We start from the raw sequence: 57,671 nt of genomic DNA on the forward strand, positions 1-57,671 counted from the left end.
AGAATCGGCAAGACGGTCATCGAATTGAGGCCATAGCCGTGGCCGCCCCGCAAAGTCCCGCACCCGGCCCCAAACCGGCGCCGCGGCCCCTCATCATGCGCTTCGCCGCAAGGTCCGACGTCGGCAGGATCCGCTCCAAGAACGACGATTCCGCTTACGTCGGCCGCCATCTGGCCGTAGTCGCCGACGGCATGGGCGGCCATGCCGGCGGTGACGTTGCCTCTGCCGCCACTGTCCTGGACATGATCCACCTGGACCACGGGAACTACACCGGGGACGCCGCCACCACCCTGGCCGATGAAATCCAGACCGCGAACTCGCTGCTGTCCGAGCTGGTGCACATCAACCCCAAGCTTGCCGGAATGGGAACCACGGTCACGGCGCTCCTGCTCGCCGAGGGAAAGCTGCACTTTGCCCACATCGGTGATTCCCGCGCATATCGCCTGCGGAACGGGAAATTCGAGCAGGTCAGCGTCGACCACACCTTCGTCCAAAGACTCATCGACGAGGGACGGCTCCGGCCGGAGGAAGCCGAAACCCACCCGCACAAAAACGTCCTGATGCGCGTCCTGGGCGACGTGGACGCCAGCCCTGAGCTGGACCTGGACACCTTGGAAGTTGAGCCCGGCGAACGCTGGCTCCTCTGCTCCGACGGGCTCAACTATGTTGCCGGGCACGCCGTGGAACGGACTGTGCGCGAAACCAAGGATCTCCGCGAGTGCGTGGAGACCCTCGTGGAGCTCACCCTCGAGGCCGGTTCCCCGGACAACGTCACGGTGGTGATGCTGGAGATCGTGGAGGAAACGCCCGACGACGTCAGCACGGCCGCCGTCGACGTCATTCCCTCCCACGAAGTCACCAAAGCCGCTGCCGTGGCAAAAAGCGCGGGCTCCCCTGCCGCCAAGGCACCCGATTCGGTTGACCCCGCCAAACCCTCCGCCGGCACCCCTGGAGAACCAACCGCCGCCAGTGCAGCAAGCCCAAGCGCCAAGGACCCGGCAGAATCAGGGGAAGGCAGCAGTAACTCTGATTCCTCTGCCGCGGGGGCCACGGACCCCCACCTCGGCGAGCATCTCTCCGCCGAAGTCCTCCGCGACGAACTCGCGTCCCGTCCGCACGAACTCGTGGGAGCGGCCGCCACAGCTGCTGAATCCGGCTCCATTCCCACCATCGCCGGCCGCACCGTTGCACGCCGCGCAGCGACGCTCCTCACCCACAAGGCCGAACCGCAAACAAGTGACCCGGTTGACACCGTGGTGCCGCTCAAGCGGCGGAGGTGGCTGACCTGGTCCATTGCCGCGTCCGTACTGCTGGTCCTCACCGTTGGACTGTGGCTCGGGTACGCCTGGACCCAGACCCGGTACTACGTGGGCGAGTTCGATGCCCGGGTGGCAATATTCAACGGCGTCTCCCAGCGCCTGGGTCCCATCCAGCTCTCCAGCCTGGAAACCGTCACCGAGATCCGGATGGACTCGCTGCCGGTGTTTTCGCAGCAACGCGTCCGCCAGACCGTCCCCGCCCAGGACCTCTACGACGCACAGCGCATCGTAAAAAACCTCGAACTGACCGGCACCACCTCTCCTGAAGACGAGTGCCTGCCGCCATCTGCCTCCCCCGGAGCCTCGGTGCCCCCGAGCGCTCCGACCACGGGCACACCGACACCGACACCTGCCCCTGACGCCTCGGCGGCTCCTGCGGGCCCGTCCCCCACACCCAGTCCCACAGTTACCTGCGAGGTGGGCCAATGAGCCAGCTCAGTACCACGCCCAAACCCCGCCGCAATGTTGAACTCGCATTGCTCCTCCTGGCCCTTGCGGTGGGCATCGGGGCCAACATGCTGGTGGGAGTGGACCAGGAAAAAGCGTTCGATTCCGACTTCTGGTTCCAATCGAGCCTCCTCGCCCTGGCCGCCCTGGTTTTCCACGGCGTGCTCCGCTTCCGCGCGAAATATGCAGACCCGGTAATACTTCCCCTGGTGGTTGCCCTTAACGGGATCGGTTTGGCAATGATCCACCGCCTCGACGCCCCCGGCGACGATACCGGCAACAACCAGCTCCGGTGGACCCTTATTGCCATGGCCGTGGCCATTGCAGTGATCTGGTTCCTCAAAGACCATCGCATCCTGCGCAAGTTCACGTTCATCTCGCTGGCCGCAAGTGCCCTTTTGCTGGTCTTGCCGCTCATTCCGGGCATCAGTGCCGGCGAAATCCTGGGTGCCCGGGTGTGGATCCGGCTCGGCCCCATGACGTTCCAGCCGGGTGAAGTCGCCAAGATTACGCTGGCCATATTCTTCGCTGGTTATCTATCGTCCAACCGGGACCTGATCCTGTTGGCCGGCCGGAAGATAGGCCCGATGCAGTTTCCGCGGTTCAAGGACATGGGCCCCATGATCACCGCCTGGCTGGTGAGCATCGGCGTCCTCATCTTCCAGCGCGACCTTGGCTCATCCGTCCTGTTCTTCGGCCTGTTCATCGTGATGATCTACGTGGCCACCAGCCGCATCAGCTGGGTGGTCATCGGCCTCGCCCTCATTGTTGGCGGCGGGTTCGCGGCATCCCGCGTCTTCTCGCACGTTGAACTGCGCATCAGCGGCTGGTTGAACGCCTTCACCCCGGAGGTCTACGACCGTTTCCCCGGCGGCAGCCGCCAAATTGTCCAAGGGCTCTTCGGCATGGCCAACGGCGGCCTGGTGGGGACCGGACTCGGCCAGGGCCGTCCTGATCTCGTTCCCTTTGCCAACAGCGACATGATCATCGCCTCCCTCGGTGAAGAACTGGGCCTGGTGGGACTCTTCGCCATCGTCCTGATGTACCTGCTGCTCTTCACCCGCGGTTTCCGGGCGGCCCTTGGCACCCGTGACGCGTTCGGCAAGCTCCTGGCCTGTGGCCTCTCCTTCGCCGTGGCGCTGCAGTGCTTCGTGGTCATCGGCGGCGTCACCAGGCTCATCCCGCTGACCGGCCTCACCACACCGTTCCTGGCCGCCGGCGGTTCCTCGCTGCTGGCCAACTGGATCATCGTGGGCCTGCTCCTCATGATTTCCCACACCGCGCGCGGTCCGGTGGACACCACCCCCCTGCCTCCTGCAAAGGGCGCGGAATCCGTGGGCATTGATACTCCTACCGAGGCGGTGAAGCACCTGTGAACCAGGCAATACGGCATTCATGGGTCGCGGCGATTGCCATGTTCGCCCTCATCTTCGGGGCCATCAGCTACGTTCAAGTGGTTGGCGCTGAAGAACTCGAAAACAACCCCTGGAACCAGCGCGCCATTTTGCAGAACTACTGCAATGACCGCGGCGCGATTGTGGTTGCCGGAACCCCGGTGGCGGAATCGGTGGAAAGCGGGTCCGAGACCTGCGCATACCAGCGGACCTACCCGCAGCCGGAACTTTACGCAGGGATTACCGGCTACTTCTCACAAACCCACGGCAGCACCGGCCTTGAACAAGGCATGGGCGAGGAGATGGCCGGCAATTCCGACCAGCTCTTCCTGGACCGGGTAGGGCAGCTGTTCCTCGGCAACCAGCCCAAGGGTGTCTCGGTGGAACTCACCATCGATCCCGAAATCCAACGGCTCGCCTATGACCTGATCCCGGACGGGCAGCGTGGTTCAATTGTGGTCACCAACCCCAAGACCGGGGCAATCCTGGCCATGGTGTCCAAACCCTCCTACGACCCCAACCTGGTGGCCACGCAGGATATCAGCGCTGAAACTGCCAACATGAGCGAACTCGTGAAGGTTCCGGGCATCAACCTGAACCAGAACGTCAGCGGACCCACCGGTGAACTGCTCGCACCGGGCTCCGTCTTCAAACTCGTTGATACTGCCGCAGCCCTGGAGTCCGGCAAGTACAACAAGGACAGCGAGCTTCCCAACCCGGCCGAGATGCCTTTTGAGGGCATCCAGTACCGGCTCCCCAACTACGCCGGGGGCAACTGCTACACCCGGGACACCGCGGACTTCGCGTTTGCCCTGCAGCAGTCCTGCAACACCCCATTTGCCAGCATCGCCCTTGACCTGGGCCGCGACGCCATCGCCGAGCAGGCCAAGAAGTTCGGTTTCGGCGAGGACATGGGCGACCAGTTGAAGCTCGGTTACGCCCGCGAGAACTATTTCCCGGACGATCTGGACGCTCCGGGGCTTGCCCAGTCCGCCATCGGGCAGCGTGATGTTCGCGCCACACCCCTGCAGGTGGCCCTGATGACCGCGGCCATCGCCAATGACGGCGTGCAGATGAGGCCCAACCTGATCAAGACCCTGCGCTCCCCGGACCTTCGTGTCGTTGATGAACCGAAACCGGAAGCGTTGCGCACCTCCACCACCCCCGAGATCGCCAACCAGATCACCGAATGGATGACCAGTGCGGTCAGCCAGGGCATCGCCAACAGGGCAGCGGTACCCGGAGTCCAGGTGGCGGGCAAAACCGGTACCGCAGAGCTGGGCAACGGCGTGAACAACTCCTGGTTCACCGGCTTTGCTCCGGCAAACAATCCGCAGGTGGGTGTCACGATCGTTATGGAGGGCGTTGACATCACCACCGGCGCGCAGCTTACGAGTCCTAACGCGAAGAGAATTTTTGAGGCGGTGTTGAATAAGTGAGGCCTACAACGGGAATCACCCTCGGCGGCAGATTTCAGCTGACCACCCGGATCGCGATCGGCGGCATGGGTGAAGTCTGGAAAGCCAAAGACCTTGTCCTGGGCCGCATCGTCGCCATCAAGGTGCTGAAGGAGGAATACACCGGGGATCCGGGGTTCCTTCAGCGCTTCCGTGCCGAGGCCCGCCACACCGCCCTGCTCAACCACGTGGGCATCGCCAACGTTTTTGACTATGGCGAGGAAGAGGGCTCGGCCTACCTGGTCATGGAACTGGTGCCGGGCCAGCCCCTCAGCGCCATCATTGAACGTGAGCAGGTGCTCTCCCCGGACCGTACCCTGTCCATCATCGCCCAGACCGCCCGGGCCCTTGCCGTTGCCCATGCCCAGGGACTCGTACACCGCGACGTTAAGCCGGGGAACCTGCTCATAACCCCTGATGGTCGGGTGAAGGTCACCGACTTCGGCATTGCCCGCCTTGCGGACCAGGTGCCCCTGACCCAGACAGGACAGGTGATGGGTACTGCCCAGTATCTGGCTCCTGAGCAGGCCACCGGCCAGACCGCCACGGGTTCATCAGACATCTACTCGCTCGGTGTCATCGGCTACGAGTGCCTTTCCGGGCACCGGCCGTTCTCGGGCGAATCCCAGATTGCCATCGCCCTGGCCCAGGTCAACGATGCGCCGCCGCCGCTGCCGGAATCGCTTCCCGCCCCGGTGCGCGCCCTCCTGATGTCCATGCTCGCCAAGGATCCAAAGGACCGCCCGGCCAACGCCATCAAACTTGCAGAAGCCGCGGAAGCCATCAGGAACGGAGACATCAGCGCCGCGCGCGCCGCCGTCCCGGGCATGCTCCTGTTCGACGCAGACACGGGTCCCATTACGGCCCCCGTGGACACCACAACTGCCCCCACGGGTGTGATCGGTGCCCAGCGGGACAGTTCCCCTACTCCCACATCTGCGTTGCCGGTGGTTGGTGCCGGCGCTGCCGGCGCTGCGGCGGGAATTGCGGCCGGTGCAGCAGGTTCCCCGGCCACCGACGCCGGCGAACCGCAGGGAACGCTCGCCAGGGCCAATGCCCTCGCCGCCGAGCGGAAATGGGTACCGGAAGAAACAACGTACGACGACGAGCCCGCCGACGAGCCCCGGCGCAAGGGCCGCAGCCCCTGGACCTGGCCCCTGATCGCCCTGGTCCTGTTGCTCCTCTTCGCGCTGGCAGGGTTCCTGGTCAACCAGCTTGGCGTCTTCTCACCGTCCGGCAACCCCTCATCCAGCGCGCCGGCCACCAGCGCCCCGGCCACGTCGGCCACCCCCACCCGGACAACGCCGACGGCCACTCCCACCCAAGCCCCCACCACGCCTGCGCCTACCACGCCCGCTGCGCCGGAAACCGTGAACATCATTCCTGAGGCTTACCTGGGGAAGGACTACCGGACTGTCCAGTCCCAGCTGTCCGCGCTCAACCTGGACGTCACGGTGCAGCCGCAAGTGGATGCGAACTCGGCTCCCAACTCGGTGATCGCCTTGTCCCGCTCAGGCCGGGTTGAAGTGGGATCCCCCGTAACAATCACGTACGCAGTGCCACCCCCGCCGGCACCCACCACCACCTCCCCGGCCCCGACGCCGACACCCGCACCCACAACCTCTTCCGTGGCAGCACCAACACCACAGTCGCCCCTGCCCGGCTGCACCCCCGGCCAGCTGCCTGGCGTACCCCCGACCTGCCGGCCGTAACAGCCAGGACGCCCAATGAACGAGTCAGCGCGCACACCGTTGCACCGTGAGGACAACCTTCCGGTGGATAACCAGCGTGTCCTGAGCGGACGGTACGAGCTGGGGGGCCTCATCGGCCGGGGTGGCATGGCGGACGTCTACCAGGGCCTCGACACCCGGCTGGGGCGGACCGTGGCCGTCAAGCTGTTGCGCCCGGACCTTGCGCGGGATCCCCAGTTCCAGGCGCGCTTCAAGCGTGAAGCCCAGGCCGTGGCTGCACTGAACCACCCTTCCATCGTGGCCATTTACGATACGGGTGAGCACCTCGTCCACGACGGATCGGATGACAACGTCCGGGTGCCGTACATCGTGATGGAATTCGTTGCGGGCAAGACCATCCGGGACCTCATTCGGGCCAATGACGTCACCATTGCCCAGGCTATTGATTACTGCCTGGGAGTACTCGCAGCGCTGGAGTACAGCCACAAGGCCGGCATCGTGCACCGGGACATCAAGCCGGCCAACGTCATGTACTGCGAGGGCACGGACTCGGTCAAGGTCATGGACTTCGGCATCGCCCGTGCCATCGCCGATTCCTCAGCCACCATGACCCAGACGCAGGCCGTGGTGGGGACGGCACAGTACCTTTCGCCGGAGCAGGCCCGCGGCGAAACAGTGGACGCCCGCAGCGACCTCTACTCCGCCGCCTGCCTCCTGTATGAAATGCTGACCTCCCGCCCCCCGTTCATTGGCGACAGCCCGGTATCCGTTGCCTATCAGCATGTACGTGAAATCCCGGCACCAGCCAGCAGCCTGAACCCGGAGATTTCCCCCGCGCTGGACAGCGTTCTGGCGAAGGCACTGCAGAAGAACCGTGACGACAGGTTCCAGGACGCCGCCGCCTTTATGCGTGCACTGCGGGCTGCCAGGGCCGGTGTCCCTGTTGCCGCTGTTTCCGCCTCAGAGGCGCCCACCGATCCCAACGACTATGTCCCGGCGCCGGCCCCCGCCACTGAAGCGTTTGCGGTGACCCAAGGGAGCTTCCTGGACGACGCCCCCACCGGCCGGCTCGCTGCTGTCAGTGCGCTGGTGAACGACGACGGCCGCCCCGTTTCCGCCGCCCAGGAACCCTTTGGCCGTGATGACTTACCTCTCGGTTTGCCTCCGGAACGCGAGCGGACGGCGCGCCAGAAGTCTCGCCGTCGTGCATGGATCTCTACCCTGGTGATCTTCACCGTCCTGGTCCTGGCAGGCGGCGCACTGTGGCTGTATACCGTCGTTAACCGCCCGGCACCGCCGCCGCCCAAGGTTTCAATTCCGGCGGTGGCGGCCATGACCGAGTCCGCCGCGCTGCAGGAGCTCTACGGCGTGGACCTGGAACCCAGGATTGTTCGCGCCCAGCACGACACGGTACCTAAAGGCACCGCCATCGGAACGGATCCGGCCTCCGGCACCGCCATGGACCCAGGCTCCGAGGTGGTCCTGAACATCTCCGAGGGACCCAGCGCCGTCAAGATTCCGGACACCCTGCCGGGCAAGACGGAAGCCGCAGCCCGGGACATGCTGCGCCAGATTGGTTTGGTGGGCGCCCCCTCCACAACGACCGCGAACAGCGCCACCGTCCCGGCCGGCATCGTGATCACCACGAGCCCTGCCCCGGGACAGAGCGTGGGTGTGGGCACAAGCGTTGAGCTGGTGGTTTCCACCGGCAAGGTGGCAGTGCCGGAACTTCGCGGACGGACGCGGGAAGAGGCAGAAGCCGCTCTGAAGGAACTGGGTTTGGTGCCGGCCGTCGTCGAGGCGGAAAACGCCCAGGTGGAGCCGGGCAGGGTCACGGATCAGAGCGACGCCGTGAACGCCGCGGTGGAACAGGGCAAGACCGTTACCCTCGTTGTGGCCAAGGCTCCACCTCCGCCACCGCCATCACCCACCGCCACGCCGACACCTGAACCGACTCCCACGCCAACGCCCACGGAGACGTCGCGCAGGCGGGGCTGACGCCCTCTTTTGGGACGGGTCAGTGCTGGATGAGGGGGCTCAGCTTTGCTGCCCGCGCAGCCGCGCCCTTCATGCCCAGTGACTCAAGCCAGTTGCCCAGCATCTGGTAGCCGCCTTCCGTCAGCACGGACTCCGGGTGGAACTGCACGCCGCACAGGGGCGCGGTCCGGTGCTGGAGGCCCATCACCACTCCGGTGGCGGTCTGGGCGGTTACTTCCAGGACGTCCGGAAGCGTGTCCCGGACCGCAGCCAGCGAGTGGTAACGGGTGGCCGTGACGGGGGAGGGGAGTCCCGAAAAGACGCTGGTTCCAATGTGTTCCACCAGCGAGGTCTTGCCGTGCATCAGCTCGGGTGCATGGGTCACTTTGCCCCCAAACGCTTCCGCCAGCGCCTGGTGTCCCAGGCACACACCGAACATAGGGACGCTGTTCTCGCCGCACCAGCGAATGAGTTCGATGCAGACACCCGCTTCGGCCGGGTTGCCCGGGCCTGGTGAGATGAGCACGCCGTCCCGGGTACCGGCCAGTTCAATGGCCTCGGCCAGGGTGACGTCGTCGTTGCGGACCACAGTGGTTTCCGCGCCGAGCTCCTGGAGGTAGCCCACAAGGGTGTAGACGAAGCTGTCGTAGTTATCCACCACGAGGATCTTGGTTGTGGTCATGGCTGGCTTGCTGCACCAATCGTTGAGTCGGTGAACTGGGTGTACTCGGACATCCACGGAAAAAGGAACTGAACCATCAATACCAGTGCGGCGGCGATGAGCACCAGCGACGTGAGGATACGGAGCCACAATGGCCCCGGCAACTGGCGGAAAATCCAGCCGTACATACTCAACCCCTTCCAACCGTTGCAGCCACCCGGGCTGCTATTTCAGCGGGCGGGCCGGCGGACGCAGGGCGCCAGCTGTCCAGCAGGGCATAGGCGATGATGCGTTCTTCCGCCCCAAACCGGGGGTTGCAGCTGGTCATGGTGAGGAAGCTTTCCGTGGGGGTGACGCCCGGAAGGGTGGGCACCGGTTCCAGGACGTCCGACCGCGAGGGCATCACAATCTGGTTGTTGCGGAAAACATACACGTAGTAGCCGTCCTTGGTCTGGACGTAGATCTTGTCCCCGGGCACCAGGGTGTGGATGTTGTCCAGGACAGCGCCGTGGGTCTGGCGGTGCCCGGCGACAGCAAAGTTGCCCACTGCTCCGGGCATGGCCGTGTTGGTGTAGTGCCCCAACCCCAGGGTATCCAGCACGTCCCCGGTGGTGCCCTGGACGATGGGCCGGGTGTAGGACTCGCCGAACCGGGGGATGTACATGATCCCGATCGTGCCGGCGTGGCCAGGCGCGGTTCCCACGACGGGAGGGCCAAAATCCTCAGGTGCTGCAGGGGCTGCGGGCGTATCCGGGACCGGTGCGGCGGTGCCGAGATCCTGGGCGAACTCCTTGATGACTTCGCTTTGCTTCGCGTCGGATTCGACGTTGGTCCACCACAGCTGCCAGGCGACAAAGAGCAGCAGGATCACACCGGCGGTAATCAGCAGCTCGCCCACCACCTGGATTGTCCCGCGCAGTATGACGACGCCGGGAGCCGGCGCAGCGGCGGGCCTCGCCTTCTCCTGCAGTACCACGGGTTCTCCTCGGGGCGTGTGCCATGGGCGTTCGTAACCCTTGGCTACGGCTAGAATTGGCTGCTAGTAAGAATCCAGATTTGACCAAGATCGCGCAGACCGCTGGCAGCTTCCTTCTTGCAGGATATCAAGCCCGGAACGCCGAGCTTGCCTCAGCCCGCCAAGGAGAGCCCGTGCCCGAGTCAAAGCCTCGCAAGAAGACCGCCAGCACCCCCCAGCAGGCCACGTCGCAGTCTTACAAACCGAACCCGGTCTGGTTCAAGCCGGTGATGTTCGGCCTGATGATCATCGGCCTCTTCTGGATCATCACTTTCTACATCAGCGAAGGCCAGCTGCCCGTCCAGGCGTGGGAGTCCTGGAACATCGTGGCCGGCTTCGGCATCGCAATCATCGGCTTCCTCATGACCACCCGGTGGCGCTCATAGTTCCTGAACGGGATGCAGTTGCCGGCGTTGCAGCTGCCGGGGGCGCAGTTGTTGGCGATGACGGCCTCGCCCGTCCCGCATGGGCATCGGTTGATCCGCTCCTGCGCGACTACTACGACCAGGAATGGGGCCTGCCCGTCACCGACGAACAGGGACTCTACGAACGCATCTGCCTGGAGGGCTTCCAGGCAGGTCTTTCCTGGGCCACCATTCTCCGGAAACGCCCCGCCTTCCGGGCCGCCTTCGCGGGTTTCAACCCCGAGGCCGTGGCCATCTTCACCGAAGCCGACGTCGACCGGCTTCTGCAGAATCCGGGCATCGTCCGAAACCGGCTGAAAATTCGCTCCGCCATCACCAACGCGCGGGCCACCCTCGCACTGCGCGAAGAAGGCGGCCTGGTGAACTTCGTATGGCAGTTCAAACCTGCTGACACACCCCGCCCTGCCGTCCATGCCGAGATTCCCACCCAGTCTGCGGAGTCCATTGCCCTGTCAAAGGCCCTGCGGAAAAAGGGGTTCTCGTTCGTCGGCCCCACCACCATGTTTGCCCTCATGGAAGCTATCGGCATGGTGGACACGCACCTGCTGGACAGCCACCGGCGTGGTTCCTCAGGAATCTGGCCCCAGCGCCCCGCCTGATTCTTAGGTTTTCCCCAAGTGTTGGCAAAGTTATCCACACTGTTGAAAACTCTCCAAGACAAAGACCGGGCAGGCTTCACCCGCGCCCGGCAGCGGGAAACCAGCAATCATGCGGGTCATATGCAGTTATTAACAATGTGGACGACCTGTGGATAAAGGGTCTTCCGGTGGGCACCCCGGTGCTCAGCGGTCCTGCTGCACAGGGTGATGGCTGACGATGGAGATCCGGTTAAAGGCGTTCATGGTGATGGCCAGCCAACTGACCAGCGAAAATTCCTCCTCCGTCAGGTGTTGGCGCGCGAACGCTTCCTCCTGGGCCTGCGAACTGTGGCCCGGCAGTTCGGTGATGCTTTCGGCCAGCGCCAGGGCTGCCCGTTCCTTGTCCGTAAAAAGGGCCGTCTCGCGCCAAGCAGGAAGCACCGCCAAGCGCTGTCCGGTCTCACCAGCCTCTAGAGCGTCCCGCACATGGAGATCCAGGCAGTAAGCGCAGCCATTGAGCTGTGATATCCGGACGTGCAGGAGTTCCACGGTCTTTTCATCCAGGCCCGCAGCCTCCGCGGCTTCCCGGACTTTGAGTCCCAGCCCGTTGAGAGCCCGCCATAACCCTGGATGCTGCTTGTCAAGGAAGATGTGCTTCGTGGTGGCGCTCAATGGATTCTCCTTGCAGACAGGCAATGGAAGACGGTCAGTGGGCCAGCAGGGGCTGCGCAGCCCACGTTTACCTAGTTCAGCGACCTCGGGAAGAGTTGTCCACTTACCAACACCGCGATACCCACAACTTATCCACAACTGTGGAAACCGGGACCATCACACGGGCAGTTATGGCTCCCTACTCCCGACGATGCGGGCATATGCGAAGGAGCGATTACACCCCTGTCACTTATTAACAGTGTGCATAAGCCTGTTGATGGAGAAGGGCATCCCACCCCGGAGTGCCGATATTGCGCCTTCTTCCACGTTTTTATCCACAGATCCATAGGAAGCGGCCGCTTTGTCCACTTACACACAGCACTATCCCCAACAGTTATCCACAGATGTGGATTCTCTGAACCGCAGCAGTCGCCAGCCCCCGCCGTCTCAGGGAAAGACGGCTTTCCCAGGTGGAACTACACACGTGTAAGTTACCAACACTGTGGATAAGTGCTGTGGAAAAGCAAAGGCCCCGACATCAGCGATGTGGGGCCTTCCTGTACGCGGATGACAATGGCTGCCGCGGGGGTGCTTCCGTGTTCTACATGGAAATCCTGGCCCAGCTGGCGGCTGCCAGCAGGACCAGGACGGCCACCAGCCCTGCGGCCTGGACAACACCCTGCCGCGGCCCGCGCGGAGTGTACGCAAGGACTGCGGCGCAGAGGGCGCCAGTTATCAGGCCGCCCAAGTGCGCCTGCCAGGCGATCTGGGGGATCAAAAATCCAATCACGCCGTTTATCGCTATCAGAACCCAGAGTTGGCGGGTGTCTCCGCCGCGGTGGCGCTGGACCAGCAACATGGCGCCGAAGAGGCCGAAGATGGCACCTGAGGCCCCTACCACTCCCACCAGTCCCTGTCCCGGCACCAGCACGGGATTCAGCAGGAGGTATCCAACGGAGCCGCCCACTGCTGAGATGAGGTACAACGCCAGGAAACGGACGCGGCCCAGGAGCGGCTCGAGGGCCTGGCCGAAAATCCACAGGGTGTACATGTTCAGGGCAATGTGCAGGACGGGATCCGGGGAGTGCAGGAAGGCTGCGGTGAGCATCCGCCAGGGTTCAAATGCGCCGTACTCGGGGGTTGCGAACACGTTGTTATAGGCGAACTGTTCATAGACCACCTGGCCCGGAATCAGCCATTGCAGTGCATACATCAGCGCACACACAGCGATGATCCCGTACGTCACTACCGGTTTCCCGGACGCAACGGCACCGCCGTAAACGGTCCGGACCTCCGGCGTCGTGCGCCTTGTTTCGTTGACGCAGTCAACGCATTGGAATCCGACGGCGGCCGCCCGCTGGCAGTCGGGGCACGCAGGGCGCCCGCACCGCTGGCAGCGCACATAGGATGGCCGGTCCGGATGCCGGGGGCATACCGGGACCTGCGCGGACGGCTCCACCGACGGAATTCCGTAACTCATGGAGAGGGTTACAGCTGTTCGATGTCGATGCTGTTGATGGTGACGTCCTCCACCGGGCGGTCGCCCATGCCGGTACGGACGCCCTCGATTGCGTCCACAACCTTCTTGGATTCCTCGTCCGCCACTTCACCGAAGATGCTGTGCTTGCCCTGGAGCCAGTCGGTGGGAATGGTGGTGATGAAGAACTGTGAACCGTTGGTGCCCTTGCCCATCCGGATGCCGGCGTTGGCCATGGCCAGCTTGTAGGGCTGGTTGAAGCTGAGCTCGGGGTGGATTTCGTCGTCGAACTGGTAGCCCGGACCGCCCACGCCACGGCCGAGGGGATCGCCGGCCTGGATCATGAAGTCCTTGATGATCCGGTGGAAGATGGTGCCGTTGTACAGCGGCGTGCCGGTCTTGTCCTCGCCCGTCTCGGGGTGGGTCCATGCCTGCTCGCCGGTGGCGAGGCCAACGAAGTTCTTGACCGTCTTGGGCGCGTGGTTGCCGAAGAGGTTAACGACGATGTCGCCGAGGCTGGTGTGGATGGTTGCTTTTGCGGTTGCGATTGCAGTCATAGCGCCCATTCTTCCACGGCCGTCCGGGGTGGGGATGGCTGTGGCAACAGTTCCGCGCTCGGTGAAATCCGCCCAAATTCCGCAGGGAGAATAGCCGGTGAACAGCAAGCCACGTAGGCTAACCACAGACCGTCACATTAATCGGGAGGTAGTTGTGAAGAAATCGGATCGTATTGCCCGTGACCTTGAGCTGTCAGTCATCGGCGCCGTTGAGAACGCCAAGGATTGGGCGGGCCCCCGTGTGGAAGCAGCGGTTGGCCGCCTGCAGCACAGCCTGGACACCGCATCTCCTAAGGTTCAGGAAGGCCTGAAGTCGGCCGCACACAGGGCGGCGGACGGAGTGGCCGTTGTGACACCGCGCATCCAGGACGGCATCGCGCAGCTCGCACCGCGGATCAACGTTGCGGTGGAGGGCGCTTCCCCGCGGCTGCATGAAGCTTTGGACAAAGCGACGCCGGTTATCCTCAACGCCCGGGACCGGGTTGTTATCGAGTTCCTGCCCCGTCTGTCGGACCAGATCGGCGTCGCCTCGGGCGCGGTCCACCGCACGCTGGAGAACACTCCAGGACGTGTTGACGCTGTGGCGCAGAAGCTCGGCGACGTTGGAATTATCCACGCCATCCAGGAGCAGGCCCTGGCCACCGGGACACAGCTTCGGACAGCAGCCACCCAGGCAGGCCGCACAGCCACCGTTCAGCTCCCGGAGCCGGAAGCGCCGAAACAGCGCGGCTGGCTGGTCTTCGGTGTTATTGCCGCGGCTGTCGCCGCCGGCGTAGCAGCCTGGAAAGCGTCCAAGCCCGTCGAGGATCCGTGGAAGACGCCGTCACCCGTCACGGGCACCGGTACTCCTGCACCGGTTCCGGCCACCACCGTCAACGAAGTACCGGAAGCAACCACCGGTTCCGCTTCCGAGGTAGCCGGGGCCGCGGGCGGAGACACCACGGACAAGGCCAAGCACGTCGCTGAGGACCTCTCCAGCGGCACGGCAACGGACGCAAGCACTGCCACCGGCACCACCGCGTCCAGCGCTGGTGCGGACAAGGGCACCAGCCAGTCCTGACAGTGCACATCCCGACAAGGGGTCCCGCCTCCCGAGGCGGGGCCCCTTCGTCGTCCTAGGGGGGGGTAACCCGACCTCCCGGCCGTGCATCTGATCGGTGCTAGATTTGGACTGATGCCAGCCGACCAATCCTCTGGGGATGCCTTGAACGACGAAGCAGAACTGCCCCGCGTATCAATTGTTATCCCGGCCTACAACGAGGAGAGCGTGATCCGGCAGTGCCTCATAGCTGCCATCTACCAGTCGGTGCCAGCCCACGAGATCATCGTGGTGGATAATCTGTCCAAGGACCGGACCGCGGACATTGTGCGCCAGATGCAGCTCGAGTATCCGGAGAGCCCCATCATCCTGCTAAGCCAGGACCGGGAACAGGGACTTATTCCCACCCGCAACTTCGGTTTGGACAGCGCCACCGGAGACGTTCTCGGCCGGATCGACGCGGACTCCGTTCTGGAACCTGACTGGGTGGAACAAGTGCAGCGCGCGTTCCTGGACCAGTCAGTCCAGGCAGCCACCGGCCCCGTGGTCTACTACGACATGCCCATGCGGCGCTTCGGCCTCAAAGCGGACGACAAGATGCGCCAGCTCATGCTGAAGCTGGCTAAGCACCAGTACCACTTCCTGTTCGGCTCAAACATGGCCCTTCGGTCCTCAGCCTGGGAAATCATCCGGTCCGAGACCTGCCGTGATGAGAAGGACGAGATGCATGAGGACATCGATCTTTCGCTCCACCTTGCGGACCACGACCTGAAGATCAACTACTGTCCGCAGATGGTCTCCGGAATGTCGGCCCGCCGGCTGGAAGACTCACCGCGGGACTACCGATACTACGTCACCCGGTTTGACCGGACCTACAAGGCCCACAACGTCAAGAAGATGGCCCTCAAGGCTCCCATGGTGGTGTTCTTCTCGGTGTACTTCCCGGCCAAACTCCTGCGGGCCATCCACACGGTCAACACCGCCCAGCCCGTCCGCCGCGGCGGACAGTAGGGGCCTCCCGGCGGGGAGGTTCAGTCCGTCCCCAGTTCCGCCAGGGGACGCTCTGGCGGACCGTCAGGGCTGCCGGTACCTGTTGCCCGTTTCCGCCGCGCTGCCCGCCCGGACCTGAGTACGACGACGGCGAGTCCCACCAGGATCAGTGCCAGTCCGGCGTAGGTACCGGCAGGAAGAACCTCGTCCAGGAACAGGGCTGCGAGCACTGCGGCCCCAGGGATTTCCAAAAGAATGATCATTGACACCAGGAGCGGACTCATGGTGGCCAGCAGGTGGTTGAACGCCGTGTGCCCAATGAGCTGGGCGCCCACTGTGATGGCTGCGATGCCAAGCCAGCCGGCCGCTTCGAAGCCCGCGAGCGGCTGGCCGCTGGCCAGGGCCAGTACGGCCACCAGGGCTGCACACATGCCGTAGCACAGGGTGGTGTAGGTACCGGTGGTCATACTTTGCCGGGCCTTGCCGCCCGCCAGCGTGTACAGGCCGGCCAGGGCCCCGCCGGCCACCGCCAGCAGGTCTCCCAGCAGGGCCTCGGGTGAAGACCCCATGTCGAACCCCGTGATGGCTACGACTCCGCAGAAAGCGATGCCCAGCCCTGCCAGCACCTGCCAAGGGTGCCTGATGCCGCGGAGGAGCTGGAAGACGGCGATCCACGCCGACTGGAGGCAGACCAGCGCGGTGGCTGCGGCCACGCTGGTCAGTTGCAGCGAGGTGATGAAGCAAGCGAAGTGCAGGGCCAGCGCGACGGCGGCAAGCACCGACCAGCGAAACTCCGCCTTGGTGACCCTGCCAAACTGGGCCGGCTCACGCACGAGGGTGGGAGTGGCCATGACCGCGGCACCGATGGCGTTCCGCCAAAAAGCTATGGCCAACGCGCTGACACTGGTAGCTCCAAGCGTGGCAGCTATCAGGGGGCCGGAGGACGCTACACCCAGCACGCCCAGGGCCGCGATGAAGAAGTTCACTGTCCCAACCTAATCTCGGCCATAGACCGGCAAAGCAAAAGTCCCGGCCAGCGTTTGACGCTGACCGGGACTTTCTTATGGTGGAGGCACGGGGACTCGAACCCCGAACCCCCTGCTTGCAAAGCAGGTGCGCTACCAATTGCGCCATGCCCCCATAAGAAGCAACCCGTCCATCATACCCTAGAACCTGGGAGCTCGTGACCAGCTCCCCGCCTGGGCGTCCGGCCTAGTCAACCGTATCGGTTGACTCGCTCCAGACAGTTTTCCGGGCTTCGGATTCCTGTGCTTTCCGGTAGACCAGGACGCTCGCGATTGCAGCTGCTACTACAAGCAACTTCTTCACGTGCTCCCCATTCCGGCCCGGCCGCAGTAACGCGAACCAAACCTCCACTTGAACCTGCACAGGTTCCGTGGGCGTACCAGGACTTGAACCTGGGACCTCTTCGTTATCAGCGAAGCGCTCTAACCGCCTGAGCTATACGCCCCGATACCTCATCGGGCCGAGACATGACTTTACAGCACATCCCGGCCCGATCTCAAATCGGGCGTTTTCACCGGCCACCGGCCGGTGAAAACAGGGACTAATCGTCCGTGAGGGTAACGCCAATGCCGCCCACCAGGGTGGCAGCAATGTTGTAGAGAACTGCGGAAAGCATGGAGAGCGCGGTCAAGAGAACAACGTTGACCACGGCGATGATGGTGGCGAAGGATGCCACCTGGCCCAGGGAAGCAACCTTCTTCAGTTCGAAGCCGCCGCCCTCGGAGCCGGCAAGGGTGCCCAGCAGGCTGTCCACCTGGTCGAAGATGCCCGTAAGGTCCAGAACGGTCCACAGGACGATGGCCGCCACCACCGTGACGATCCCCAGCGCCACTGACAGCAGGAACGCCATCTTCAACACGGACCAGGGATCCACCTTGCTGACCAGCAGCCGCGCACGCCTGACCTTTGCCTTCGGCGCCGGTTTCACCAGGCCCGGCGTTCCCTGTGCGGGGCGCTGTCCTTGTCCGGGGTTTCCCTGTGCGGGACGCTGTCCTTGGACGGGCTGGCCCTGCACGGAGTTTACGGGTGCGGTGCGCGGTGCCGGCTGCCCCTGCACAGGCCGTTCACCCTGTACGGGGCGCTGCCCGGAGACCGGGGGGCGCTGGCCTGGAGCAGCGGCAGGTGCTGCCGGACGCTGCTGGGGACGAACAGGAGCGTTCACGCGGGGCGCAGCCGAAGGCCGGCTTCCCTCGGGAACAGAAGTGTTCGGGTTGGGAAATGAGTCCGGATTACTCACTCGTTACCTCCGTGTTGTCTTCGTTCGGCTCAGCGTCGCCCGAGGCGTCCTCTGACTCTACGGCCGGTGATTCTTCTGCCACTGCTGACTCTGCGGCTTCCTCCGGGGAACCGCTATCTTCAGCCAACGTTACGTCATCCTCAAGCAATTCCTCGCCCACAAGACCGCGTTCGCTGTTGCGCGCCACTTCGATGATCCGGTCGTTTTTGTCCGGCTTGGCGAAGATGACACCCATGGTGTCCCGACCCTTGGCCGGAACGCCGGCGACGGAAGAGCGGACCACCTTCCCGCCCTCCATAACCACCAGCACTTCGTCCTCTTCCTGGACGATCAGCGCTCCCACAAGGTCGCCCCGTCCTTCTGCCAGCTTGGCAACCTTGATGCCCAGGCCGCCGCGTCCCTGCAGGCGGTATTCATCCACTGCGGTGCGCTTGGCGTAGCCACCCTCGGTGACGATGAATACAAACGACCCGTCAGTGACCACGTTGGCGGCCAGCAGTTCGTCCTCCTCGCGGAACTTCATGCCGGTGACACCGGAGGTAGCACGCCCCATGGGGCGAAGGGCGTCTTCGGTTGCCGTGAAGCGGATGGACTGGCCCTTGCGGGACACCAGCAGCAGGTCATCGGTTTCCGAAACCAGCTGCGCGGACACCAGCTCATCGCTGTCGCGGAGGTTGATGGCGATCACGCCCGCGGAGCGGTTGGTGTCGTAGTCCTCCAGCCGCGTTTTCTTGACCAGGCCCCGTTTGGTGGCGAGGACCAGGTAAGGCGCCTGCTGGTAGTCCTTGATGTCCAGGACCTGGGCGATGTGTTCGTCCGGCTGGAATGCCATCAGGTTGGCAACATGCTGGCCCTTGGCGTCACGGCCCGCTTCCATCAGTTCATAGGCCTTGGCCCGGTAGACGCGGCCGAGGTTGGTGAAAAACAGCAGCCAGTGGTGCGTGGTGGTGACGAAGAAGTGTTCCACGACGTCGTCGCCGCGGAGCTGGGCGCCCTTGATGCCCTTACCGCCACGCTGCTGCGAGCGGTAGTTATCGCTCCGGGTGCGCTTGACGTAGCCGCCACGGGTGATGGTGACAACCATCTCCTCTTCGGGGATGAGGTCCTCCATGGACATGTCGCCGTCGTAGCCCATGAGGATCCTGGTGCGCCGGTCATCACCGTGCTTGGCTACGATCTCACCGAGTTCGTTGCTGATGATCTCGCGCTGGCGCTGTTCGGAACCAAGGATCTCGTTGTACTCCGCGATCAGTGCTTCAAGTTCAGCGTGCCGGTCCTGGATCTTCTGGCGTTCCAGGGCTGCGAGGCGGCGCAGCTGCATGTCCAGAATGGCGCGGGCCTGCAGCTCGTCAATGTCCAGCAGTTCCATCAGGCCGTCGCGCGCAGCCTCGGTGGTGTTGGAGGCACGGATAAGCGCGATGACTTCATCGAGCATGTCCAGTGCCTTGAGGAGGGCCCGCAGGATGTGGGCTTCTTCCTCGGCCTTGCGCAGGCGGTACCGGGTGCGCCGGGCAATGACGTCCATCTGGTGCGTCACCCAGTGCCTGATGAAGGCGTCGAGGCTCAATGTGCGCGGCACCCCGTCAACAATGGCCAGCATGTTGGCGGAGAAGTTGCTTTGCAGCTCGGTGTGCTTGTAAAGGTTGTTCAACACCACCTTCGGCACGGCATCGCGCTTCAGGACGATCACCAGGCGCTGGCCGGTGCGGCCGGACGTTTCATCGCGCAGGTCGGCGATGCCCTGGATTTTGCCGTCCTTGACCAGTTCGGCGATCTTGATGGCGAGGTTGTCCGGGTTTGCCTGGTAGGGCAGTTCGGTGACCACAAGGCAGGTCCGTCCCTGCAGTTCCTCCACGTTCACCACCGCTCGCATGGTGACGGAACCACGGCCTGTCCGGTAGGCATCCTCGATGCCCTTGTGGCCCAGGATGGTGGCGCCGGTGGGGAAATCCGGGCCCTTGACCCGCAGGATGAGCTCTTCGAGCAATTCCTCGCGGCTCGCTCCCGGGTTAGCCAGGTACCACTGCACGCCGTCCGCTACCTCGCGGAGGTTGTGCGGCGGGATGTTGGTGGCCATGCCGACGGCGATGCCCGAGGATCCATTGACCAGCAGGTTGGGGAACCGGGCCGGGAGGATGGTGGGTTCCTGGTTCTTGCCGTCGTAGTTGTCCTGGAAGTCGACAGTCTCTTCGTCGATGTCCCGGACCATCTCCATGGCGAGCGGGGCCATCTTCGTCTCGGTGTAACGGGGCGCAGCAGCACCATCGTTGCCGGGCGAACCAAAGTTTCCCTGGCCGAGGGCCAGCGGGTACCGCATGGTCCAGTCCTGGATGAGGCGCACCAGGGCGTCGTAGATCGCGGTATCGCCGTGGGGGTGGTACTGGCCCATGACCTCGCCCACTACACGGGCGCACTTGTTGAAGGAGCGCTCGGGACGGTAGCCGCCGTCGAACATTGCGTACAGCACCCGGCGGTGCACCGGCTTCAGGCCGTCCCGGACGTCCGGTAGGGCGCGGCCCACAATAACGGCCATGGCGTAGTCCAGGTAGGACCGCTGCATTTCCGTCTGCAGGTCCACCTGCTCTACGCGGTCGATCAGCACGTCGCCTTCAAGAACGGTGTCCGGGTTCCCGGCCTCGGGGACCGGGTTCTCGGGTGTTTCGTCGCTCATTATGTATTTCCGTTTCAGGTATATGTCAGCTCTGGAATGTCAGGGAAGTGCGCCTAGATATCCAGGAACCTGACGTCCTTGGCGTTCTGCTGAATGAAGTTACGGCGTGACTCCACGTCCTCGCCCATCAGGACCGAGAAGATCTGGTCCGCAGCGAGGGCATCATCCATAGTGACCTGAAGCAACGTGCGGTGGTCCGGATCCATGGTGGTGTCCCAGAGTTCGGTGTAGTCCATCTCGCCGAGACCCTTGTAGCGCTGGATGCCGTTGTCTTTCGGGATGCGGCGCCCTGCTGCCTGGCCGGCGACCAGTTTTGCGTCACGCTCACGGTCGCTGTAGACGTAGTCGTGGGCCGCATTAGACCACTTGATCCTGTACAGCGGCGGCTGGGCGAGGTAGACGTAGCCGTTTTCGATCAGCGGCCGCATGTAACGGAAGAGCAGCGTCATCAGCAAGGTGGTGATGTGCTGGCCGTCCACGTCGGCGTCGGCCATGAGGACGATCTTGTGGTAGCGGAGCTTTGAAAGATCAAAGTCCTCGCCGATGCCTGTACCGAAGGCCGTAATCATGGACTGGACCTCTGCGTTGCCCAGTGCCTTGTCCAGGCGGGCGCGCTCCACGTTCAAAATCTTGCCGCGCAACGGAAGGATTGCCTGGGTCTCGGGGTTCCGGCCGCGCTTGGCCGAGCCGCCTGCCGAGTCACCCTCCACGATGTAGACCTCGCACTTCTCCGGGTCCTTCGAGGAGCAGTCGGACAGCTTGCCCGGCATACCGAACGATTCCAGCGGGCTCTTGCGGCGGGCGTTGTCGCGGGCCTTGCGCGCCGCCATCCGGGCCTGCGCCGCTGATATGGCCTTGCGGATCACGTCCCTGGCAGGGCCGGGGTTGCGTTCCAGCCAGTCACCGAGCCCGTCGGTAACAACGCGCTGGACGAAGCCCTTGACCTCGGAGTTGCCGAGCTTGGTTTTGGTCTGGCCCTCGAACTGGGGCTCGGCAAGCTTGACGGAAATGACGGCGGTAAGGCCCTCACGGATATCGTCACCGGTGAGGTTGTCGTCCTTTTCCTTGATGATTCCCTTTTCCCGCGCGTAGCGGTTGATCAGGGAGGTCATGGCAGCACGGAAACCCTCTTCGTGCGTACCGCCCTCATGGGTGTTGATGGTGTTGGCGTAGGTGTGGACGCTTTCGGAGTAGGCGTTGGTCCACTGCATTGCCATTTCCAGGGCAATCCGGCGTTCCTTGTCCTCGGTCTCGAAGGCAATGACGTCCTCGTGGACTACCTCCACCTTTTTGCCGGAGTTCAGGTGCTTGACGTAGTCCAGCAGGCCTTCGTTGTACTGGTAAACCACCGTGCGGTGCTCGGCTTTGACTTCGCCCTCGGTGACCATGCCGTCCAAATCAAGGTCAGCGTCCTCTTCACTGTCACTGGTCGAGGTACGTTCGTCCGTCAGGGTGATCCGCAGGCCCTTGTTGAGGAAGGCCATCTGCTGGAACCGTGCCCGAAGCGTCTCAAAGTCGAACTCGGTGGTCTCGAAAATTTCGGCGTCCGGGTAGAACGTCTGGGTAGTTCCGGTGTGGTCGGTTTCCTCGCCCTTGACCAGGCTGCCCTGGGGTTTGCCGCCGTCGGCAAAGGACATCCGCCACACGTGGCCTTGCCGCCGGACCTCGGTATCCACCCTGCTGGAGAGGGCGTTGACAACCGAGATACCCACGCCGTGGAGGCCACCGGAAACGGCATACCCGCCGCCGCCGAACTTGCCGCCGGCGTGCAGGATGGTCATGACTACTTCGACAGTGGGTTTGTGCTCGGTGGGGTGCATGTCGACGGGGATGCCGCGGCCGTCATCGACGACTTTCACGCCGCCGTCGGCCTGAAGCACTACCTCGATGTGGGTGCAGTAGCCGGCGAGGGCCTCATCCACGGAGTTGTCCACCACTTCGTAGACCAGGTGGTGGAGCCCGCGCGGCCCGGTGGAGCCGATGTACATGCCCGGGCGCTTGCGCACTGCTTCCAGGCCTTCAAGGACGGTGATGTCACTGGCGCCGTATTCGCGCGGGGTGGCAGCTTCCGCAGGGGTGTCAGGCGTGCGGGCATCCTCGACTGCGGGTTCAACTGCCAGAATATCCGTATTGTCGTTAGCCACAGGCGTTGCCGACTCCTCTGTTCTCGATGGTGGCCGGCCGATGTCTTCCCCGGGTCCCCAGGAATTCCATCTGCCGGCAGGCGCAAACTTATAGCGCCGGTGACTAGCTGATGGCGGAACCCGATGTCCGCGTGCTGAAAGCCTGCGGAAAACGGACTCAGTCAACGTTTCACCCGCGCCCAGTTATCTACAGCGATTCTATCGCGAAACCGGCGGTATCCCCGCATTGCGGAGCCGTGAGCGAAGGCCAATGTGCCTGCGGCAGGCCATGTATCCCGCCTTGGACGCTCCAGCGGTCCGGTCTCCGGGTGCCTATACAGCCTGTGACCCTTCCAGGGCGCTACACGCCAATCAGGGGATTTTCAAGAGTTCGACGACGGACTATCCGTAGGTGTCGCGGGGTCCCCGTCCGTTCACGGACCGGCCGCCCTTGCGCCAGCTGGGTGCCGAGGGTCCGAGAACCTGAATGCTGGTGACTACTCCATCCCCCAGTTCCACGCGGAATTTTTCCAGCAGGCTGATGCCGAGAAGCCGCAGTTGCGTGGCCCAGGCCGTGGAATCGCATCTGACGTGCAGCGTAGTGTCTGTGAAGCTCTCCGGCGTGCAGTGCGCGGAAATTTCCGGTCCCACCAGGGTGGCCCATTCCGCCATGACGGAGCCCACCGCAACCGGTGATGTCCAACCGCGCTCAGCCACAAGCCGGCCCACTACGTTGCCGAGGCCGAGGGGATCGCGCCCGGTGGCATGGAACTGGCTGAAACCACGGGTGTCCCTGATTCCGCGTTTGGCCTTCTGGGATCCCGGGCGCGTGGCGGCCCGCCGGATTTCTCCACGCGCTGCCGCAGCCTCCCGCATCCTGTTCAGTGCAGCCTGCGGCGCGTCAATGTTGTCGGGGACTCGGCCGTCAGTGCCGCGGGGTTGTTGCCCGCCGGGCTGTTGGCCCGGCTTTTTCTCGTCCCTATTCATCGATACCTCCCGCGATGATTTTCACCCGCCGGCCGGACAGCTCTTCCGGGATATCGGCGTCGACGGCGGCGGTCACCAGGACCTGTTCCGCGCCCGACACTATTGCCGCCAGTTTACGCCGGCGCTGGACGTCAAGCTCGGCAAAAACATCATCAAGGATCAGGATGGGGGCAGAACCGCCGGTACGGGCATCATCCAACATCACGTAATAGGAAGCGAGCCGGAGCGAGAGGCACATGGACCACGTTTCTCCATGGGAGGCGTAGCCCTTCGCGGGTGCCTGGCCCAGGATCAGCTCCAGTTCATCGCGATGCGGTCCCACCAGCGAGATCCCCCGCTCCAGTTCCTTCCGTCGCGCCTCTGCGAAGGCACGCACATACCGTTCCGTCAACTGCTCAACCGTCAGTTGGCGCAAGTCGTCGGCTTCCGGCGAAGCACTTCCGGCTCCGGTACCGGCGTCACTTCGCAAGAGGGCGCCGTCGTCGTCCATCTGATCCTGGAGCGTGGAGCGGTAGAGGGCGTCAGCGGGTTTGGACGCGTCAGTCAGCTCGGCGTACGCCCGGGCGAGGTGCGGGCGGAGACGCTCCACGAGTTCAAGCCGGGCATAAAGCAACTCGGCCCCGGCCCTGGCCATGTGCTGGTCCCAGACATCCAATGTTGCTTCATGGGCGGAGGTGAACCTGCCGGCACGAGCGGACTTCAACAGGGCGTTGCGTTGTTTCAGGACGCGGTCATAGTCGCTGCGCGTGGCCGCGTGGTGCGGGACCAGGCTTGCGAGCAGCTCATCGAGGAAGCGGCGCCGGTTCGAGGGGTCACCCTTTACCAGTGCCAGGTCTTCCGGGGCGAAGAGCACTGTTTGGCATATGCCGAGCAGGTCGCGGGCGCGCACCGGGTTGCTCCGGTTGATGCGGCCGCGGTTGGCCCGGCCGGCGTTGATCTCCAGTTCCAGCACGGTGATCTGCCCGCCGCGGACCAGCCGTGCCCGGACGAGTGCACGGTCGGTGCCGAACCGCAGGAGCGGTCCGTCTGAACTGACCCGGTGGGAGCTCAGCGTGGCCAGGTAGCCGATGGCTTCCATCAAGTTGGTCTTGCCAATGCCGTTGTAGCCCACCAGGACGGTGACACCCGGACCCAGGGCAAGGTCCACCTGGGCGTAGCTGCGGAAGTCGGTCAGTGAGAGGTGTTCTAGGTACACGCGGGGTTCGGCAATTCTGGGAACCTAAGGAGCTCCCCGTGGTGGCTACTTGGCGGGACGGGTTGCGTGTCCACCGAACTGGTGGCGCAGGGCGGACACCATCTTCATGGCTGGGGAGCTGTCCTCACGCGATTCGAAGCGTGCGAAGAGCGCAGCGGTGATGGCCGGCGCGGGAATGGCGTTGGCAATCGCTTCTTCCACGGTCCACCGGCCCTCACCCGAGTCCTCGACGTAGTCGTCGATGTTCTGCAGGCCCGGATCTTCGTCCAGTGCCTTGACCAGGAGGTCGAGCAGCCAGGAACGGACCACGGTGCCTTTTTGCCAGGCACGGAAGGTGCCCGGCAGATCGGTGATGATGTCCTTGGAAGCGAGCAGCTGGTAACCCTCGGCGTACGCCTGCATGAGGCCGTACTCGATGCCGTTGTGCACCATCTTCGCGTAGTGGCCGGCGCCAACACCGCCCACGTGGACAAAGCTGTCTTCGCGTTCACCCTCAGGACGCAGGGCGTCAAACACGGGAAGAGCGCGTTCAATGTCGGCTGCATCGCCGCCCGCCATCAGCCCGTATCCGTTCTGCAGTCCCCAGACGCCGCCGGAAACGCCGCAGTCCGCGAAACGGATTCCCTTGGCGGCGAGGAGTTCCCCGTGCTTTTGGTCTTCAGTGAAACGCGAGTTGCCGCCGTCGATCACGAGGTCGCCCTCATCCAGTTTTTCGCTGAGTTCCCTGATCACGGCGTCGGTGATGTCGCCGGCGGGAACCATCACCCAGATAAGCCGTGGACTGGGAACCGCGGCGAGGAGCTCATCAATGGAGCCGGCGTCGGTGACGTCCGGATTGCGGTCGTACCCGGTGACGTCCACACCCCCCTTGCGCAGGCGTTCGCGCATGTTGAACCCCATTTTGCCGAGGCCGATCAGTCCGATGTGCACGGTGGATCTCTTTTCTGCGCTGGTGGGAGGGTGAGTAGTCCAACTGCGTGGGCCGACGCCGCCAGGGTTCCCTGGATGGAAGCCGATGGGGACTTGCGGGGCGGGCGTGGCGGCAGGGACTAGTTGGGGAGGCGGACCGGCATCACGAGGTAACGGTAGTCGTCCTGGTCTTCGCCGTCAGCGTCTGCCTGGGCGGTGATCATTGCGGGCTTTGGTGCTGCCGTGAATGAGAACCGGACAAATTTGGTTTCAATAACGCTCAGGCCCTCCACCAGGTAGTGGGGGTTGAACGCGACGGTGATGTCATCACCGGAGAGCTGGGCTTCCAGTTCCTCGGACGCCTGGGCGTCTTCACCGGTGCCGGCGTCAAGGTTCAACAGACCCTGGGTGAAGGCCAGCCGGACAGGCGTGTTGCGTTCAGCCACCAGTGACACGCGCCGTACCGCTTCAACGAGTTCCTGGGTCTGCACGGTTGCGTGGATTGGAGTTGAATCCGGGAAGAGCGAGCGGATCTTCGGGTAGTCCCCATCAACCAGCAGCGAGGTGGTGGTACGTCCACCGCTTTCGAACCCGATCAAGCGGCTTTCGTCATCTGCGAGAGCGAGGTGGATATCACCGCTGTTGCCAAGGGTTTTAGCTACCTCGTTCAAGGTCTTGGCCTTGACCAGGGCACTGGTGGAGATTCCCGGATTCACCGGCTTCCACGGCACCTCACGCATGGCAAGACGATAGCGGTCCGTGGCCAAGAGTGTGATGAGGTCATCCTCGATCTCCATCCGAACCCCGGTGAGGATAGGCAAGGTGTCATCCTTGCTGGCTGCAATGATCACCTGGGAGACCGCCTGGGCAAAGGCGTCACCCGGAACTGTTCCACTGACGGTGGGAAGTGATGGAAGCGGCGGATATTCAGCTTCAGGCATCGTCGCCAGGTGGAAGCTGCTTCGGCGGCAGGTCAGTGTGACCTTGTTGCCGTCCGTCTCGACGTCGACAGGGGCTGAGGGAAGGCTGCGGCAAATGTCCGCGAGGAGGCGGCCGGAAACCAGGATGGTGCCTTCGTCACGGATATCTGCCGCAATCTCCAAACGGGCGGAGGTCTCGTAATCAAAGCTCGAAAGGCTGACAGTCCCTGCTTCGGCCTTCAAAAGCAGGCCGGAAAGGACGGGGACAGGCGGCCGCGGAGACAACGATCGGGCTGTCCACGTGACGGCTTCTGCCAGGACGTCCCGATCGACTCTGAACTTCACGGAAGGGTGCCGCCTTTCATTGCTGCTGCGATGGTGTTCCGGAAACTTCCCGCAGGAAGCCCCCAAAGGAGTTGTTCCGACACCTGAACCTGCATGGTCCGTGCTGCCTTGACCACGCAGAAACCCAAGGATGGGAGCGCTGCTGACAGCTTAGCCGGAAGATCAGCGATTAACCCATCCCCCGATTGTCCCCGTCAGGTCCCTCGGGGCCGTCGGCCCTGGTGCGGGGCAGGAGAACGAACTTGTTATTTGAGGGATTTCAAATTTTTGGGATTAGTAGTGTTAATAACTGCTGTGGAAACTGTGGATAACCTCCTCCGGGCGCAGGATCCGGCGGTTAAGCCCTGTTCATGAGCTGTGGGCGGAGCAGGTTTTAAACAGGGTGTGGATGGGGACAACTTTTTTGGCCGTTTTTCGAATCCACAGGCGCCTTAAGGGTTTTAAGCCCATTAACCGCCGTTGTCCCCTTAACTATCCACAGGCTTATCCACATGCATCTGTTAATAAGGTATAGAGGCGAGGTCAGGAATCGCGCTGCTGCTGCTTGATCCGGTTGGTCAGCTCTGTCACCTGGTTGTAGATCACACGGCGCTCGGCCATGAGTTCGCGGATCTTGCGGTCCGCGTGGATCACAGTGGTGTGGTCGCGGCCGCCGAGCTCCTGGCCGATCTTGGGAAGCGACATGTCCGTCAGTTCCCGGCACAGGTACATGGCGATCTGGCGGGCGGTGACGAGGGTCCTGGTGCGGGACTTGCTGCAGAGCTCTTCCATGCTGAGCTTGAAGTAGTCCGCAGTCTGCGTGAGGATCTGGCTCGACGTGATCTCCTGGGCGCCGTCGTCGGTGATGAGGTCCTTGAGGACCATCTCGGCGAGGGCCACATCAACGGGCTGCCGGTTCAGGCTGGCGAAGGCAGTAACCCGGATCAGGGCGCCTTCAAGTTCACGGATGTTGCTCGAGATTTTGGACGCGATGTATTCCAGGGCGTCATCCGGCGCCGAAAGGCCTTCACTCAGGGCCTTTTTGCGCAGGATGGCGATGCGGGTCTCGAGCTCCGGCGGCTGGATATCCGTCAGCAGGCCCCATTCGAAGCGCGATTTCATGCGGTCCTCGAAACCGGCGAGCAGTTTGGGCGGCTGGTCCGAGGTGATGACCACCTGCTTGTTGTTGTTGTGCAGCGAATTGAAGGTGTGGAAGAACTCCTCAAGCGTCCGGTCCTTGCCGGCGAGGAACTGAATGTCGTCAATCAGCAGCACATCCACGTTGCGGTACGTGGTCTTGAAGCTGGCGCCTTCATCGTCGCGGATGGAGTTGATGAAGTCGTTCGTGAATTCCTCTGAATTGACGTAGCGGACGCGGATTCCGCTATACAGGCGCCGGGCATAGTGTCCGATCGCATGCAGCAGGTGTGTCTTCCCCAGGCCGGAGTCACCGTAGATGAACAACGGGTTGTACGCCTTGGCCGGCGCTTCAGCCACTGCGACGGCCGCTGCATGGGCGAAGCGGTTGGAGGAACCGATAACGAAAGTGTCGAAGACGTACTTCGGGTTCAGGCGGCCGAACTCGTGGGAGGTACTGGGCAGCATGGGCTGCGGCTTCTGCTCGATGAGCTGGTCCGGCGAGAAGGAAGGTTCGACGACGGGTTCCGGCTCTACGTGCACAGGCACCAGATCGGTGTCCACGTCGATGGCACAGCGGATGTCCTCGGAGAACACGTTGTGCAGGGCGTCATCCAGAGCGTCCTTGACCTGGGTCTGCAGCACTTCGCGGGTGAGCTCATTGGGAACGGCAACCAGCAGGGTGGAGCCAATCAGGCCCTGGGCCTGGGCCAGGATGACAAAGCCACGCTGCCGCGGGGTAACGCGGTGGTCCTGCTCCAGCAGGGTGATCACGCGCCGCCAGGAACTTCCGACAGTATTGGCGTGGTTGGCTTCGTCTACTGTCATCAATCGGTTCCCTCAAAACTTGCTTTGCCTGCATTGCCTGCAGCCGCAAGTCTTGAACCAGGAGGGGCTCAGCTTCATCCACAGGGTTATGCACAGCACGTGGATAATCGGCTACTGGGCAACTCTAGGGGATGAAAAGCCTAGAAGATAGCTGGCAAGTAGCTTGTGGATAATTACACGGCTGTTGTTCTGAAAACGGGGCTGTGAGCCACTTCATCCACAGGCTGGAAGGGCTGCTTGGCCACAGTTGTGGATACTGCTGCGGCCCTGCTCCGGTTTGACTCGGGGGTTCAAATTGCCCTAACGTTGTGAAGTCCTTTGTGTCCGCTTTTTGGCCCCATCTGAATCTCTCAGACGCAGTGCGTTTGAGCAGCCGGGGGAAGCGTGCATATACAAAACTTAGCGTCGGCCAGTTCTTCCCCTTACTGATCGGGTGGGCGCACCTTTGATCCACTGGAGTAACTAACGTGAGCAAGCGGACTTTTCAGCCGAATAACCGCCGTCGAGCCAAGAAGCACGGCTTCCGCCTTCGTATGCGTACCCGTGCCGGTCGCGCCATCCTGGCAGCCCGTCGTGGCAAGGGCCGTACCGAGCTGTCGGCGTAAATACTGACTCGTCGGTAGACATTTCTTTGCGAGTTTAAGGTGCTGGCCACCCGCAACCGTTTGAGGACTGCAACCGATTTTTCAACAACTGTACGTTCCGGTGTCCGCAATGGACGCCGGAACGTAGTGTTATATACGGCAGCCATTGCTGCTGACGAACCAAGCCGGATCGGGTTCATCGTTTCCAAAGGTGTCGGGAACGCTGTGGTCAGGAACCTCGTTAAGAGGAGACTGAGAGAAGCAGGTGCTGCCTCGCTGCGCGAGTACGGTACCGGGTTTGCCATAGTGGTCCGGGCGCTTCCTGCGTCCGCGTCCGCAAGCTGGGATCAGCTGTTGTCGGATTACAACGCCGCACTGGCAGCGACTATGACCCGGCTGGCTGGCCGCCCTGCACGGGCTGCTGCTAACGGTTCGGCCGATACAACACAGGAGGGGACACTGCGTGCGTAACGCCACCGCCGTCGTCGTCACCTATCTCCTTCCTGCTGCTGCCGCTGCCGGGAGGTTCCTCTGGAACCTGCCCCGCAACACTCTTATCCTTTTGCTGACTGCCTACCGCAAGGTGATCTCTCCCTTGTACGGCCAGGTCTGCCGATTCTTCCCTTCATGCTCGGCCTATGCCCTTGAAGCTGTTACCGTCCATGGCGCCGTCAAGGGGAGCTGGCTGGCCGCCCGCCGCCTCGGCCGCTGCCATCCATGGAACGCCGGTGGTGTGGATCATGTCCCCGCCGGCCACCGGGAATGGCCTGCCAGCCAGACCCCCACAATTGTTGTGCTGAACAACCCGGACAAGTACCTGGCTGCTCGGACTGATGGAGAAGGCCGCACTGCGGCCTGACGAATAGGGATAAGTATGGACTTCTTTGAAACAATCATGTTTCCGTTCAAGTGGCTTGTGTCCATCATCATGGTGGGCTTCCACGAGGGCCTGACTGCTATTGGCCTGCCTGAGGCCTCGGGCTGGACCTGGACGCTGTCCATCATCGGGCTGGTGCTGGTGATCCGTGCCGCCCTTATCCCCGTCTTCGTCAAGCAGATCAAGGCACAGCGCGGCATGCAGCTGCTGCAGCCGGACCTGAAGAAACTTCAGGACAAGTACAAGGGCAAGACCGATCAGCTGTCCCGCCAGGCCATGGCGCAGGAACAGATGGCGATGTACAAGAAGCACGGGACCAACCCGTTCTCCGCGTGCTTGCCCATGCTGATCCAGATGCCGTTCTTCTTTGCGCTGTTCACGGTGTTGTCCGGTATTTCGACGGCCAGCCGCGAAGGCGAGGGCATCGGCGCCATGAGCCACGAGCAGGTGGTTCAGTTTGACCAGTCCACCATTTTCGGTGCCCCCCTGTCGGCGACCCTGCTCCATGGCACACCCCCTGGTGGCAACGTGGTGGCAGTCTGGATCCTCTCCATCCTGATGATCCTGGCGATGACAGCTTCGCAGTTCATCACGCAGAAGCAGATTATGGCCAAGAACATGTCTGAAGAGGCCATGGCCAGCCCCTTCATGCGCCAGCAAAAGATGATGCTCTACATCCTGCCCATCGTTTTCGGTGTGGGCGGCATCAACTTCCCCATCGGTGTCCTGATCTACTGGACCACCACCAACCTCTGGACCATGGGCCAGCAGTTCTTTGTCATCCGCCGCATGCCGACGCCGGGATCCCCCGCTGCCAAGGCCCTCGCCGAGCGCCGTGCCGCCAAGGGCCTCCCGGCCCTCTCCATCCTTGGCGGCAAGAAGGACGATGACGCCGACGCCGCTGCGGCCGCTGCTGCCGTGGCACAGGCCAAGGGACAGCGCATCCAGCCACAACGCAAGAACAGGAAGAAGAAGTAATGTCAGCCGAAAGTACCGAACACGCCCTTTCCGATGAGATCATCGACGATCAGGACGAGTCCGCGGCAGAGGACAACTCCGCCCCCAAGGTGTCCTCGGCCAGCCGGCTCGAGGAAGAGGGCGACGTTGCAGCTGATTACCTCGAGGAACTCCTGGACATTGCAGATATTGACGGTGACATAGACATAGAGGTCCGCAACGGCCGCACCTACATCTCGATCGTTACGGAAGAAGAGTCCGACACCCTGGACAGCCTGGTGGGAGAGGACGGCGAAGTCCTGGAAGCTTTGCAGGAACTGACCCGGCTCTCGGTGTTGTCCGCTACGGAGAACCGGTCCAGGTTGGTGCTGGACATCAACGGCTACCGGCAGGAACGCACGGGCCACCTTCAGAAGATCGCCGAAGATGCGGCAGCTGCTGTAAAGGAGACAGGCGAAGCTGTTGCTCTCGAACCGATGAGTGCTTATGAGCGGAAGATCGTTCACGACGCCGTCGCTGATCTGGGCCTCGTGAGCGAGTCCTAGGGCGAAGGCGCCGGACGCCACATTGTTGTATCCGCGGACTAGAGGATTGCTGATTCCCTGATCATGGTTGACATCACTGCAGCTGAGCTTCTGGCGGCTGAAAAGATTTTCGGTGACCGACTGGACCTCGCGAAGCGGTATGTGGAGCACCTGGCCACCTCTGGGACGGAGCGTGGTCTGATCGGGCCACGGGAGATTCCCCGCTTGTGGGGACGGCACGTCCTCAACTGCGCGGTCATTGAGAGTGAGATTGCGCAGGGAAGCCACGTAGCCGACGTGGGCAGTGGCGCCGGGCTGCCAGGCCTTTGCCTTGCAATCGCCCGCCCTGACCTGGAGCTTACCCTGATCGAACCGCTGGAGCGCAGGGTGATCTGGCTGCAGGAAGTGGTCGACGACCTGGACCTCGATAACGTGACCGTCATGAGGACGCGTGCTGAACTTGCCGTCGGGCATGTGGAGGCTGACGTTGTGACGGCACGCGCGGTATCTGCACTGACCAACCTCGCAAGCCTTACTATTCCCCTGCTTGGCGGCCATGGCGAGGTTGTTGCCATCAAGGGCCGCAGCGCGGCCGAGGAGATCGAAAAGGCCGCCAAGGTTATCCGAAAACTGGGGGGCGTTCAGACATCTGTCGTCACGGTGGGCGACAACCTGCTGGAAGAGCCCACCACTGTAGTGCGCATCGTTGTGAACAAGTCCCAAAAGAAGGCCTAGGGTAGGCCCGGCGGCCACAGTCTGCCGGGGTAAGCAGTTAGGCTAGTCAACGGCAGCAAAAACAGCTGAACGAGAGTGAGTGTGCCCCAGTGACCAGTAGCGAAGCCTCCACGCAACGGATACCGCCGTTCGTGTCATTGGGGTCAGCGCGTTCTTTCGCTGGTGCTGCATCCGCTTCGTCAGGTTTTTCGTCTAATCAATCGAAAAAGGTAGCACCGTCTTCGGCGGGCGCCGTTTCACGTGAAACAACGTCTACCGGTAGGGCAAACATCATCGATGCCATAGACGACACAAGTCCAATTGCCCGCGAACTGGCGCACGAGACCCGCAGGCGCGAACGGCTCGTGGGGCGCCAGTTGCCGCGTCCCGAGAAGACGCGCATTTTCACCGTGTCCAATCAAAAGGGTGGCGTAGGCAAGACCACCACCACGGTCAACATCGCCGCCGCCCTTGCCGCTGCCGGACTGAATGTTCTGGTCATTGACATTGACCCCCAGGGCAACGCTTCCACTGCGTTGGGCATAGAGCACCACGCAGACGTGGACAGCATCTATGACGTCCTGATCAACGATGTTCCTCTTTCTGATGTAGTGGCGCAGTGCCCGGATATCGGAAACCTCATCTGTGCACCGGCAACCATTCACCTGGCCGGTGCGGAAATTGAGCTCGTGTCACTCGTGGCGCGCGAGCAGCGGCTACGCAGGGCAATCGATGTTTACGCGAAGACGCGTGAAAAGAAGGGCGAAGAACGCCTGGACTACATCTTCATTGATTGCCCTCCGAGCCTCGGCCTCTTGACGGTCAACGCGTTCTGTGCGGCGAGCGAAGTCCTCATTCCGATCCAGTGTGAGTACTACGCACTGGAAGGGCTGAGCCAGCTCCTCAAAAACATCGAGATGATCCAGAAGCATCTCAACGCTGACCTTGTGGTGTCCACCATCCTCCTGACCATGTACGACGGCCGGACCAACCTCGCTGCCCAGGTTGCCGCCGAGGTCCGCCAGCACTTCCCCGAACAAGTACTGTCCGCGGTGGTGCCGCGCTCGGTCCGCATCTCGGAGGCTCCGAGCTACCAGCAAACCGTGATGACGTACGATCCCTCATCCAGTGGAGCCCTTTCTTACCTGGAAGCCGCTGCTGAAATAGCGGAACGCTAAAACTTCAAGAACTGCAACAACTGGAGCGCGGTAAGGCCGTGCTCTACCACTGGAGGGATTTACCCATGAGCGAGAAGCGACGGGGCCTAGGCCGCGGTTTGGGCGCACTGATTCCGAGTTCCGCCGGTGCGAACGGGGCCGGCAACGGTGCAGCGGTCTCACGGCCCGTCGATCTCTTCTTTCCCGAGGGGCGCAGGAAGACTTCCGAGCCGGAGGAAGTCGATGCTTTGTCGACGCAGGAGTCGGTCCTGAAGGTGACGACGCCGGGTAAATCAGGGTCCATAAAAAGGTCTCCAGCCAAGGCAACCAGCAACTCGCCGGCCAAGACGTCTGCAGCGAAATCATCCGCGCGGCAGGCACCGACGTCAGCCCCCACTCCCGTGGACTCCACTGACGAGCCGGCAGGGAACAGCGCCGGCAGCACTCAGGACGCCGACGAGCCCACCGTAAAGAGTGGGGCTGAGGCATCTGACACCGCCACAACGGACTCGTCAAAGGCGGACCAGGCGGAGCTTGTGGATGCCGCCGCTGGTGATTCGTTTGATTCCTTTGCAACGGACACTGGTGTGGAACTGGTGCAGGTCCCGGGAGTCCGTTTTGCGGAAATACGCGTCTCCGACATCCACCCAAACCGGAAACAGCCTCGTGCGGTCTTTGATGAGGACGACATGGCGGAGCTTGTGCACTCAGTTCGCGAAGTCGGTGTCCTCCAGCCCATTGTGGTTCGGAATTCAACCGAAGTGGGTGGAGAACCGTTTGAGCTCGTCATGGGTGAACGGCGGTGGCGTGCTGTACAGGCCGCTGGACTCGAAACCATCCCCGCCATCATCCGGGACACCACCGATGATGATCTGCTGCGGGATGCACTGCTCGAGAACCTTCACCGAAGCCAGCTGAACCCGTTGGAAGAGGCTGCTGCCTACCAGCAACTCCTTGAGGACTTCGGTACTACCCACGAACAGCTGGCCGACCGCATAGGCCGTTCGCGCCCGCAGGTGTCCAACACCCTCCGGCTTCTGAAGCTGCCTGCTTTGGTTCAGCGAAGGGTTGCGGCCGGCGTGCTGTCTGCGGGCCACGCACGCGCCCTCCTGGCGCTTCCTGACGCAGCTGCGATGGAACGGCTTGCCCAGCGCATTGTGGCCGAGGGAATGTCTGTGCGCGCTACAGAAGAAGCCGTGGCTCTGTACCAAGACCCTGCCAAGCCGGCCAAGAACAACATTCCGCGTCCTGGTGCGCGCCACGAGCGCCTTGATTACCTGGCGTCGTCGCTTTCCGATCGGTTGGACACGAACGTGAAGATCTCGCTGGGCGTTCGTAAGGGCCGAGTAAGCATCGAATTTGCCAGTGTTGAGGATCTTAACCGAATCATGGACGTGCTCGCTCCTGGTTCGGAGAACTAATAGTCCTGGCGCCGGCGTTTTACTGCTTCTAGCGGGTTCCCATAACCCGGTGACAGGCGCGTCTGCTATTGGCTAATGGCAGGAAACTAACGTTGTTCAATGCTCCGCTGCAAGACTTGCAGTGGAGCCTTCATTCAGTTGGGCCCACTCAACGTATGCCTGGGCATCGAGATCAAATTTTCATAGTGCTCGTCTGCGCCTTGTAGGTCCCCGTTATCGGACTACGAAGTCTGCCTCCTTCCATTTGTGGTCGTAGCGACTTTTGGGCTTAGAGTTGCTGTTTCACGTGAAACAGCGGATGCGATTCATGTGGACTGTTGCTCGTTGTGCTTTCGGCCACTAGGGCAGAGCGGCCACGAAGTTTCTCCGTGCTTTTCCGGACAAGAACCGCTGCTGGCGTTACTGGGGGATTGGTCCGGAACTCCCCCAGCACTTATGGCCGGAGTACCGTAAACACGAGGAGGTGCAGCACATGACGCAGACCTGGTCTTTTTCTGCGGTTGGAGATCTACTGCGGATAGTGGCTGCAGCTATATCAATTTCAGGCTTAGCTTTGACTACGATTGCTATCGGCGCGAGCAGTAGCCTCGGTGCAAGGGCGACTAGGGCATGTTCTGGCCCGACGTTCCTTAGAGTGGGCGTAGGTGTTTCACGTGAAACGTTCCTCCGTGATGTGTTTTGAGACGGACACTCGGGCTCGCGAACGTGGAGACTCCTAAGGTGTGAAGCTCTTAGGCTAGTCGCCCAAGGGGAAGGTGCCTACGCCGTCACTGCTACTGGCCTCTCCACAATCAGGGAACGGGTGTTCTTTGCAGGGGGCAACCTAGCTGGCCAGGCTCTTATGGCTGACGCACTCGATTCAGATGCCGTAGCTCATCTTCTTTTGAGTCGACCTGCGGGGTCACCCTAGGTATTAGCGCCAGCGAACACTCCTAGCGAGCTATCCGCAAGTGATGGGGCACCCGCTCACCTAGTCGGGGCGCCTCAATCTATTTGCAGAGATTGAGACAGACAGTCATCGAACTTGCGGTATTCTTGCGATACAGCGCTGCGCGTGCGGCCTGCCCGTACTTTCAGCGGCTGCTCTACGCCGTAGCCGAGCCCTTCACTGCTGCCACGATTAATCCGCATGGCTGTCCCGTGCGCGGGCAAGTCGGCATTCATGCAGGATATTTTCCGCTCAGTTCGGCTAGCCCAATGGTAATAGGCGACATAAGGACGCGGGCACTCTTGGTGACCCGTGCACGTGGCATTTCCCTATTGCGGCCACAAGCCTACCCACCCATCGTTTTTTACGCTCGCTGGGTTTCACGTGAAACATCCGTAGCAACTTTTGTTGTCGTGAAATACGGGTTACAGCTAGCCATTGGAGGGTGCTAAGACATGAACCGCAAAGCGCCAGCGGCGGCTGTCGTGCCCTCAAGTAGAGAGAATCGAAGGGCAGCTGTCCTTCCGCCTAGTGTTGCGTTGAGATCGGTGGTCCCTACTACATCGCAAGGCAGTGGCTGCTGTTATGCCTTCCTCGCGCAGCATTAGTCTTTAGTAGCTCGATAAGGCGCTTGGGTGGTGTTGAACCGTCAGACAGGGTCCTGGATCGCTGTATCTGCCTTAACCGTTCCGGTAGATACACAACAGCAGCGCGCTTGGGCCAGTACCCCCGCAGCTAAGCAGTATTTTGCATTACCAATCCCTCACTGACGGCCGCCGGGACGATGCCCTTATTATTGCTCAAGGATCGACCGGACATTTGGTTCCTGCTGGGGACAAACCAGGTGCCTTGCTGGCCTATTAGCGGGGTCCTTGACAGCGACGTATTGCGGCCTCAGTTCAGCCGCAGAGGAGAGACTGGAAGGCTAGCCACGGCCCTCGACTCAAGCAGTGGTGAGGTGGAGCGGGCCAGCACGTCGACTCACCTTCACCTCCTAGTATTCGCGGGCTACATCTATACATGTCCAGCAATAATCAGTGACTTAGCAGCCGTGGCTTCGTGTGGAAAAGTGCTGTGGATAACACTGTGGATACCTACGGCGACTGACCTGCGCGTTAGCCGGTTTGCGCTTTCGCCCGCCCCACACGTCTCAGGTCGCGTACTCTTACGTGCGTGCCCGTTTCACGTGAAACACGCACCCCATTCACGTGCACAGCTGCCGTTGCCCCGCCGCAACGCCCAACGCAGCTCCTAAGAAGCCGGATTAGGTTTACCAAGGAGCCGGCTTATGCGTTTTCCGGTCCCGGCCTATGCACGGGGCACTCTCACACTCCCGACAGCAGCCGGCCTTAACCCCACAATAAGCACGCGACCTCCGCTGGCAGCGAGGAGTGAGGACCGTAAGACTTCTGACCGATTGTGGATAACTGTGGGGACAAGCGGTAGCTCGCTTGTGGATAACTTTGTGGAAAGAGGCACCCGAGTCTACGAGCAGCGGTGCAGGAGGTTGTCCCAGCGGCAAATGGGCTAGTTTCATTGATGGCAGGGACGGGCGTGCAAGTGGGTCTGGCGTGGACACCCCCTTGCGCCTTGCAGACCATCGCGGTCGAAGTTGCTTACACTGGTCAGCACGATTGCCTTAGAGGCCAGGTAGCTGCATGCCACCCTTTCCCGTGGGCTTAGTCCACTTGTGTGGAGCTGCTCCCAGGCTAGTTCTCTTGTTTAGAACGATCGGCTATAAGCGGGCTTTTCATTACGCATTACGCATAGTACTTCCAGGGGTATATAGCTGCTCAGTGCTCTTTCTCAATCCGGTGGGACAGTGCTGATGATGCGCCGCTGCGCCATCTTCTCAGTAGTGCCTCCAGTGGTCGTGTTTCCGACCAGTCACCTGGTCGTAGTGTCCATCTGTCAGTCGGCGGTAGATCTGTCGCTAGGTTGTTCACCAGAACACCGCTCTTCGCTCTGCCGCAGGCGATGTTCCACGTGAAACCACTTTATTGATGGGTCTCAGCCGAGCATACCGTTGTTGCCGATTGTGGTTTAGTCGCCCGCCCTTGCAGGCCACAACGAGCCGTACGCATGCTCTAAATCCTTTGGTACTGCTGCACTGTCGTTCGACTGTTAGCGGTTTCCCGAAGTAAAGACCAACCCCGGGTCGTGGTTGCAGCTGTGCACACCTCGCGTTTTGGTCCAGCACTTATACAGTTGAGGCACGCCGATAGCAGGGTCAGAAAAAGCAATGATGGGAGGAGTAATTTCGACCCTCAAGGATAAGAGCAGGCCTCCGGTCCATATAACTAAGCTCGCCCCTCCCGTTTTCTTTACTTTAACCGCAGATCATTGCCGCCGCGGAAGGTGCGGTTGCGCTGCTGAATGACTGGTCGTGCTATCGGTCGTACGTCTGCACGTCTTCCGTGTGCAGCGGATGTTGGGACTGTCGAATGTGTGCTGCAAAGAGTGCACTGCCGAAGCGGGCGCCTTAACTCAACGCGCTCCTCTTCCTAGCTGTTTCACGTGAAACGCCGGTGTGTACCTTGGCGCTCAACCTAGTCTTACCCATACAGGGCATGCGAGGTGTGGCAAAACGTCGCACTACTCTGGATGGAGGGTCAGGTGGTCTTGAGTGCTTACAATTACCTGCAATTGGAGGCCACCCAGACGCAAAGAAGCTCCGTGTATGGATCTTTCGTGGGCACCCAGGAGTCTACGCTACTGAGACTCAACAAAGTAGGCGCCGCATGTCGACTCCGCGCGGGTACGAAACGTGCCGCGAATCATCAAAGTGGCCGTCTTTGCTGTTGTGCAACGCCATGTAGGGCATCACCAACTTCCCGCGAAGGGGCGCCGCCGTTTCACGCGAAACATGAGAATGGTGTGCACCGGTGTCCACTCGTTGTGGCGCTGCGAAAAGCTGGAGTAGCTGTGCAGCCGTTGCCAATGACCACTGAAACCGCCCTCTTGTTCCTGTTTCACGTGAAACAGGAAGAGTGGGCCGAGGTACTTATGCACTAGTTCAACGGCGTCCACCGCATTACCAAGAGGCTTCTTCCCTGCCGTGGCGAACCCGCTCTAAGCCCTGGTCAAGGATTAAGACAGAGCTCAAAACTAGCAATCTTCTGCAGTTGCGCCCTTGTCTGAGTGCCAAGGCCATGCCTAGGTACACAAAAAAGTGGCCACCGCTGCGAGGCGGTGGCCACTTCCAAGTACCGGACTTCGTCCGCTGCTGCGCTCCTAGGAAAGGACGTCAGCAAATTCCTTCTCGAAGAACTGCTTTGGCTTTGCCCCGATGACGGTGCTCTTTACTTCCCCGCCCTGGAACAGGTAAACGGCGGGAATCGAAGTGATTCCGTACTCAGCGGCAATACCCGGATTGTCATCGACGTTCAGCTTCACAACGTCAACCTTCTCGCTGTACTCGACAGAAATCTCGTCCAGGATGGGACCCAGCTTGCGGCAGGGGCCGCACCACTCGGCCCAGAAATCCACGATAACCGGCTTATCCGAGGACAAAACGTCCGTACCGAAGCTTGCGTCTGTTACGTCTTTCGCATTGCTCATAGCTTTATCTCTTTTCTCGTGTAGCGCTTACGGACTTAGGCGGGCAGGTCTGCGAGGTAATGCTCAACGTCGAGAGCGGCAACACAGCCGGAACCCGAAGCTGTAATGGCTTGACGGTAGGTGGGGTCGATAACGTCTCCAGCCGCGAAAACGCCCGGCAAACTGGTCCTGGAACTGCGGCCAGCCACGGCAATCGTGCCCTCGGGCGTCAAATCCAGGACGCCCTTAACCAGATCAGTACGGGGGTCATTGCCGATAGCCACGAATACGCCAGTTACGGCCAGGTCGGATACGGAACCGTCCATGAGGTTCTTCAACTTCAGACCGCTGACCTTCTGGTCTCCAACCACGTCTTCCACGGTGCTGTTCCAAACGAAGTTGATCTTCTCGTGCGCCAGGGCGCGGTCAGCCATAATTTTCGAGGCCTTGAGCGAATCACGGCGGTGGACAACCGTTACCGACTTCGCAAACTTGGTGAGGAACAGTGCCTCTTCCATCGCTGAATCTCCCCCACCAATGACCGCGATGTCCTGGTCCTTGAAAAAGAAACCGTCGCAGGTTGCACACCAGCTGACGCCGTGCCCTGACAGCCGCTTTTCGTTGGGCAAGCCCAACTCGCGGTAGGCGGAGCCGGTGGAGAGAATAACTGCCTTTGCCTGGAAGCTCTCACCCGTGGCAATGGTGACTGTCTTTACCGGACCTTCGAGCTGCAGCGAAGTGACGTCCTCGAACTGTATGTCGGTACCGAAGCGTGCTGCCTGCTTCTCGAAGTTCTCCATCAGGTCCGGTCCCATGATGCCCTCCGGGAAGCCCGGGTAGTTCTCCACATCTGTGGTGTTCATCAGTTCACCGCCGGCAGTGACAGAACCTGCCAACAACAGGGGCTTCAGGTTGGCGCGGGCAGTGTAGACAGCTGCCGTGTATCCAGCCGGGCCGGAGCCGACGATGATGACATCACGTACATCTGACGTGGTGCTTTCTGTGATGGTCACGGAACGGTGAACCTCTTCCTTTTTGACGCGCCCCGCTTTGGAGGCCGGCCACATGGCACAACTGATACTGCAGCCTGAATATTCCGGCCCCTGGCGCAACGGAATGCCGGCGGGAAGCAGTAAGCGAACTCCGCGAGACGCTCTTTCAAGGTTACCGCCCTGCAGCAAAGCCAAGCACCGCAGAGTAATCTCCGCCGCAGGTGTTGCGGAGCGAGCGCAATCCGTGGGGGTTACTGAACCTTTACCTCGGCCAGCCGAAGGCCATAACCGTAGCGCGTCTTGGGCGCCGCCAGCCTTGGCAGGGAGTTGATCGAAACGATAACGTACTGGGCCTGTACGGGTTCTGCCAGGGGCATGTTCAGGTCTGCCGACGTAAAGCTGTTCGTGCCCACCGCCTTCGCTCCGTCCAGGGAGGGCTGGCTGTTGGTGTACACCGTGATGTTTCCGCCGGAGCCACCAAGCTGCGAAAGTGTGACGGATGAAACGGTTGCCGGGTTTTCCAGCTTTACCACCAGCGGCACGCCCTGGGCGGCCAGGCCGCCCCAGTTTTCGCTCGCGAATTCCATGTCGGACCAGTAGCTCGCGGCGTTGCCGTCGTACGCCTTGATGAGGTCACGGTCAAAGGTGGCCGCGAAATCGAAGTTGCCCTGCCGGCTGACGCTTTCAATCGCGGGCGGGACTGCGGGCGGCGCCGACGTGGGTGCCTGGGTTGGTGCAGCGGAGCCTGCGGGAGCGCCAGCGTTCGTGGCAGGAGCGGACGGGTTGGCTTGAGGTTCGGGGGCGAAAAGGCTGCCCAGGTTGGTAACGGTGAAGACAAGGCCGGCAATCAGGACAACGGCCAGCAGCCCGCCCACAAGCCAGCGCATGGAACGGGGTTCACGTGCAGGGGCGTCCCGGTCGTCGTAGTCGTCCTGCTCCACGTGGGACGGGGCGGCAGCAGAGGAAGCGGCTGCCGGAGCCGCCGCGCGGGCAAATACGGCGGAGGACTTTTTCTTTACCGCCCGGTCATGTTCTACCGGCGCATCCTCGTGGCGGTCCTGGCCGTCAACGCTGGCGTAGTCGTCCTCGGACCAGAGGGACACCTTCGGCTTGGCCGTTTCAGGCGCCTGTGCCGGCTTTAAAGGGGAGGCAGCGCTGACAGCAGCCGGGTCTCCCGCGGGCCGTGTCGAAGGGCCAACGGGCTGTGTCAAAGGGCCGGCAGGGCGGGCGGAAGCGTGTGAAGCCGCAGCCCCGGCAGCAGCGCCGCCAAGGGCAGCACCGCCCAGCGGAGACGCACCGGCAGGCTTGCGGGCAGCGGGTGCCGCAGCCGGACGGACGGGAGCTTGCGGGGGCACCACGGGCGCGGGACGGAAAGGATCAACCTGGCTGGGGTGCCGCTCTCCGTAGTTGATGTAACCTGCTTCTACATGGTCTTCGTCGTCATAGGGCTCGGGTTCATGCGACCGCGGCTGCCCAAAGATTTCACTTCCAAGGGTGTCCGTAAAAAAGGGCTCCACGTACGGAGGATTGGACGCCACCACGAGGTCCAGCAGGTCCGCCGCGGACGTGTGGTTGGTGATCAGGTACGTGGCATCCTCAGTCACGCCGAGGTCAAGAACCTGAACAGTCCCGGGGCGTTCACCGGTGGCTACTTCCCGGGCGCTCTGCGCAACCTGCTCGGTGTTCTGAGGTCCGGCAACCAGGATGCTGACGGGTCGGTTGAGAACCTGGTCCACACCGTCCAGCACCAGATCGTGGTCGTGCGAGGCCAATACAGTGGCTGTGACCTTGTAACGGCCGCCCAGTACTGATCCGACATCGATCGGGTTGGACACGTGTTCCTCCTAGACTGTCCGGGATCGCCGGCTCGGATGACGCAACCACCGTTCAAGGGGCCGCCGGAGAGCTGACCCTTGAATGCAACTACCCCTGTTCCCTTTCGATCCTAGCCGATGGCGCCCGGCGCCCCGCGGACAAAGACAGCGGCAAACCGGGCAAGCATCACTTTTTCCGGGGCCGCCGGGGCTTGAAGTGTGGGTTCTCGCCGGACTTCCCCTGGAAGGTCCGCCGGCCCGGAAGCGGGATCTGATCGCGCAACAGACCGCCGCGTGCGGTGCCGGGATGATCCTCGCCGGGAAGATAGGCACTCGAACCCACGGAGCCGCGGCCGCCGTCGGCATCCTGCCTTTGGCCGGCGCGCTCCGGAACCGGCCCGGCACGGAAGGAAACGGCGTCGAATTCACCTGAGATGCGCGGGATGAGGCCCGTATCAACCGACGTGGTGGCCCGCTCCGGCGCGGGGCGGCGGGGCTCCCCGGAGGGCGCGCCAGGTGAAGTGTCCGACGGCGGGGTCCCGCCTTCCGCCGCAGGCGGATCTTGCCGGCCGCGTCCCAGCCGCCCGAGCAGGGGACGAAGCAGGTCGCGAAGTTCCGAGACCCGGAGCAGCTTGAGCAGGACGAAATACACCAAAAGCATGACGGGACCCACCACGATAACCGTGATCAGCGCTGCGAGCCGGTCGCGCCAGGCAAACCCGTCCGGGCTGTAGCTGCCCATCAGCCAAAGCGCTCCTGCGCCCGCAATTGCCGAACCCAGCGCGGCATAGCCCATCCGGATATAGGAGTTGGCAATCCGCGGGCCGTCCAGATGCCCCAGGAGCCGCCGCAGGAAGTAGGCGCTGATAACTACGGAAAGGATGTTGCCCACCATGTACAGCACGGCGATGGCGTAAATGATCTGGTTCACCGGCAGGAACTGGATGGCGAATGCCCCCGCCACGTAAACAACTGCCAGGAGCAGCTGGATGTAGAAGGGGGTCCGGGCGTCCTCGTTGGCGTAAAAGACCCGCGACATCATGAAGTTGGCGCTCATGAACGGTGTGCTGAGCGCGAGGATGGTCAGCGTCTGGGCCAGCATCACGCCGTCCTGGCGCAAGCCGCCTGAGAAGAACATGCCGAGCGGGCCCGCCAGGGCAAAGAGTGCCAACGCGCCGAAAACTGTGGCAACGGCCATGGTCCGGAGTCCGTGCGAGAGGGCATCGCGCAGTTCGGCACGGTTGCCGTCCTGGGACGCACGGGTCATGCGGTTGAACAGGACCGTGGCGAGGGACAGGGCAATGATGGAATGCGGCAGCAGGTACAGCTGGCTGGCCACTTCCAAAACGGCGTTGCCCGGCAGCATGGCAGCAGCGGGATCCCCCGCCTGCTGCAGCCGTATGCGCTCGGCGCCGGGAATGGTGGCTATGCGCATGACGTAGAGGAAGCCGAGCTGCCCGACGGCGGCAGTCAGCAACGTCCACACGCTGAGCTTGGCCGCCTGGCCAAGTCCCACTCCCCGCCAGCCGAACCGCGGCCGCAGCCCCAGTTTCAGCCGGATCACGGGGATCATGAGGATGGCGGTCTGCGACACCACACCGATAGTGGAGAATCCGGCTACGAACAGGGTCTGGGTGTCACCCCAGTTCTCCAGGGTGTGGGGACTGAATTCGTTGGTGCCGAAAATCCAGATGAACATGCCCAGCCCGGCTATGGCCACCACGTTATTGAGGATGGGCGCCCACATGGCCGGCCCGAAAGCGCCGTTGGCATTGAGGATCTGGGTGAGGAGGGCATAAAGGCCGTAGAAGAAGATTTGCGGCAGGCACCAGAAGGCGAACGTAACCGCCAGTGCCTTCTGCTGCGGGGAGTATCCCTGGGTGGTGAGTTCAATGACCCACGGCGCCGCCAAAGTAACCAGCGCCGTCAGTCCCAGCAGGAGCAGGACTGCCAATGTCAGCAGCCGGCTGATGTAGTCCGCTCCCCTGTCGGGAGCCTTGCTGGCTTTGATTATCTGCGGAACGAGCACTGCGTTGAACACGCCGCCGGCCACCAGCAGGAAGATCAGGTTGGGCAGGTTGTTGGCGTTGATGAACGTGTCATTGACCGTGGAACCGAGTCCCAGAGCTGTGCCGAGCATCCAGGTCTTGCCGAATCCCAGGAAGCGCGAAACCAGGGTTCCGGCGGCCATGATGGCGCTTGACCTGGTCTCGCCTGCCTGCGCCGCGGCGGCTTGTCCAGCCTCCGCGGAACCGCCGTCGGTAGAGACAATTTCTGCCGGCGCCCCGTCAACGGGTCCGCCGTCCAGTGGTGCCCCGTCCATGGGCGGGCCGGCCAGGTGTGCACGGTCAGTGGATGTGTCGTGGCCGGGCACACCGTGGGGAGCGCCGCCGGCGCGGCCGGACTGATCGGAAGGAGAATTGGAAGCTGACATCGAGTTCATCGTCTCACCCGTGGGCGCCTATCACGGCAATGCCGGCACAGCTGTGCCGCCTAGAGGTGTTCGGGCAGGACTTCGCGGGCCAAGTCGGCGATGCGCCGTTCGTTCGGGAAGGACAGCTTGCGCGCGAGTTCCTGGATGGGAACCCATGCAACATCCACCGCTTCCTGGTCCGGATCATTCTCGATAGTCAACTCACCGCCGGTGGCGCGCAGGAGATAGTGGTGGACCGTCTTATGCACGCGGTGGCCGCTGACCGTGAACCAGTAATCGATGCTTCCGAGCGGTGCGAGGATATCCCCCTCGATGCCGGTCTCTTCGGCGATTTCCCGGACTGCGGCCTGCTCGTTGTTTTCCTTGCCCTCCGGATGACCCTTGGGCAGGCACCATTCGAGGCGTCCGCCGCGGTTAAGGCGGGCGATAATGGCCACCCTCAGCTCGGCGTCGGATGTGTCCACCACGACGCCGCCGGCGGAGACTTCCTCCACCGTGGGCAGCGAGGCCGGTGCCGAGTGCTGGGCAGGTGCAACGTGCGCACCAATTGCCGACGGCAACGGTGCGTTTGTCCTCCTGCCTGGAGCGCTCGGTACTGGATGGGCCATGGAGTCCACTCTAACGACTGTTGCCCGTTCGTGATGACCGGAACATGACACGAACATGGACTGCAGATGAGGCGCATTCCCGGTGGCGGACGGAATGCGCGGAACTTGACGGTATTTTGGCCTGCGCCGCCGCTGGTTTCTGACAAGCTTAAGTAACTATGGCGCACGCACATCACGAGACTGAATCCCACACCGTCGATTTCCAGGTGGACCCGGTGGTCCTGGAGCTCGGCCAGCGTTTTGTGGACGCCGGCCACGAACTGTCGCTGGTGGGCGGCCCGGTGCGTGACCTTTTCCTGGGCAGGACCTCACTGGACCTGGACTTCACCACCGACGCCACGCCGGACCAGACAGTGGCCCTCATCAAAAAGTGGGCGGACAACTACTGGGAGATTGGCCGCGCTTTTGGGACCATCGGCATGCGCAAGGCCGGCTTCCAGATTGAGGTAACCACCTACCGCGCCGAGGCGTACGATCCGGAATCGCGGAAGCCCGTGGTGGCGTTCGGCTCCTCCCTGACCGATGACCTGCTTCGGCGCGACTTCACCATCAACGCGATGGCCCTGAAACTGCCCTCCCTGGAGCTCGTGGATCCGTTTGGCGGCGTGCGCGACCTGCACGCCTCCATCCTGGCCACGCCCGGCTCCCCCCAAGCGTCCTTCTCCGACGATCCGCTGAGGATGATGCGTGCCGCCAGGTTCGCGGCGCAGCTGGGTGTTTCCGTCCACGACGACGTCCGACAGGCCATGAGCCGGATGGCAGAACGGATCACCATCATTTCCGCGGAACGGGTGCGGGACGAACTCACCAAGCTCATCTGCGGTGCCCGGCCTCGGGTCGGCGTGGACCTGCTGGTGGACACCGGCCTGGCCGAGTTCGTGCTGCCCGAAGTCTCCGCCCTCCGGCTCGAATCGGATGAGCACCACCGGCACAAAGACGTGTACCAGCATTCGCTGCAGGTGCTGGAACAGGCAGCGGAGCTGGAAACGGATACAGAAGGCCCCGTGCCGGCGCCTGATTTCGTGCTGCGTTTCGCAGCGCTGATGCACGACGTCGGCAAGCCGGCTACGCGCCGGTTCGAACCGGGCGGCGCGGTCAGCTTCCGCCATCACGACATGGTGGGTGCGAAACTCACCTCCAAGAGGATGAAGGCGCTGAGGTTCGACAACGACACCATCAAAGCCGTCACGCGCCTCGTGGAGCTGCACATGCGTTTCTACGGCTACGGCGAGGCCGGCTGGAGCGATTCCGCTGTACGCCGCTACGTGACCGACGCAGGGCCGCTCCTTGAACGGCTGCACCGGCTGACCCGTTCAGATGTGACCACCCGCAACCAGCGGAAGGCCGAGCGGCTGGCGTTCGCCTATGACGACCTTGAGGCCAGGATCGCCGCGCTGCGGGAACAGGAATCGCTGGAGGCGGTGCGCCCCGACCTGGACGGCGCCCGGATCATGGCTTTGCTGGAGCTCAAACCTGGTCCCGTGGTGGGCCGCGCCTACAAGTTCCTGCTCAATGAGCGGATGGAGCACGGGCCCCTGCCCACCGAGGAAGCCGAGGCCAGACTGCTCCGCTGGTGGGCGGAACAGCCCGAAGCCGCACCCGCTGAAGCCGGGGCTGAAACGTCTCCTGCCGCCGTCGATCGTTCCTCAAAGGAGTCCAAGTGACCTACCCTGCCCTTGCCCCCCGGCCGCAGCTCTGGATCCTCCGCCACGGCGAGACCGAGTGGTCCAAAAGCGGGCAGTACACCGGACTCACCGATCTGCCCCTTACCGTCGAAGGCGAACAGCAGGCGGTGGAAGCCCGCAAGGTGCTGGACCCGGTGGATTTCGACCTGGTGCTGACCTCTCCCTTGAGGCGCGCGCGCCGGACCGCTGAACTGGCCGGCTTCCCCGACGCCCAGCACGAGCCCCTCGCCGTCGAGTGGAACTACGGCGACTACGAGGGAATCAGCTCGGACCTGATCCGGAAAGACAACCCGGACTACCTGATCTGGACCCATGGCGTGCCCCACGGCGAGACATTGGACGAGGTGGCTGCCAGGGCGGACAAGATTATTGGGCGCGTACTCGAATCGGGAATGGACAACGTCCTTATTGTGGCCCACGGCCACTTCTCCCGGATCCTCACAGCGCGCTGGCTCGAACTGCCTCCTGCCGAGGGGCGGCACTTTATCCTCGGAACTGCAAAAGTCTGCACCTTGGGTTGGGATAAGAGGACACCGGCAATTGTCCGGTGGGGTCTTTAGCGGCGCTCCTCCGAGGGTTTCCGGCAGCGGCGGTAAGCTCGGTTCCATGCAGGAGACCCAGCCGCCGGAGCATCGAGGGCGGTCCCGCCTGGTAGTTCCCAGCCGCAGTGACGTCCTGTTGCGCAACTTCACCGAAGTCATCGGCGGACCCCTCGGATCGCGGGCGGCGCCGGGCATCGTCTCCCCGGGCATCTTCACCGTGGAACGCGTTTTGATACTGCTTACCGTCCTGGCGGCGTTCGCGGGCCTCCTGGTCAAAGGGTATTGCCGCGCCAACGGCTGGGAGTCCCCCACACAGTTCTACGCCACATGCTATTCCGACTTTCCCGAGCTTTTTCGAAACCGTGGACTGGCAGAGGGGACCTTTCCCATCCTCGGCGCCGGCAGCCAGTTTGAGTACCCGGTCCTGATCGCCCTGATCGCAGGAGTAACGGCATGGTTGGTTCCCGGGACCGGGGTATCGGATTCGACCGTGCTCGCCTACTTTGACATCAATGCGGCGCTCCTGGCCGCTGTCACGGTGGTCACGGTCCTGGCTACCGCCAGGATGACCAGCCGCCGGCCCTGGGATGCGGCAATGGTGGCCCTTGCCCCAGGCATCGTGCTGGCCGGCACCATCAACTGGGACCTGTGGGCGGTGGCGCTGCTCGCCCTGGGTATGTTCTTTTTCGCGCGCCGGCAGCCTGTGCTTGCCGGGGTCTTCATTGGGCTGGGCACTGCCACGAAGCTGTATCCAGTTCTTGTATTGGGCGCGATCCTGCTGCTGGCTGTCCGGACCGGCCGCTTCCGTTCCTTCCTGATGACGGCCGGTGCTGCCGGTGCCTCCTGGCTGGCCGTCAACCTGCCCTTCGCCGCCGCGAATCCCGCCGGCTGGGCGTACTTCTTCCAGTTCAGCGCTGACCGCGGTGCCGGCTACAGCTCGCCGTGGTTCGCCTACAACCTTGTGGCGAACCGGCTGCGGTGGGCGGAACTCAGCCCGGCCGCCGTGGACTTCTTATCCCTGGGCTTGTTCCTGCTGTCCTGCGCGGCCATTGCAGCCCTCGCCCTGACCGCCCACCGGCGCCCCCGCCTGGCCCAACTGGCCTTCCTCATCGTGGCGGCCTTCATCCTTACCGGCAAGGTCTACTCACCCCAGTTCGTGGTGTGGCTGATCCCCCTCCTGGCGCTGGCCCGGCCCAGATGGCGCGACTTTCTGGTCTGGCAGGGAGTCGAAGGCCTGCACTGGGCAGCAGTGTGGATGTACCTTGGACAAGTGACCAGCGCAGGCTCTTCCCAGCACAACCTGGATATGCCCTACTACGTTCTCGCCGTGGCGGCACACATGGCTGCGGTGGGCTACCTCATGCTGCGCGTAACCTGGGACATCTATAACCCGGACTACGACCCCATCCGGCGGCATCACCTCGATGATCCCCACGGCGGACCCTTCACCGGTGCGCCGGACTGGCTCAGGTTGAACCTTCGAAACCGGTCAGACGCCCTACTGCCCTGGAAGGTTGGTTCCAATGCCTGATGTGGCGGTGGTGGGCGCCGGGCCCAACGGGCTGGCAGCAGCTGCAGTAATGGCGCGGGCGGGGCTTTCCGTGGAGCTTTTCGAGGCCGGCAACACCATCGGTGGCGGCGCGCGCACCAGCGAAGTCATGCGGCCCGGGCACTTCCACGACATATGCTCCGCCGTGCATCCCATGGCGGTGGCCTCACCTTTTTTCAAGGCCTTTGAACTGTCCCGCCGGATTAACCTCATCACCCCGGAGCTGTCCTACGGGTCCCCGCTCGATGGAGGCAGGGCTGCCCTCGCCTACCGGTCCCTGGACAGGACAGCTGCAGGGCTGGGCCGCGACGGCGATGCCTACCGGCGTCTGATGTCACCCCTCGTTGACCGCATCGACGGCATCATGGACTTCACCCAAAACCAACTTCTCCGCATCCCCCGCAACCCTCTGGCGGCAGGGTTGTTCGGGCTGCGGACGTTGGAGCAGGGATCTGTACTGTGGAACGCCCGGTTTAAGGAAGATTTGGCGCCCGCACTGCTCAGCGGTGTGGCCGCCCATCCCATCTCGCACCAGCCATCCCTTGCAGCTTCCGGCGGCGGGTTGATGCTTGGTGCACTTGGACATGCCGGAGGCTGGCCCATTCCCGAAGGCGGATCCGCTGCCATAGCCGCCGCGATGGCAGAGGACTTCGTTGCACACGGCGGCGTTATCCACACGGACGCCCCGATCGACCGGCTCGAGGATCTTCCCGCAACCCGGGCAACTTTGCTGAACGTCGCTCCGCAGGGGCTGCTGAACATGGCCGGCGGCGCGCTTCCCGTGCGCTACCGCGGTGCTTTGGAATCCTTCAGGTACGGAAACGGCTCCTGCAAAGTAGATTTCATCCTCTCAGGACCTGTGCCGTGGGCGGCGAAGGAACTGGCCGACGCCGGAACCATTCACCTGGGCGGCACCCGGGCAGAAGTTGCACGCTCCGAGAACGAAGTGAACGCCGGCAAGCACCCGGAGCGCCCATACGTCCTGGTGGCCCAGCAGTCCCGCTTCGACTCCAGCCGGGCGCCGGCGGGGCACCACACCCTCTGGGCCTACTGCCATGTCCCCACCGGGTCCACCCGGAACATGACCGAGGCGATCACCGCCCAGCTGGAGCGCTTCGCTCCCGGGTTCCGGGACTTGGTGGTGGAGTCGAAGGCCATCACGGCCGCGGGGCTGGCAAAGTACAACCGGAACTACGTTGGCGGAGACTTCAGCGCGGGCACCATGGACATGCTGAACCTCGTGCAGAGGCCGGTTGTGTCGCGCGTCCCGTGGCGGACCCCGCTGCGCGGCGTCTACCTGTGTTCCTCTTCCACTCCGCCAGGACCGGGTGTTACGGGTATGCCAGGCTATTACGCCGCCAAACATGCCCTCCGCGACATGTTTGGCCTTTCGGTGCCCCGACTCGGCCTGGCTGCCACCTGAACGTGCCCCGGTTGCGCGGAAGGCGCGTCATGTGACAAGCCCAGCATTGAAGCGGGGGATAATAGCGCAATGGGGATATCAACAAAACTTTCTTTGGGCATCGCTGCCATCATTCTCGGGACTTCGCTGGTTGCCTGTGATGACGGAAGGAGCGGCGCTGAAGAGGCTGCGGGGCAGTTGGCTGCCGCCGTCTCCGGACTCGATGTGGGCTCAGTGCCCTTTGACGGCAAGGATTCTTCAGCTGCCAATGACCAGCTGAAGAAAGTTTTTGCCGCACTGAATCCCGTTAAGCCCGCCGTCGAAGCAGGCGAACTGGCCCTCGAGGGTGACAACGCATCAGTGCCCCTGAACTACACCTGGAACTTCGGCGGCGCCGAGTGGAAGTACACCGTTTCCGCCAAGTTCAAGAAGTCCGGGGATAAGTGGCTCACGGTCTGGGACCCGGCCACCCTGGCACCGGACCTTGCCGACAGCGAGGTCCTGAGCAAGGGCTCACAGTCACCCCAGCGGGCAGACATCCTTGGCGCCGGGGACGTACCCCTGGTGACCTACCGGCCGGTGGTTAACGTCGGCATCGACAAGCCGCAGCTTGGTGCCGCCGATCCTGCTGATTCTGCTGCAAAGCTTGCTGCATTGGTAGGAGTGGACCCGGACGCCTACGTCCAGCAGGTCCAGGCTTCCGGCGCGGAGGCGTTCGTGTCTGCGATAACCCTGCGCGAAGAAGGCCGCACCATCACCGATGAGCAGATCGTGGCGATTCCCGGGGCGCGAGCCGTTCCCGCCTCGGTGCCCCTGGCCCCCAGCCGGACGTTTGCCCGCGCCGTGCTGGGTTTAGTGGGCGAGGCTACTGCCGAGCAGATTGAGGCATCCGAAGGTGAGCTGGCTTCGGGTGATGTGACAGGCGTCGGTGGCCTCCAGCAGCAGTACGACAAGCAGCTTCGGGGGACGGACGCCGTCGTTGTCCGTGCCCAGCGTGCCGACCTGACCAGGGAACAGATCCAGTCCGCTGCAACGGACCCCCGCCGGGTGCTCTTCGAAGTGGAGCCCACGCCGGGAACACCGCTGAAAACAACCCTCGATCCCAAGCTGCAGTCCCTGGCCGAGACCACCCTCGAAGGTGTGGGACCGGCCTCCGCAATTGTTGCGCTCCGCCCTTCCAGCGGCGCCGTCCTGGCGGCCGCATCAGGCCCGGGAAGCAACGGCTACAACACGGCCATGCTTGGCCAGTACGCCCCCGGATCCATCTTCAAGATGGTGGACTCGCTGGCGATGTTCCGCAACGGACTGAACCCTGAGTCGACAGTGGAATGCACCCCCACGTTGACGGTGGACGGACGCATCTTCAAAAACGCGGAAGGGTACCCCGAGGGCTCCCTGGGATCGGTGGCCCTTCGCGACGCTTTCGCACACTCCTGCAACACCGCCTTCATTGCCGCCCGTGACACCGTCTCCCAAGGGCAGCTGGAGGATGCCGCGATGGCCATGGGCCTTGCGGTGGAAGCACCCACCCTCGGCGCCGACGCCTTCCTGGGCTCCGTCCCCGGCGAAGCCGCCGGCACCGAGCACGCTGCGTCCATGATCGGCCAGGGAAAGGTGCTGCTCTCGCCCCTGGCAGCTGCCATGATGGCGGGCTCCGTGGCCAAGGGCGCACCGGTTGCGCCGCAGCTGGTCCTGAACCCCGACGCCGGTGCCGCCGCTGAGGGAACAACCAGCGGCTCAACTGCTCCCGCTGCCCAGCCGTCCGCCACAGCCTCCGCTGAGGCGCCGTCCCAGGCGTCGGACAAGCCGATCACTCCTGAAGAGGCAACACTGCTGGCAGACATGATGCGCGCCGTTGTAACGTCCGGGCACGCCGGCTTCCTCTCCAGCGTTCCCGGCGCTCCGGTGGGGGCCAAGACCGGCACTGCCGAGTTCGGTAATGCGAATCCGCCCAAGACCCACGCCTGGATTGTGGCTGTGCACGGTGATCTTGCCGTCGCCGTGTTTGTTGAGGACGGCGGGCTGGGGGCAACAACATCCGGGCCGTTGCTGCAGAAATTCCTCACGGCTGCCGGCTAGAGTCTGCGGCGGATGCCCGGCTTCCGGGCCATTCAGGCAGCGGTATGTGCCAAAAACTGCGCTGCCGGGGCATGGGAAGATGGAGTACGTGGCCCATATTGACGTATCCGGTATCGATTACTTCCTCTCCGATGGCACACAGCTGCTCAACGGGGTGACCTTCAAGGTTCCGGACGGCACCAAGACCGCCCTTATCGGCCCCAACGGCACTGGTAAAACAACGCTGTTCCGGATCATCGCCGGGGACCTGGTTCCGGATGAAGGCGTGATCGGACGCTCCGGGAACATGGGCATCATGCGGCAGTTCGTGGGCCAGGTGCGGGACGGGTCAACTGTCCGCGACCTGCTGGTGTCTGCGGCGCCGCCGGCCCTCGCAGCAGCTGCCCGTGAGATGGATGAGGCCGAGCTGGCCATGGTGGAGGACGACGACGAACCAAGCCAGATGCGCTACGCCCAGGCCATTGTGGACTGGGGAGACGCCGGTGGCTACGACGTCGAGACCGTTTGGGACGAAGTGTGCATGGCTGCGCTGGGACTGCCCTTTGACCGCGCGCAGCACCGCCCGGCGTCGACACTTTCCGGCGGCGAGCAAAAGCGGCTGGTGCTGGAGGCACTCTTTGCCGGACCCGACGACCTGCTGCTGCTGGATGAACCGGACAACTACCTGGACGTACCCGGGAAGCGCTGGCTTGAGGACAAACTCAACGAATCGAAGAAAACGGTCTTCTTCATCAGCCACGACCGCGAACTGCTGAACAACGCGGCGGGGCGCATTGTCACGCTGGAACCGGGCATTAACGGGGCGGGGGCCTGGATCCACGGCGGCGGCTTCGGCTCCTACGTCGAGGCGCGGGCGGACCGGAACGCCCGCTTCGAGGAACTGCGCAAGCGGTGGGACGAGGAGCACGTCAAGCTCAAGGAACTCGTCAATATGTATAAAAACAAGGCCGCGTTCCGGTCCGATATGGCCAACCGCTACCACGCAGCCCAGACCCGCCTGGTGAAGTTCCTGGAAATCGGGCCGCCTGAGGCGCTGCCCATCGAGCAGAACGTGCAGATGCGGCTGAAAGGCGGACGGACCGCCAAACGCGCCATCGTGGCCGAGAAGCTCGAGCTCACCGGGCTGATGAAGCCGTTTTCCACAGAGGTATGGTTTGGTGACCGGGTGGGTGTCCTGGGATCCAACGGCTCGGGCAAATCGCACTTCCTGCGGTTGCTTGCCACCGGCGGCACCGATCCGGAACGGGAGCACCTGCCGGTCTCCGATGTGGAGATCGCCGAAGTGCCGCACGAGGGCACCGTGAAACTCGGCGCCAGGATCCGTCCCGGGTTCTTCGCCCAGACCCACGTCCGGCCGGACCTCCTCGGCAAGACGCTGCTGGAGATCCTGCACCGCGGCGACGAACACCGATCCGGCCTGGGCCGTGAGGCAGCAGCCGGGGCATTGGACGGCTACGGGCTGGCAGGCCAGTCGGAGCAAAAGTACGAGTCCCTTTCGGGCGGCCAGCAGGCCCGGTTCCAGATCCTGCTCCTGCAGCTCAGCGGGGCCACCCTGCTCCTGTTGGATGAGCCTACGGATAACCTGGACCTGCACTCGGCCGAGGCCCTCGAACGGGCCATCGACCACTTTGAAGGCACCGTCCTGGCCGTGACACACGACCGCTGGTTCGCCAGGACCTTTGACCGCTTTCTGGTGTTCGGTTCCGACGGCAAGGTGTACGAGTCCGCTGAACCCGTGTGGGATGAGAAGCGCGTGGCGCGCGCCCGCTGACCCCCGCTCTCATCAGCAGTTGAGCAGTCCAGCATCAAGAACGACGACTCGAAGACAACTCTGTGGAAGTAGTGAATGAATGAGCATAAATACCGGAACGGCACAGCATGCCGGTCTGAAGGCAGCAGCCGCCGCGACGTTCGTTGTTTTCGGCATCAACGGTCTGGTGTTCGCCAGCTGGGCGGCGCGGATTCCTGCGGTCACCGAGACCCTGGAGATCACCTCCGGCCAGATGGGCACCCTGCTGCTCTGCACCGCCGTCGGCTCATTACTCGCCCTGCCGACCGCCGGCTGGGTAGTGGGCAGGATCGGCACCGCCAACGCCGTACGCTTCGGCGGACTCCTGGCCTCAGCGGCCGGTGTGGGCATTGCGCTGTCCCTGGCCGCGGCCTCCATTCCGGGCACTGCCATCGCCCTGTTCTTCTTTGGCATCGCGATAGGCCTGTGGGACGTTTCGCAGAACATTGAAGGGGCCGACGTCGAACACAAACTTCGGCGCACCATCATGCCCCAGTTCCACGCTGCCTTCAGCGGCGGAGCTTTCGTGGGTGCCCTCATCGGGGCCGGGCTTTCGAACCTTGGCGTTGGACTGCCGGTGCACCTGCTGGTCATCGCGGGCATCGTGCTGCTGGTGACCCTGACCGTTCCGCGCTACTTCCTGCCGCACACGACAACACCTGCCCCGGTCGACGGTGAGCCGAAAGCTGTCAAGGGCCCTTCGGCCTGGCGGGACGGCAGGACCCTGCTCATCGGTGTCGTTGTCCTTGGCGCCACCCTGACCGAGGGCGCGGGCAATGACTGGATCGCCAAGGCATCCGTTGACGGCCTGGGCACCTCCGAATCGACCGGCGCCCTGATGTTCGCCCTCTTTGTCCTCGCAATGACCGCCATGCGGTTCCTTGGGGGAAACGTTATCGACAAGTACGGCCGCGTCGCCGTCCTCCGCGCCAGCATGGCAGCAGCCGCCGCCGGCCTTTGCCTGTTTGTGCTCGCCGGCAACGTGTGGCTGGCTGCTGTGGGCGCCGCGCTTTGGGGCGTAGGAGCAGCATTGGCCTTTCCCATGGGGATGTCGGCGGCTGCCGACGACCCCCGGCACGCAGCGGCGCGGGTCTCGGTGGTTTCGACCCTCGGATACATCTCATTCCTGGCCGGGCCGCCCCTCCTGGGATACCTGGGCGACCTCACGGGAATCCACTTCGCACTGCTGGCGATCCTTGCGCCGATCCTCGTCGCCCTGCTGCTGGCCGGTGCCGCCAAGCCGTTGACCACCAAGTAACCGCATTACCCGAAGTACGGGCTGGCATGCGCGCCGAGATGGCCCCCACCGGAGGCAGCCACGGCGGTAGGGTGAGGGCATGCACGGGAAATGGCGCAGGGGCCATCAGTGGATCAGCCGGACAGACAGATACCTCGTACGGCATGTATCGAGGTTGCCCGGCGGAAACCACGACGTCTTCTTCCGCCGGCTGTCCGCTTCTGCGAACCACGGAAAACTTTGGATGGGCGTCGCTGCCGTTCTTGCCACCTCCCCCGGCATGCCCCGACGCGCTGCACTTCATGGACTTCTGGCACAGGCGGTGGCTTCTGCTGTTACCAACGGAATCTTCAAGACCCTCCTGCCCCGGGCCCGCCCGCTGCCCGAACATCTTCCGGTGTTCCGGTTCGTGCATCCCCAGCCGCGCAGTTCGTCCATGCCATCGGGCCACTCGGCTTCTGCCGTGGCGTTCGCCGTGGGCGCGGGACTGGTGAAGCCCGCTCTGGGGGCTGCACTGGCCCCTGCGGCGCTGGGAGTGGCGTACTCCCGGGTTCATACCGGGGCGCACTGGCCCTCGGACGTGATCTTCGGATCGGCGTTGGGTGCCGGCGCGGCGCTGCTGACCCGGCGGTGGTGGCCCGTCCGCCCGCCCCTGCCTCCAACGGCCAGGACCTGGACCACAGCGCCCCAACTGCCTGAAGGTGATGGGCTGGCGGTCGTGGTCAACACGCTGGGCGGCTCTTTCAAGGAGGAGACAGCTGCCGCACTTCTACAGGTATTCCCCAAGGCGTATGTAGAGACCGTGCTGCCGGACGAAAACCTGGTGGCGGCCATCCACGAGATCGCGGGCCACCCCGGAACCCGTGCACTGGGCGTCTGGGGCGGGGACGGTACGGTGGGAGCCGCGGCGGCCGTGGCCGTCGAACGGGCCATCCCACTGCTCGTCCTGCCTGGCGGAACCCTGAACCACTTTGCCCGCGACGCCGGCACGGGGAGCCTCAAGGAAGCCCTGTCGGCCTCATCGAAGGGTGCAGCGGCGCAGGCCGACGTCGGAACAGTCACGGTTGAACGGGGGCTGGAGGGAAAGCCTGAGACAGCGGAACTGATCATGCTGAACACCTCCAGCGTCGGCCTGTATCCCGATTTTGTCCGCCGGCGGCGTCAACTGCAGCCCGCCTTGGGGAAACCCCTTGCCGGAGTAGTGGCGATGTTCCGTACGTTCACGGTGGGCAGCCCCACCACTTTGACGGTGGACGGCAGGCTGCACAAAGTCTGGATCGCGTACGTGGGCCGGGGGCGGTACTATCCCCGGGACCATGCCCCGCTGCTGCGGCCGGTCATGGACGACGGCATCCTGGACGTCCGCCTGATCACCGCCGATGAGTCTTTCGCCCGGCTGCGCCTGCTGTGGTGCGTACTGACAGGCACGGTGGCCACCTCAAAAATCACCCACTTGGCAGAGGCAGAGGAGGTGCACATCGAAGCAGGCGGGTCACCGATGACGCTGGCGGTCGACGGCGAGGCTTTGGTTGGCGTGCGCAGCGTGACCTACCGGGTGCTGCCCCGGGCCCTCACCTACTACTCCCCCCGCCCCTGACAGTTTTCCTTCCTGAATGCTTCCTGACCGGAGTCACTTCCGGGGACCACCCCGGTTTACCCCTGAATCATCCCTGAGAGCGCCGAAAAGGGGGCCGCGCATCGGTACCGTGGTGGATATACAAGCGTCCCAACATCTGCCGCAGCCGCGCGCTGCCGTCCAAAAGGAGCAATCCATGATTGAGGCAAAAGGCCTGACCAAGGTTT

49 protein-coding genes and 2 tRNA genes (2 of these 51 cut by a window edge) are annotated in these 57,671 nt (G+C 63.0%); 27 read left to right on the top strand and 24 right to left on the bottom strand.

The genetic code is table 11. The annotated features are described in order from the left end of the window. The 6 genes in view from AC5RTE_RS15240 to pknB are tightly spaced (at most 15 nt apart) and all read left to right on the top strand, a layout consistent with a single transcriptional unit that may run on beyond the window. Positions 1–36, top strand: partial view of an FHA domain-containing protein FhaB/FipA gene (locus AC5RTE_RS15240; RefSeq protein ID WP_494042222.1) — the end only. 447 nt of this gene lie to the left of the window's left edge; the window shows 36 of its 483 coding nt (coding positions 448–483); its start codon lies beyond the left edge, outside the window; the stop codon is at positions 34–36. A 2-nt stretch (positions 37–38) separates the two neighbouring features. Beyond that, positions 39–1,748 (top strand): PP2C family protein-serine/threonine phosphatase, encoded by a 1,710-nt coding sequence (locus AC5RTE_RS15245; RefSeq protein WP_494042223.1) that lies wholly within the window; start codon positions 39–41, stop codon positions 1,746–1,748. After that, the gene (locus AC5RTE_RS15250) at positions 1,745–3,142 is read left to right on the top strand and encodes an FtsW/RodA/SpoVE family cell cycle protein (protein WP_494042224.1); all 1,398 of its coding nucleotides are present in this window, start codon (positions 1,745–1,747) and stop codon (positions 3,140–3,142) included. Before AC5RTE_RS15245 ends, AC5RTE_RS15250 begins: the two co-directional genes overlap by 4 nt. Continuing rightward, positions 3,139–4,599 (top strand): peptidoglycan D,D-transpeptidase FtsI family protein, encoded by a 1,461-nt coding sequence (locus tag AC5RTE_RS15255; RefSeq protein WP_494042225.1) that lies wholly within the window; start codon positions 3,139–3,141, stop codon positions 4,597–4,599. Before AC5RTE_RS15250 ends, AC5RTE_RS15255 begins: the two co-directional genes overlap by 4 nt. Continuing rightward, entirely contained in the window at positions 4,596–6,329 is a 1,734-nt protein-coding gene (locus tag AC5RTE_RS15260; protein ID WP_494042226.1) for a serine/threonine-protein kinase, read from the top strand. Before AC5RTE_RS15255 ends, AC5RTE_RS15260 begins: the two co-directional genes overlap by 4 nt. Positions 6,330–6,344: 15 nt before the next feature. After that, a complete protein-coding gene (gene pknB / locus AC5RTE_RS15265; RefSeq protein WP_494042227.1) occupies positions 6,345–8,306 on the top strand; it encodes a Stk1 family PASTA domain-containing Ser/Thr kinase in 1,962 nt (653 codons plus the stop codon). Between the two features lie 19 nt (positions 8,307–8,325). On the opposite strand, the gene AC5RTE_RS15270 is transcribed toward pknB, so the two are convergent. From AC5RTE_RS15270 to AC5RTE_RS15280, 3 genes are read right to left on the bottom strand one after another with little or no spacing between them, the layout of a single operon-like run. Next, entirely contained in the window at positions 8,326–8,967 is a 642-nt protein-coding gene (locus AC5RTE_RS15270) for an anthranilate synthase component II (protein WP_494042228.1), read from the bottom strand. Further along, positions 8,964–9,134, bottom strand: coding sequence for a hypothetical protein (locus AC5RTE_RS15275; protein WP_494042229.1), 171 nt, complete (start codon positions 9,132–9,134; stop codon positions 8,964–8,966). Before AC5RTE_RS15275 ends, AC5RTE_RS15270 begins: the two co-directional genes overlap by 4 nt. A 2-nt stretch (positions 9,135–9,136) precedes the next feature. Beyond that, positions 9,137–9,922, bottom strand: a complete 786-nt coding sequence (locus AC5RTE_RS15280) for a class E sortase (protein WP_494042230.1) — start codon at positions 9,920–9,922, stop codon at positions 9,137–9,139. 173 nt (positions 9,923–10,095) lie between these two features. Between AC5RTE_RS15280 and AC5RTE_RS15285 the strand changes: the two genes are divergently transcribed. Continuing rightward, positions 10,096–10,347: a cell division protein CrgA gene (locus AC5RTE_RS15285; RefSeq protein WP_494042231.1), complete on the top strand. Its 252-nt coding sequence runs from the start codon at positions 10,096–10,098 to the stop codon at positions 10,345–10,347. Then, positions 10,335–10,985, top strand: a complete 651-nt coding sequence (locus AC5RTE_RS15290) for a DNA-3-methyladenine glycosylase I (RefSeq protein ID WP_494042232.1) — start codon at positions 10,335–10,337, stop codon at positions 10,983–10,985. Before AC5RTE_RS15285 ends, AC5RTE_RS15290 begins: the two co-directional genes overlap by 13 nt. 183 nt (positions 10,986–11,168) lie before the next feature. Here AC5RTE_RS15290 and AC5RTE_RS15295 read toward each other — a convergent pair whose 3' ends face one another. From AC5RTE_RS15295 to AC5RTE_RS15305, 3 genes are all read right to left on the bottom strand, one after another. Beyond that, entirely contained in the window at positions 11,169–11,636 is a 468-nt protein-coding gene (locus AC5RTE_RS15295; RefSeq protein WP_494042233.1) for a carboxymuconolactone decarboxylase family protein, read from the bottom strand. A 580-nt stretch (positions 11,637–12,216) separates the two neighbouring features. Continuing rightward, entirely contained in the window at positions 12,217–13,095 is an 879-nt protein-coding gene (locus AC5RTE_RS15300; RefSeq protein WP_494042234.1) for a rhomboid family intramembrane serine protease, read from the bottom strand. Between the two features lie 8 nt (positions 13,096–13,103). Continuing rightward, positions 13,104–13,649: a peptidylprolyl isomerase gene (locus AC5RTE_RS15305; RefSeq protein WP_494042235.1), complete on the bottom strand. Its 546-nt coding sequence runs from the start codon at positions 13,647–13,649 to the stop codon at positions 13,104–13,106. A gap of 154 nt (positions 13,650–13,803) precedes the next feature. On the opposite strand from AC5RTE_RS15305, the gene AC5RTE_RS15310 reads away from it, so the two are divergent. Then, positions 13,804–14,709, top strand: coding sequence for a hypothetical protein (locus tag AC5RTE_RS15310; protein ID WP_494042236.1), 906 nt, complete (start codon positions 13,804–13,806; stop codon positions 14,707–14,709). Between the two features lie 93 nt (positions 14,710–14,802). Continuing rightward, positions 14,803–15,699: a glycosyltransferase family 2 protein gene (locus AC5RTE_RS15315; RefSeq protein WP_494042290.1), complete on the top strand. Its 897-nt coding sequence runs from the start codon at positions 14,803–14,805 to the stop codon at positions 15,697–15,699. 20 nt (positions 15,700–15,719) lie between these two features. On the opposite strand, the gene AC5RTE_RS15320 is transcribed toward AC5RTE_RS15315, so the two are convergent. From AC5RTE_RS15320 to dnaA, 12 genes are all read right to left on the bottom strand, one after another. After that, positions 15,720–16,664 carry a DMT family transporter gene (locus tag AC5RTE_RS15320; RefSeq protein WP_494042237.1) on the bottom strand — a complete coding sequence of 315 codons (945 nt, stop codon included), beginning with the start codon at positions 16,662–16,664 and terminating at the stop codon, positions 15,720–15,722. A gap of 78 nt (positions 16,665–16,742) precedes the next feature. Beyond that, positions 16,743–16,818: transfer RNA gene (locus tag AC5RTE_RS15325), tRNA-Ala, on the bottom strand. A gap of 72 nt (positions 16,819–16,890) precedes the next feature. After that, complete coding sequence (locus tag AC5RTE_RS15330) at positions 16,891–17,007, bottom strand: DLW-39 family protein (protein WP_494042238.1); 117 nt, start codon at positions 17,005–17,007, stop codon at positions 16,891–16,893. 68 nt (positions 17,008–17,075) lie between these two features. After that, positions 17,076–17,149, bottom strand: a tRNA-Ile gene (locus AC5RTE_RS15335). Between the two features lie 96 nt (positions 17,150–17,245). Then, the gene (locus tag AC5RTE_RS15340; RefSeq protein ID WP_494042239.1) at positions 17,246–17,941 is read right to left on the bottom strand and encodes a DUF3566 domain-containing protein; all 696 of its coding nucleotides are present in this window, start codon (positions 17,939–17,941) and stop codon (positions 17,246–17,248) included. Further along, the gene (gene gyrA / locus AC5RTE_RS15345) at positions 17,934–20,612 is read right to left on the bottom strand and encodes a DNA gyrase subunit A (protein WP_494042240.1); all 2,679 of its coding nucleotides are present in this window, start codon (positions 20,610–20,612) and stop codon (positions 17,934–17,936) included. The genes AC5RTE_RS15340 and gyrA overlap by 8 nt, the downstream gene beginning before the upstream one ends. A gap of 53 nt (positions 20,613–20,665) precedes the next feature. Continuing rightward, positions 20,666–22,756 carry a DNA topoisomerase (ATP-hydrolyzing) subunit B gene (gene gyrB / locus AC5RTE_RS15350; RefSeq protein ID WP_494042241.1) on the bottom strand — a complete coding sequence of 697 codons (2,091 nt, stop codon included), beginning with the start codon at positions 22,754–22,756 and terminating at the stop codon, positions 20,666–20,668. A 381-nt stretch (positions 22,757–23,137) separates the two neighbouring features. Next, positions 23,138–23,722: a DciA family protein gene (locus tag AC5RTE_RS15355; RefSeq protein ID WP_494042242.1), complete on the bottom strand. Its 585-nt coding sequence runs from the start codon at positions 23,720–23,722 to the stop codon at positions 23,138–23,140. After that, positions 23,715–24,917: a DNA replication/repair protein RecF gene (gene recF / locus AC5RTE_RS15360; RefSeq protein ID WP_494042243.1), complete on the bottom strand. Its 1,203-nt coding sequence runs from the start codon at positions 24,915–24,917 to the stop codon at positions 23,715–23,717. The genes AC5RTE_RS15355 and recF overlap by 8 nt, the downstream gene beginning before the upstream one ends. Positions 24,918–24,962: 45 nt before the next feature. Beyond that, positions 24,963–25,847 (bottom strand): phosphogluconate dehydrogenase (NAD(+)-dependent, decarboxylating), encoded by an 885-nt coding sequence (gnd, locus tag AC5RTE_RS15365; protein WP_494042244.1) that lies wholly within the window; start codon positions 25,845–25,847, stop codon positions 24,963–24,965. Between the two features lie 119 nt (positions 25,848–25,966). After that, complete coding sequence (dnaN, locus tag AC5RTE_RS15370; protein ID WP_494042245.1) at positions 25,967–27,091, bottom strand: DNA polymerase III subunit beta; 1,125 nt, start codon at positions 27,089–27,091, stop codon at positions 25,967–25,969. Positions 27,092–27,613: 522 nt separating this feature from the next. Next, on the bottom strand, positions 27,614–29,035 hold the full coding sequence (gene dnaA / locus AC5RTE_RS15375) for a chromosomal replication initiator protein DnaA (protein ID WP_494042246.1): 1,422 nt from the start codon (positions 29,033–29,035) through the stop codon (positions 27,614–27,616). A gap of 467 nt (positions 29,036–29,502) precedes the next feature. Here dnaA and rpmH point away from each other — a divergent pair, with 467 nt between their 5' ends. The 8 genes from rpmH (at position 29,503) to AC5RTE_RS15415 (ending at position 35,269) form a co-directional block, all read left to right on the top strand. Continuing rightward, the gene (gene rpmH, locus AC5RTE_RS15380) at positions 29,503–29,640 is read left to right on the top strand and encodes a 50S ribosomal protein L34 (protein ID WP_003800212.1); all 138 of its coding nucleotides are present in this window, start codon (positions 29,503–29,505) and stop codon (positions 29,638–29,640) included. A 39-nt stretch (positions 29,641–29,679) separates the two neighbouring features. Next, positions 29,680–30,090 (top strand): ribonuclease P protein component, encoded by a 411-nt coding sequence (gene rnpA, locus AC5RTE_RS15385; protein WP_494042247.1) that lies wholly within the window; start codon positions 29,680–29,682, stop codon positions 30,088–30,090. Further along, positions 30,083–30,478, top strand: coding sequence for a membrane protein insertion efficiency factor YidD (gene yidD, locus AC5RTE_RS15390; protein WP_494042248.1), 396 nt, complete (start codon positions 30,083–30,085; stop codon positions 30,476–30,478). The genes rnpA and yidD overlap by 8 nt, the downstream gene beginning before the upstream one ends. A 15-nt stretch (positions 30,479–30,493) precedes the next feature. Next, positions 30,494–31,474, top strand: a complete 981-nt coding sequence (gene yidC / locus AC5RTE_RS15395; protein WP_494042249.1) for a membrane protein insertase YidC — start codon at positions 30,494–30,496, stop codon at positions 31,472–31,474. Continuing rightward, the gene (locus tag AC5RTE_RS15400) at positions 31,474–31,998 is read left to right on the top strand and encodes a Jag family protein (protein WP_494042250.1); all 525 of its coding nucleotides are present in this window, start codon (positions 31,474–31,476) and stop codon (positions 31,996–31,998) included. Before yidC ends, AC5RTE_RS15400 begins: the two co-directional genes overlap by 1 nt. A gap of 63 nt (positions 31,999–32,061) precedes the next feature. Then, positions 32,062–32,712, top strand: coding sequence for a 16S rRNA (guanine(527)-N(7))-methyltransferase RsmG (gene rsmG / locus AC5RTE_RS15405; RefSeq protein ID WP_494042251.1), 651 nt, complete (start codon positions 32,062–32,064; stop codon positions 32,710–32,712). A gap of 89 nt (positions 32,713–32,801) precedes the next feature. Further along, the gene (locus tag AC5RTE_RS15410) at positions 32,802–33,869 is read left to right on the top strand and encodes a ParA family protein (protein ID WP_494042252.1); all 1,068 of its coding nucleotides are present in this window, start codon (positions 32,802–32,804) and stop codon (positions 33,867–33,869) included. A gap of 65 nt (positions 33,870–33,934) precedes the next feature. Further along, complete coding sequence (locus tag AC5RTE_RS15415; RefSeq protein ID WP_494042253.1) at positions 33,935–35,269, top strand: ParB/RepB/Spo0J family partition protein; 1,335 nt, start codon at positions 33,935–33,937, stop codon at positions 35,267–35,269. 984 nt (positions 35,270–36,253) lie between these two features. Here the strand turns inward: AC5RTE_RS15415 and AC5RTE_RS15420 are convergent. The 6 genes from AC5RTE_RS15420 to AC5RTE_RS15445 form a co-directional block, all read right to left on the bottom strand. Continuing rightward, positions 36,254–36,433 carry a hypothetical protein gene (locus tag AC5RTE_RS15420; RefSeq protein ID WP_494042254.1) on the bottom strand — a complete coding sequence of 60 codons (180 nt, stop codon included), beginning with the start codon at positions 36,431–36,433 and terminating at the stop codon, positions 36,254–36,256. 2,998 nt (positions 36,434–39,431) lie between these two features. Continuing rightward, positions 39,432–39,758: a thioredoxin gene (gene trxA, locus AC5RTE_RS15425; protein WP_104043843.1), complete on the bottom strand. Its 327-nt coding sequence runs from the start codon at positions 39,756–39,758 to the stop codon at positions 39,432–39,434. A 35-nt stretch (positions 39,759–39,793) separates the two neighbouring features. Beyond that, positions 39,794–40,750 (bottom strand): thioredoxin-disulfide reductase, encoded by a 957-nt coding sequence (gene trxB / locus AC5RTE_RS15430; RefSeq protein WP_494042255.1) that lies wholly within the window; start codon positions 40,748–40,750, stop codon positions 39,794–39,796. A gap of 230 nt (positions 40,751–40,980) precedes the next feature. Then, a complete protein-coding gene (locus AC5RTE_RS15435) occupies positions 40,981–42,564 on the bottom strand; it encodes an ABC transporter substrate-binding protein (RefSeq protein WP_494042256.1) in 1,584 nt (527 codons plus the stop codon). Between the two features lie 166 nt (positions 42,565–42,730). Continuing rightward, positions 42,731–44,977 carry a murein biosynthesis integral membrane protein MurJ gene (murJ, locus tag AC5RTE_RS15440; protein WP_494042257.1) on the bottom strand — a complete coding sequence of 749 codons (2,247 nt, stop codon included), beginning with the start codon at positions 44,975–44,977 and terminating at the stop codon, positions 42,731–42,733. Between the two features lie 59 nt (positions 44,978–45,036). Continuing rightward, the gene (locus tag AC5RTE_RS15445) at positions 45,037–45,537 is read right to left on the bottom strand and encodes an NUDIX hydrolase (protein WP_050057127.1); all 501 of its coding nucleotides are present in this window, start codon (positions 45,535–45,537) and stop codon (positions 45,037–45,039) included. A 206-nt stretch (positions 45,538–45,743) separates the two neighbouring features. Between AC5RTE_RS15445 and AC5RTE_RS15450 the strand changes: the two genes are divergently transcribed. The 9 genes from AC5RTE_RS15450 to AC5RTE_RS15490 all read left to right on the top strand — a co-directional run. Continuing rightward, positions 45,744–47,249, top strand: a complete 1,506-nt coding sequence (locus AC5RTE_RS15450) for a CCA tRNA nucleotidyltransferase (RefSeq protein ID WP_494042258.1) — start codon at positions 45,744–45,746, stop codon at positions 47,247–47,249. After that, entirely contained in the window at positions 47,246–47,830 is a 585-nt protein-coding gene (locus AC5RTE_RS15455; protein WP_494042259.1) for a histidine phosphatase family protein, read from the top strand. The genes AC5RTE_RS15450 and AC5RTE_RS15455 overlap by 4 nt, the downstream gene beginning before the upstream one ends. Positions 47,831–47,876: 46 nt before the next feature. Further along, the gene (locus tag AC5RTE_RS15460) at positions 47,877–49,343 is read left to right on the top strand and encodes a glycosyltransferase family 87 protein (RefSeq protein ID WP_494042260.1); all 1,467 of its coding nucleotides are present in this window, start codon (positions 47,877–47,879) and stop codon (positions 49,341–49,343) included. Then, entirely contained in the window at positions 49,336–50,784 is a 1,449-nt protein-coding gene (locus tag AC5RTE_RS15465) for a phytoene desaturase family protein (protein WP_494042261.1), read from the top strand. The genes AC5RTE_RS15460 and AC5RTE_RS15465 overlap by 8 nt, the downstream gene beginning before the upstream one ends. Before the next feature lie 69 nt (positions 50,785–50,853). Beyond that, positions 50,854–52,842 carry a penicillin-binding transpeptidase domain-containing protein gene (locus AC5RTE_RS15470; RefSeq protein WP_494042262.1) on the top strand — a complete coding sequence of 663 codons (1,989 nt, stop codon included), beginning with the start codon at positions 50,854–50,856 and terminating at the stop codon, positions 52,840–52,842. 88 nt (positions 52,843–52,930) lie between these two features. Next, positions 52,931–54,613 carry an ABC-F family ATP-binding cassette domain-containing protein gene (locus tag AC5RTE_RS15475; RefSeq protein WP_494042291.1) on the top strand — a complete coding sequence of 561 codons (1,683 nt, stop codon included), beginning with the start codon at positions 52,931–52,933 and terminating at the stop codon, positions 54,611–54,613. 79 nt (positions 54,614–54,692) lie between these two features. After that, positions 54,693–55,889: an MFS transporter gene (locus tag AC5RTE_RS15480; RefSeq protein ID WP_494042263.1), complete on the top strand. Its 1,197-nt coding sequence runs from the start codon at positions 54,693–54,695 to the stop codon at positions 55,887–55,889. A gap of 79 nt (positions 55,890–55,968) precedes the next feature. Continuing rightward, complete coding sequence (locus tag AC5RTE_RS15485; protein WP_494042264.1) at positions 55,969–57,465, top strand: bifunctional phosphatase PAP2/diacylglycerol kinase family protein; 1,497 nt, start codon at positions 55,969–55,971, stop codon at positions 57,463–57,465. A 175-nt stretch (positions 57,466–57,640) separates the two neighbouring features. Then, positions 57,641–57,671: the beginning of an ABC transporter ATP-binding protein gene (locus tag AC5RTE_RS15490; protein WP_494042265.1), read on the top strand. The gene runs 917 nt beyond the window's last position; 31 of the gene's 948 nt are visible here — the first part of the coding sequence; its start codon is at positions 57,641–57,643; the stop codon falls past the right edge of the window.

The sequence above is a fragment of the Arthrobacter sp. K41 genome, from assembly GCF_059089645.1.

Bases quoted from the DNA above. Each gene is read 5' to 3' on its own strand.
- AC5RTE_RS15270 (WP_494042228.1), bottom strand. From the start codon at position 8,967: ATGACCACAACCAAGATCCTCGTGGTGGATAACTACGACAGCTTCGTC.
- murJ (WP_494042257.1), bottom strand. From the start codon at position 44,977: ATGTCAGCTTCCAATTCTCCTTCCGATCAGTCCGGCCGCGCCGGCGGC.
- AC5RTE_RS15275 (WP_494042229.1), bottom strand. From the start codon at position 9,134: ATGTACGGCTGGATTTTCCGCCAGTTGCCGGGGCCATTGTGGCTCCGT.
- AC5RTE_RS15355 (WP_494042242.1), bottom strand. From the start codon at position 23,722: ATGAATAGGGACGAGAAAAAGCCGGGCCAACAGCCCGGCGGGCAACAA.
- AC5RTE_RS15470 (WP_494042262.1), top strand. From the start codon at position 50,854: ATGGGGATATCAACAAAACTTTCTTTGGGCATCGCTGCCATCATTCTC.
- AC5RTE_RS15250 (WP_494042224.1), top strand. From the start codon at position 1,745: ATGAGCCAGCTCAGTACCACGCCCAAACCCCGCCGCAATGTTGAACTC.
- AC5RTE_RS15305 (WP_494042235.1), bottom strand. From the start codon at position 13,649: ATGACTGCAATCGCAACCGCAAAAGCAACCATCCACACCAGCCTCGGC.
- AC5RTE_RS15415 (WP_494042253.1), top strand. From the start codon at position 33,935: ATGAGCGAGAAGCGACGGGGCCTAGGCCGCGGTTTGGGCGCACTGATT.
- AC5RTE_RS15480 (WP_494042263.1), top strand. From the start codon at position 54,693: ATGAGCATAAATACCGGAACGGCACAGCATGCCGGTCTGAAGGCAGCA.
- gyrA (WP_494042240.1), bottom strand. From the start codon at position 20,612: ATGAGCGACGAAACACCCGAGAACCCGGTCCCCGAGGCCGGGAACCCG.
- pknB (WP_494042227.1), top strand. From the start codon at position 6,345: ATGAACGAGTCAGCGCGCACACCGTTGCACCGTGAGGACAACCTTCCG.
- AC5RTE_RS15465 (WP_494042261.1), top strand. From the start codon at position 49,336: ATGCCTGATGTGGCGGTGGTGGGCGCCGGGCCCAACGGGCTGGCAGCA.
- dnaA (WP_494042246.1), bottom strand. From the start codon at position 29,035: ATGACAGTAGACGAAGCCAACCACGCCAATACTGTCGGAAGTTCCTGG.
- AC5RTE_RS15450 (WP_494042258.1), top strand. From the start codon at position 45,744: ATGGCGCACGCACATCACGAGACTGAATCCCACACCGTCGATTTCCAG.
- rsmG (WP_494042251.1), top strand. From the start codon at position 32,062: ATGGTTGACATCACTGCAGCTGAGCTTCTGGCGGCTGAAAAGATTTTC.
- AC5RTE_RS15460 (WP_494042260.1), top strand. From the start codon at position 47,877: ATGCAGGAGACCCAGCCGCCGGAGCATCGAGGGCGGTCCCGCCTGGTA.
- AC5RTE_RS15420 (WP_494042254.1), bottom strand. From the start codon at position 36,433: ATGAATGCCGACTTGCCCGCGCACGGGACAGCCATGCGGATTAATCGT.
- AC5RTE_RS15300 (WP_494042234.1), bottom strand. From the start codon at position 13,095: ATGAGTTACGGAATTCCGTCGGTGGAGCCGTCCGCGCAGGTCCCGGTA.
- AC5RTE_RS15485 (WP_494042264.1), top strand. From the start codon at position 55,969: ATGCACGGGAAATGGCGCAGGGGCCATCAGTGGATCAGCCGGACAGAC.
- AC5RTE_RS15400 (WP_494042250.1), top strand. From the start codon at position 31,474: ATGTCAGCCGAAAGTACCGAACACGCCCTTTCCGATGAGATCATCGAC.
- yidC (WP_494042249.1), top strand. From the start codon at position 30,494: ATGGACTTCTTTGAAACAATCATGTTTCCGTTCAAGTGGCTTGTGTCC.
- trxA (WP_104043843.1), bottom strand. From the start codon at position 39,758: ATGAGCAATGCGAAAGACGTAACAGACGCAAGCTTCGGTACGGACGTT.